This window comes from uncultured Paracoccus sp. (assembly GCF_947487305.1).
GTDB lineage: Bacteria > Pseudomonadota > Alphaproteobacteria > Rhodobacterales > Rhodobacteraceae > Paracoccus.
In genome coordinates, this window is record NZ_CANKWH010000004.1 from 55,913 (window position 1) to 111,788 (window position 55,876).

The 55,876-nt window shown below is 66.5% G+C and carries 53 protein-coding genes (2 of these 53 cut by a window edge); 32 read left to right on the forward strand and 21 right to left on the reverse strand.

Annotation, left to right across the window (positions count from 1 at the left end; all coding sequences use genetic code 11):
• The 3 genes in view from qhpC to peaA are tightly spaced (at most 9 nt apart) and all read right to left on the reverse strand, a layout consistent with a single transcriptional unit that may run on beyond the window.
• A protein-coding gene (gene qhpC, locus Q1A36_RS06525; RefSeq protein ID WP_101751427.1) for a quinohemoprotein amine dehydrogenase subunit gamma crosses the window boundary here: on the reverse strand, positions 1-88 show its beginning. 239 nt of this gene lie to the left of the window's left edge; only the first 88 of its 327 coding nucleotides appear in the window; its start codon is at positions 86-88; the stop codon falls past the left edge of the window.
• Positions 88-1,518 (reverse strand): quinohemoprotein amine dehydrogenase maturation protein, encoded by a 1,431-nt coding sequence (gene peaB / locus Q1A36_RS06530; RefSeq protein ID WP_299841220.1) that lies wholly within the window; start codon positions 1,516-1,518, stop codon positions 88-90. The genes qhpC and peaB overlap by 1 nt, the downstream gene beginning before the upstream one ends.
• A gap of 9 nt (positions 1,519-1,527) precedes the next feature.
• Entirely contained in the window at positions 1,528-3,084 is a 1,557-nt protein-coding gene (gene peaA, locus Q1A36_RS06535) for a quinohemoprotein amine dehydrogenase subunit alpha (protein ID WP_299841222.1), read from the reverse strand.
• A 181-nt stretch (positions 3,085-3,265) separates the two neighbouring features.
• On the opposite strand from peaA, the gene Q1A36_RS06540 reads away from it, so the two are divergent.
• Positions 3,266-4,474 carry an FAD-dependent monooxygenase gene (locus tag Q1A36_RS06540; RefSeq protein WP_299841224.1) on the forward strand — a complete coding sequence of 403 codons (1,209 nt, stop codon included), beginning with the start codon at positions 3,266-3,268 and terminating at the stop codon, positions 4,472-4,474.
• Here the strand turns inward: Q1A36_RS06540 and hemN are convergent.
• Entirely contained in the window at positions 4,458-5,801 is a 1,344-nt protein-coding gene (gene hemN / locus Q1A36_RS06545) for an oxygen-independent coproporphyrinogen III oxidase (RefSeq protein WP_299841226.1), read from the reverse strand. The two genes, Q1A36_RS06540 and hemN, sit on opposite strands and share 17 nt — an antisense overlap.
• A gap of 55 nt (positions 5,802-5,856) precedes the next feature.
• Here hemN and fnrL point away from each other — a divergent pair, with 55 nt between their 5' ends.
• The 15 genes from fnrL to Q1A36_RS06620 all read left to right on the forward strand — a co-directional run bounded on the left by fnrL (position 5,857) and on the right by Q1A36_RS06620 (position 20,598).
• Positions 5,857-6,600 (forward strand): transcriptional regulator FnrL, encoded by a 744-nt coding sequence (fnrL, locus tag Q1A36_RS06550; RefSeq protein WP_299841228.1) that lies wholly within the window; start codon positions 5,857-5,859, stop codon positions 6,598-6,600.
• A gap of 292 nt (positions 6,601-6,892) precedes the next feature.
• On the forward strand, positions 6,893-8,491 hold the full coding sequence (ccoN, locus tag Q1A36_RS06555; RefSeq protein WP_299841230.1) for a cytochrome-c oxidase, cbb3-type subunit I: 1,599 nt from the start codon (positions 6,893-6,895) through the stop codon (positions 8,489-8,491).
• 9 nt (positions 8,492-8,500) lie between these two features.
• The gene (ccoO, locus tag Q1A36_RS06560) at positions 8,501-9,307 is read left to right on the forward strand and encodes a cytochrome-c oxidase, cbb3-type subunit II (RefSeq protein ID WP_299841232.1); all 807 of its coding nucleotides are present in this window, start codon (positions 8,501-8,503) and stop codon (positions 9,305-9,307) included.
• Positions 9,308-9,317: 10 nt separating this feature from the next.
• Positions 9,318-9,533, forward strand: a complete 216-nt coding sequence (locus tag Q1A36_RS06565; protein WP_299841234.1) for a cbb3-type cytochrome c oxidase subunit 3 — start codon at positions 9,318-9,320, stop codon at positions 9,531-9,533.
• Positions 9,533-10,399: a cytochrome-c oxidase, cbb3-type subunit III gene (ccoP, locus tag Q1A36_RS06570; RefSeq protein WP_299841236.1), complete on the forward strand. Its 867-nt coding sequence runs from the start codon at positions 9,533-9,535 to the stop codon at positions 10,397-10,399. Before Q1A36_RS06565 ends, ccoP begins: the two co-directional genes overlap by 1 nt.
• Before the next feature lie 164 nt (positions 10,400-10,563).
• Entirely contained in the window at positions 10,564-12,093 is a 1,530-nt protein-coding gene (gene ccoG, locus Q1A36_RS06575; RefSeq protein ID WP_299841238.1) for a cytochrome c oxidase accessory protein CcoG, read from the forward strand.
• The gene (locus tag Q1A36_RS06580; RefSeq protein ID WP_299841241.1) at positions 12,090-12,545 is read left to right on the forward strand and encodes a FixH family protein; all 456 of its coding nucleotides are present in this window, start codon (positions 12,090-12,092) and stop codon (positions 12,543-12,545) included. Before ccoG ends, Q1A36_RS06580 begins: the two co-directional genes overlap by 4 nt.
• Positions 12,542-14,653 carry a heavy metal translocating P-type ATPase gene (locus tag Q1A36_RS06585; protein ID WP_299841243.1) on the forward strand — a complete coding sequence of 704 codons (2,112 nt, stop codon included), beginning with the start codon at positions 12,542-12,544 and terminating at the stop codon, positions 14,651-14,653. The genes Q1A36_RS06580 and Q1A36_RS06585 overlap by 4 nt, the downstream gene beginning before the upstream one ends.
• A gap of 3 nt (positions 14,654-14,656) precedes the next feature.
• On the forward strand, positions 14,657-14,848 hold the full coding sequence (gene ccoS / locus Q1A36_RS06590) for a cbb3-type cytochrome oxidase assembly protein CcoS (protein ID WP_299841244.1): 192 nt from the start codon (positions 14,657-14,659) through the stop codon (positions 14,846-14,848).
• 268 nt (positions 14,849-15,116) lie between these two features.
• Positions 15,117-15,683, forward strand: coding sequence for a F0F1 ATP synthase subunit delta (locus tag Q1A36_RS06595; protein WP_299841246.1), 567 nt, complete (start codon positions 15,117-15,119; stop codon positions 15,681-15,683).
• Positions 15,683-17,218, forward strand: coding sequence for a F0F1 ATP synthase subunit alpha (gene atpA / locus Q1A36_RS06600; RefSeq protein WP_299841248.1), 1,536 nt, complete (start codon positions 15,683-15,685; stop codon positions 17,216-17,218). The genes Q1A36_RS06595 and atpA overlap by 1 nt, the downstream gene beginning before the upstream one ends.
• A gap of 12 nt (positions 17,219-17,230) precedes the next feature.
• Positions 17,231-18,112, forward strand: a complete 882-nt coding sequence (locus tag Q1A36_RS06605; RefSeq protein WP_299841250.1) for a F0F1 ATP synthase subunit gamma — start codon at positions 17,231-17,233, stop codon at positions 18,110-18,112.
• Between the two features lie 17 nt (positions 18,113-18,129).
• The gene (gene atpD / locus Q1A36_RS06610) at positions 18,130-19,554 is read left to right on the forward strand and encodes a F0F1 ATP synthase subunit beta (protein ID WP_101751443.1); all 1,425 of its coding nucleotides are present in this window, start codon (positions 18,130-18,132) and stop codon (positions 19,552-19,554) included.
• A gap of 9 nt (positions 19,555-19,563) precedes the next feature.
• Positions 19,564-20,010, forward strand: coding sequence for a F0F1 ATP synthase subunit epsilon (locus tag Q1A36_RS06615; RefSeq protein ID WP_299841253.1), 447 nt, complete (start codon positions 19,564-19,566; stop codon positions 20,008-20,010).
• A gap of 237 nt (positions 20,011-20,247) precedes the next feature.
• A complete protein-coding gene (locus Q1A36_RS06620; protein ID WP_299841255.1) occupies positions 20,248-20,598 on the forward strand; it encodes an H-type lectin domain-containing protein in 351 nt (116 codons plus the stop codon).
• A gap of 9 nt (positions 20,599-20,607) precedes the next feature.
• Here Q1A36_RS06620 and Q1A36_RS06625 read toward each other — a convergent pair whose 3' ends face one another.
• Complete coding sequence (locus Q1A36_RS06625; protein WP_299841256.1) at positions 20,608-21,396, reverse strand: alpha/beta fold hydrolase; 789 nt, start codon at positions 21,394-21,396, stop codon at positions 20,608-20,610.
• A complete protein-coding gene (locus Q1A36_RS06630; RefSeq protein WP_299841258.1) occupies positions 21,393-21,989 on the reverse strand; it encodes a 2-hydroxychromene-2-carboxylate isomerase in 597 nt (198 codons plus the stop codon). The genes Q1A36_RS06625 and Q1A36_RS06630 overlap by 4 nt, the downstream gene beginning before the upstream one ends.
• An 85-nt stretch (positions 21,990-22,074) precedes the next feature.
• Here Q1A36_RS06630 and Q1A36_RS06635 point away from each other — a divergent pair, with 85 nt between their 5' ends.
• Entirely contained in the window at positions 22,075-23,100 is a 1,026-nt protein-coding gene (locus Q1A36_RS06635; protein WP_101751447.1) for a ribose-phosphate pyrophosphokinase, read from the forward strand.
• A gap of 3 nt (positions 23,101-23,103) precedes the next feature.
• Here Q1A36_RS06635 and Q1A36_RS06640 read toward each other — a convergent pair whose 3' ends face one another.
• From Q1A36_RS06640 to Q1A36_RS06650, 3 genes are all read right to left on the reverse strand, one after another.
• A complete protein-coding gene (locus tag Q1A36_RS06640) occupies positions 23,104-23,691 on the reverse strand; it encodes a hypothetical protein (protein ID WP_299841260.1) in 588 nt (195 codons plus the stop codon).
• Positions 23,692-23,747: 56 nt separating this feature from the next.
• A complete protein-coding gene (locus Q1A36_RS06645; RefSeq protein WP_299841262.1) occupies positions 23,748-24,305 on the reverse strand; it encodes a GNAT family N-acetyltransferase in 558 nt (185 codons plus the stop codon).
• Positions 24,306-24,453: 148 nt separating this feature from the next.
• On the reverse strand, positions 24,454-25,773 hold the full coding sequence (locus Q1A36_RS06650) for an aminotransferase class I/II-fold pyridoxal phosphate-dependent enzyme (protein WP_299841264.1): 1,320 nt from the start codon (positions 25,771-25,773) through the stop codon (positions 24,454-24,456).
• Between the two features lie 99 nt (positions 25,774-25,872).
• Here Q1A36_RS06650 and Q1A36_RS06655 point away from each other — a divergent pair, with 99 nt between their 5' ends.
• Entirely contained in the window at positions 25,873-26,751 is an 879-nt protein-coding gene (locus tag Q1A36_RS06655) for a LysR family transcriptional regulator (protein WP_299841266.1), read from the forward strand.
• A gap of 9 nt (positions 26,752-26,760) precedes the next feature.
• Here the strand turns inward: Q1A36_RS06655 and purD are convergent, their stop codons facing one another.
• Positions 26,761-28,026 (reverse strand): phosphoribosylamine--glycine ligase, encoded by a 1,266-nt coding sequence (purD, locus tag Q1A36_RS06660; RefSeq protein ID WP_299841268.1) that lies wholly within the window; start codon positions 28,024-28,026, stop codon positions 26,761-26,763.
• A 62-nt stretch (positions 28,027-28,088) separates the two neighbouring features.
• On the opposite strand from purD, the gene xseA reads away from it, so the two are divergent.
• Positions 28,089-29,642 (forward strand): exodeoxyribonuclease VII large subunit, encoded by a 1,554-nt coding sequence (gene xseA, locus Q1A36_RS06665; protein WP_299841271.1) that lies wholly within the window; start codon positions 28,089-28,091, stop codon positions 29,640-29,642.
• A 55-nt stretch (positions 29,643-29,697) separates the two neighbouring features.
• Here the strand turns inward: xseA and Q1A36_RS06670 are convergent, their stop codons facing one another.
• Positions 29,698-30,888 (reverse strand): MFS transporter, encoded by a 1,191-nt coding sequence (locus Q1A36_RS06670; RefSeq protein ID WP_299841273.1) that lies wholly within the window; start codon positions 30,886-30,888, stop codon positions 29,698-29,700.
• A gap of 73 nt (positions 30,889-30,961) precedes the next feature.
• Positions 30,962-31,606 (reverse strand): bifunctional 4-hydroxy-2-oxoglutarate aldolase/2-dehydro-3-deoxy-phosphogluconate aldolase, encoded by a 645-nt coding sequence (gene eda, locus Q1A36_RS06675; protein WP_299841275.1) that lies wholly within the window; start codon positions 31,604-31,606, stop codon positions 30,962-30,964.
• A gap of 238 nt (positions 31,607-31,844) precedes the next feature.
• Between eda and Q1A36_RS06680 the strand changes: the two genes are divergently transcribed.
• The 3 genes from Q1A36_RS06680 (at position 31,845) to tsf (ending at position 35,580) form a co-directional block, all read left to right on the forward strand.
• The gene (locus Q1A36_RS06680) at positions 31,845-33,401 is read left to right on the forward strand and encodes a trimethylamine methyltransferase family protein (protein WP_299841277.1); all 1,557 of its coding nucleotides are present in this window, start codon (positions 31,845-31,847) and stop codon (positions 33,399-33,401) included.
• A 356-nt stretch (positions 33,402-33,757) separates the two neighbouring features.
• Complete coding sequence (gene rpsB / locus Q1A36_RS06685; protein WP_299841279.1) at positions 33,758-34,555, forward strand: 30S ribosomal protein S2; 798 nt, start codon at positions 33,758-33,760, stop codon at positions 34,553-34,555.
• A gap of 113 nt (positions 34,556-34,668) precedes the next feature.
• A complete protein-coding gene (tsf, locus tag Q1A36_RS06690) occupies positions 34,669-35,580 on the forward strand; it encodes a translation elongation factor Ts (protein WP_299841280.1) in 912 nt (303 codons plus the stop codon).
• Positions 35,581-35,858: 278 nt separating this feature from the next.
• Here the strand turns inward: tsf and Q1A36_RS06695 are convergent, their stop codons facing one another.
• From Q1A36_RS06695 to Q1A36_RS06710, 4 genes are all read right to left on the reverse strand, one after another.
• The gene (locus tag Q1A36_RS06695; protein ID WP_299841281.1) at positions 35,859-36,629 is read right to left on the reverse strand and encodes a LuxR family transcriptional regulator; all 771 of its coding nucleotides are present in this window, start codon (positions 36,627-36,629) and stop codon (positions 35,859-35,861) included.
• A 158-nt stretch (positions 36,630-36,787) separates the two neighbouring features.
• Positions 36,788-37,915: an OpgC domain-containing protein gene (gene opgC / locus Q1A36_RS06700; protein WP_299841284.1), complete on the reverse strand. Its 1,128-nt coding sequence runs from the start codon at positions 37,913-37,915 to the stop codon at positions 36,788-36,790.
• Positions 37,912-39,996 carry a glucans biosynthesis glucosyltransferase MdoH gene (gene mdoH / locus Q1A36_RS06705; RefSeq protein WP_299841286.1) on the reverse strand — a complete coding sequence of 695 codons (2,085 nt, stop codon included), beginning with the start codon at positions 39,994-39,996 and terminating at the stop codon, positions 37,912-37,914. Before mdoH ends, opgC begins: the two co-directional genes overlap by 4 nt.
• A gap of 5 nt (positions 39,997-40,001) precedes the next feature.
• Positions 40,002-41,480 (reverse strand): glucan biosynthesis protein, encoded by a 1,479-nt coding sequence (locus Q1A36_RS06710; RefSeq protein ID WP_299841288.1) that lies wholly within the window; start codon positions 41,478-41,480, stop codon positions 40,002-40,004.
• A gap of 256 nt (positions 41,481-41,736) precedes the next feature.
• Between Q1A36_RS06710 and Q1A36_RS06715 the strand changes: the two genes are divergently transcribed.
• The 3 genes from Q1A36_RS06715 (at position 41,737) to Q1A36_RS06725 (ending at position 45,064) form a co-directional block, all read left to right on the forward strand.
• Positions 41,737-42,342, forward strand: coding sequence for a (d)CMP kinase (locus tag Q1A36_RS06715; protein ID WP_299841290.1), 606 nt, complete (start codon positions 41,737-41,739; stop codon positions 42,340-42,342).
• Between the two features lie 123 nt (positions 42,343-42,465).
• The gene (locus tag Q1A36_RS06720) at positions 42,466-43,767 is read left to right on the forward strand and encodes an NCS2 family permease (RefSeq protein ID WP_299841292.1); all 1,302 of its coding nucleotides are present in this window, start codon (positions 42,466-42,468) and stop codon (positions 43,765-43,767) included.
• A gap of 136 nt (positions 43,768-43,903) precedes the next feature.
• Positions 43,904-45,064 carry an HPP family protein gene (locus Q1A36_RS06725; RefSeq protein ID WP_299841294.1) on the forward strand — a complete coding sequence of 387 codons (1,161 nt, stop codon included), beginning with the start codon at positions 43,904-43,906 and terminating at the stop codon, positions 45,062-45,064.
• A 3-nt stretch (positions 45,065-45,067) separates the two neighbouring features.
• Here Q1A36_RS06725 and bhcR read toward each other — a convergent pair whose 3' ends face one another.
• Complete coding sequence (gene bhcR / locus Q1A36_RS06730; protein ID WP_299841296.1) at positions 45,068-45,877, reverse strand: HTH-type transcriptional regulator BhcR; 810 nt, start codon at positions 45,875-45,877, stop codon at positions 45,068-45,070.
• Positions 45,878-46,063: 186 nt separating this feature from the next.
• Here bhcR and bhcA point away from each other — a divergent pair, with 186 nt between their 5' ends.
• From bhcA to Q1A36_RS06755, 5 genes are read left to right on the forward strand one after another with little or no spacing between them, the layout of a single operon-like run.
• A complete protein-coding gene (gene bhcA, locus Q1A36_RS06735) occupies positions 46,064-47,254 on the forward strand; it encodes an L-aspartate--glyoxylate aminotransferase BhcA (RefSeq protein WP_299841298.1) in 1,191 nt (396 codons plus the stop codon).
• On the forward strand, positions 47,254-48,216 hold the full coding sequence (gene bhcB / locus Q1A36_RS06740) for a beta-hydroxyaspartate dehydratase BhcB (protein WP_299841300.1): 963 nt from the start codon (positions 47,254-47,256) through the stop codon (positions 48,214-48,216). Before bhcA ends, bhcB begins: the two co-directional genes overlap by 1 nt.
• 11 nt (positions 48,217-48,227) lie before the next feature.
• A complete protein-coding gene (bhcC, locus tag Q1A36_RS06745; protein ID WP_299841302.1) occupies positions 48,228-49,391 on the forward strand; it encodes a 3-hydroxy-D-aspartate aldolase BhcC in 1,164 nt (387 codons plus the stop codon).
• Positions 49,391-50,353, forward strand: a complete 963-nt coding sequence (gene bhcD / locus Q1A36_RS06750; protein WP_299841304.1) for an iminosuccinate reductase BhcD — start codon at positions 49,391-49,393, stop codon at positions 50,351-50,353. The genes bhcC and bhcD overlap by 1 nt, the downstream gene beginning before the upstream one ends.
• A gap of 38 nt (positions 50,354-50,391) precedes the next feature.
• A complete protein-coding gene (locus Q1A36_RS06755; protein ID WP_299841306.1) occupies positions 50,392-51,876 on the forward strand; it encodes a nucleobase:cation symporter-2 family protein in 1,485 nt (494 codons plus the stop codon).
• A gap of 10 nt (positions 51,877-51,886) precedes the next feature.
• Here the strand turns inward: Q1A36_RS06755 and Q1A36_RS06760 are convergent, their stop codons facing one another.
• Genes Q1A36_RS06760 through Q1A36_RS06770 form a run of 3 tightly spaced genes read right to left on the reverse strand, consistent with a single transcriptional unit; the run spans position 51,887 to position 53,279 of the window.
• Complete coding sequence (locus tag Q1A36_RS06760) at positions 51,887-52,432, reverse strand: LuxR C-terminal-related transcriptional regulator (protein ID WP_299841309.1); 546 nt, start codon at positions 52,430-52,432, stop codon at positions 51,887-51,889.
• Positions 52,429-53,013 carry a cytochrome b/b6 domain-containing protein gene (locus tag Q1A36_RS06765; protein ID WP_299841311.1) on the reverse strand — a complete coding sequence of 195 codons (585 nt, stop codon included), beginning with the start codon at positions 53,011-53,013 and terminating at the stop codon, positions 52,429-52,431. The genes Q1A36_RS06760 and Q1A36_RS06765 overlap by 4 nt, the downstream gene beginning before the upstream one ends.
• A 5-nt stretch (positions 53,014-53,018) precedes the next feature.
• Positions 53,019-53,279 (reverse strand): PepSY domain-containing protein, encoded by a 261-nt coding sequence (locus tag Q1A36_RS06770; protein WP_299841313.1) that lies wholly within the window; start codon positions 53,277-53,279, stop codon positions 53,019-53,021.
• Positions 53,280-53,639: 360 nt separating this feature from the next.
• Between Q1A36_RS06770 and Q1A36_RS06775 the strand changes: the two genes are divergently transcribed.
• Positions 53,640-54,830 (forward strand): hypothetical protein, encoded by a 1,191-nt coding sequence (locus Q1A36_RS06775; protein ID WP_299841315.1) that lies wholly within the window; start codon positions 53,640-53,642, stop codon positions 54,828-54,830.
• A 53-nt stretch (positions 54,831-54,883) separates the two neighbouring features.
• On the opposite strand, the gene Q1A36_RS06780 is transcribed toward Q1A36_RS06775, so the two are convergent.
• A complete protein-coding gene (locus Q1A36_RS06780; RefSeq protein ID WP_299841317.1) occupies positions 54,884-55,513 on the reverse strand; it encodes a thiamine phosphate synthase in 630 nt (209 codons plus the stop codon).
• Positions 55,514-55,585: 72 nt separating this feature from the next.
• Between Q1A36_RS06780 and Q1A36_RS06785 the strand changes: the two genes are divergently transcribed.
• Positions 55,586-55,876 carry the 5' end (the start) of an RNA methyltransferase gene (locus tag Q1A36_RS06785; protein WP_299841319.1) on the forward strand. Its footprint extends 438 nt past the window's final position, so the window shows 291 of its 729 coding nt (coding positions 1-291); its start codon is at positions 55,586-55,588; its stop codon lies off the right edge, out of view.

Consider the following 55,876-nt stretch of genomic DNA (forward strand, 5'->3'; position numbering starts at 1 on the left):
TCATGGCGACGACCTCGTCCTCCTTGCCTTCGGCGGCGGCCTCGGTGAACTGCTGGGCCTTGGCATTGGCGGGGGTCAGATGTTTCATCAGGCGGCACTCCTGGGCTGAAGATGGGCGCGGAAGAACCCGGGGTTCGCGCGCATGATGCGGGTATAGGCAGCGATGCCGAAATCGACCCAGTCGCGCAGCAGGTCGCAATAGTGATAGACCGGCGCGAAGGGATCGCCCTGTCGGGCATAGCTTTCGTGATAGCAGCCGCCCGCGCAGATCGAGCGGATGCGGCAGGTCTTGCAGCCGAAATTGCTGCGGTCCTGCGCCTGTTCGACAAAGGCCGCCAGTTTCGGCACGTCGATGCCCTTGTTCACATTGCCATAGGTCGGCTGGTTCGAGCCGACGAAGCGGTGGCAGAGGTGCAGATCGCCCTCTTTGTCCACCGCCAGAAGGCCAAGGCCGGCGCCGCAGGGCACGGCCTTCTTCATGCCGCTGGCAATGTCCGACAGAAGCTGATGCATGTTCGAGAAGCCGATATTCTCGCCCCGGATCGCCGCCTCGACATAGCGGCGGCCGAGGGTCTTCATGTCCTCGAAGACCGATTTCAGCATCTCGGGCTGCAGGTTGAAGACCGCGATCGGCCCCGAGGTTGCCGGGCCGAAACCCACCTCGGCAAAGCCCAGATCGTTGATCAGGTGATCATGGATCGCCAGCACATCGGTCACGCCCGCGGTCAGCGTCACCCGTGCGCCCACCGGCCTTGCGGTATAGCGCGAGAGCAGCATCCCGACCTTCTTCGCCACCACGTCATAGGTGCCGCGACCGCCGACGGTCTTGCGGTTCTTGTCATGCAGCGCGCGCGGCCCGTCCATGCTGACCGTCAGGCCGAAGCGATGGGCGTTCAGCCAGTCGACGATCTCCTCGGTCAAGAGCGTGGCATTGGTGGTCAGGGTGAAATCGACCGCCTTGCCAAGTTCCGCGACCTGCGCCTCGGTATAGTCCACCACCTGCCGGATCAGGGGCATGTTCGACAGCGGCTCGCCGCCGAAGAAGACCACGTTCACCTTGTCGCGGCTCGCCGCCTGCTTCAGCAGCAGGTCGATGGCGGCGCGGGCGGTGGCGAAATCCATCTTCTCGCCCTTGGCGGGCGTGGTCAGGTCTTCCTTGTAGCAATAGGTGCAGGCGAGGTTGCAGCCGGTATTCACGTTGAGGATGATCGTGGACAGGGGAATGTCCTCGACCTTCTGCACGGTAATCGGTCGGCCCGGATCGGCGCTGTCCCTGAGGATGTCGAGGGTGATCAGGCTCTGCACGCTTTCGGCCAGATCGGCGGGTGGAAAGCGGTGGCCCAGCTCGCTTTGCAGCGTGCCGGCATCCGCGACGCCCAGCTTGCGGAAAAGCTCGTAGACCGAGGCGCTTACCGCATCCATCTCGAAGAGGCTGGAGGTCGGCACATGCATCAGCATGGCCAGCCCATCCACATCGACGCGGTGGGCATTGTGTTTGATGAGTGTCAGCGAACCCATGATGGCCCCTTACCGGATCGGTGTGTCGACGAAGCGCTGGACCGTGGCATAGAGATGCCCGCGACCTTCCAGCGTGGTCTCGCCATCCTTGACGGTGGCGATGACGGCGAGGTTGCCGGTGTTGTTGGTGCCCATCACCCGCTCTGGGTTGGGACCGGCATCGGCGGGGTGGAAGACACCGCTGGCGTCGATCTCGCCCGCGAATTGCGCATCCTTCATGTCGGCGGCGATCTTGTCGAAATCCTCGACCTTCCATTCGGCGGTCAGCGCGCCGACGCGGATGTCATCCTCGGTCTCGGGCTTGCCATCGGCACCGTTCAGCCAGCCGATCGCGTCGAAGGTGGCAGGCTGTTTCGGGATCGGGCCATCGGCCCCGCCAACGCGGGAATAGGTCGTGGCGGGTTCGACCGAGACCCGGTCGAGGGCCGTGTAGACCGCCACGGCATCCGCCAGCTTGGCCTCGCCCACACCGATCTCGCTGCGACCGGCGGCGGCGTCGGCGGCGGCGGTGACGTTCAGCACCACCGCGCCGGGATCGCTGCTGACCACCTCGGCGGTCAGCCCGGCGGGCAGGACCGGATCACCCGAAAGTCCGACACCGGCAATGCGCATCTCGACCGTCTCGCCGACCTTCACATGATCGGGCGCGACCGACAGGATCTGCGCCGCCCCGTCGCTGCGCACCGCATGGATGCGCCCGCCGACCGAGCTTTGGCCGTTGAGGAACCAGCGCCCCTCCATCGAGCCATCGGCGCGGAGCGCCATCACCTCGCGCAGCTTCTGCTCGCCCGCCGTCATCGAGGCGCGCCATTCGCCGGCGCCGTAGAGATAGGCCTGACCGCTTCGCTCTTCCGTGCTGCCGTCAGCAAATGTCAGGGATTCCGTGACGCTATAGCCATCGCCCTCCTTGGCGATGGTCAGCGTGCCGTCATAGGATCCGCGCCCCGGCTGCCGCCCGGCAATGCGCCATTCGCCGCTGAGGTCGGCATCGGATTTCGCCGGTGCCTCGCCGTGGACATAGGCCTCGGTCAGGTTCTTCAGCACCTGGTCATTGGCAATCGCCCACCAGTCGCGGTCCCGCGCCAGTGCCTGATATTCGAGCGAGGGATATTGCCCCAGATGGAAGTTGATCAGCTTCTTCCAGTCATCGCCGGTGCGCCGCTGCAATGCCACGCGGGCATAGGAATGGCAGCGCCCGCAGGTCTCGCTCATCAGCTGGTCCGGCCCCTGATCGGTGGCATTCGGTTCCTGTTCGAGGATATAGCGCCGGCCCTCGGTCTCCTCGATCGAGAGGCCGCGGGTATCGGCCAGATGGCGCACGACCGAGGTGAATTCCTCGTCGCTCAGCGGCACGCCGTAATTGCGCATCATCCGCACCACGTTCATCTCCCAGCCTTCGGGGGTGCGGCGGCCGTCATCGATGCGGGAATATGTGCCGTCCTCGCCCTGCACATGGCAGGCGGCGCAGACGGTCGACAGGATCTCTTCGCCATCCTGCGCCAGCGCAGGCGCGGCGGTCATGAGGGCGGCGGAGGCGAGAAGCGTGGCGAGGGAGGTGCGGTGCATCGCGTCGATGATCCTCTGGCTGGGCGGCCGGGCCGCGGGACTGGAGTTGACGCGAAGTGAAGCAGAGGGCTGCGGGCGAAAACTTGACATTTTCGGACACAGTGGACTGCGGGGGCAGAATGGCCGCAAATGTCACCTTTCCGTTGCAATCGGTGCGGATGCTACGGGCAAGGGGGTGCCGATGGCCGATGATCTGGACGTGCTGGTGGTCGGCGGTGGCCCGGCGGGGGCGGTGTTTGCCATCCTTGCCGCCCGCGACGGCTGCCGGGTCGCGCTGATCGACCCGAACCGCAGCGTGCCGCGCAGCGAGGGGATGAGCCCGCGCCTGCAGGGCTGGTTGCAGCAGGCCGGGCTGTTCGATGCGGCGGCGATGCGGGCCGTCATGGCGCCGCGCACCAGTTATTGGGACGGCGCCCCGGTTCAGGCCAATGCCGAGCTGATCGTGGACCGCGCCGCGGTCGATGCGCATCTGCGCAGCATGGCCGGGGCGTCGGGGGTGCAGATCATCGAAGGCAGTGCGCTGCCCTTGGCGGGCCGGGCCGAGATGGACGGCGGGCAGGTGATGACCGCGCGTTTTGTCATCGACGCAAGGGGCCGCCGCGCCCATCGCTCGCGGCCCTTGGTCACGCGGGGTCCCGCCACCATCGCCATCGGTGCGGGGCTTCAGGTGGACCCGGCGCAGGGTCCGGGCAGCCGGATCGTGCCGTTGGATCAGGGCTGGCTCTGGCAGGCGGCGCGGGGCGATGGCACCGCTTGGGCGCAACTGACACTGGACGCCGCCGATCCCGAGGGGCGCGCGGCCGAGGCGCGGCTGGCCGAGGGGCTGGCGGCGGCGAGTGACGGACTGCCGCCGGTTCTGGGGATCGACAGCGACCTGCTGATCCGCGACGCCACCCCGGTTCTCGCGGCACCCGCCGAGGATCTGGCGGTCCTGCCCATCGGCGACGCCGCCTCGGCCATGGACCCGCTGTCGGGGCATGGCCTGTTCTGGGCGGTGTCCTCGGCGCTGGCTGCCACCGCCGTCCGGCGCACGCTGATGCGGCGCGACGATGCCGAGACCCGCGATCTGGCCCTGCGCTTTCTCGCGCAGCGGCACGCCGATGTTTATCCAAGGCAAGCGCGGCTGGGGCGCGACTTCATCCGGGAGCAGTCAGCCCGGCTGCATCTGCCCTTCTGGTCCCGCCGCGCCGGTTTTCCCGATGACGCACCGCTGGAGGCGCCAGCGGAGAGCCATATCGCCCGCCGCATCGTGGTTGAAGACGGCGTGCTGGCCGAGGGTGAGGTGGTGGTGACGCCGCACAGCCCGGCAGGCGTGTCCTGGGTCGGGCCGGACCGGGCTGTCGATCTGTTGCGGAAGGCGCAGGCGGATGCCGTCAGACCGCCGCGCTGAAACGCTGCCCCGGTTCGGTCGTCGAGCCGAGCGAGGCGGCCATGATCCGCGTCAGCGGCCAAGCCCAGTGCTTGACCCGCAGCAGCCGGCCATCGAACTCGACGCAATCGCCGAACTCCCGCACCAGCTGCGCTGCCCGCATTGCGGCCTCGCCGGCGGCTGCACCGAATTCATCGATCCTCAGGTCGTGATAGCACATCAGGCTTTCGACCATATGCCCGACCAGAAGGTCGGTCTCCGTCAGCGCCGTGCCGCGGGCGATGGGCAACTCGCCGCGGGCAACCCGGGCCTGATAGCGGCCGGTCGAGGGCTCGTTCTGGGCATAGCCCGCCGGATGGCGCGAGATCGACGAGGCGCCAAGCCCGATCAGCATCGGGGCGCGGTCATCGGTATAGCCCTGGAAATTCCGCGCCAGCCGTCGTTCGTTGAAGGCGATGGCAAGGCTGTCATCGGGCCGGGCGAAATGGTCGATGCCAACCTGGCGGAAGCCGGCGCCCAACAGCCAGTGCTGCGCCAGCTCGGTCAGGTCGAGCCGCTCCTCGGGCGAGGGCAGGGCATCGGTCGGGATCATCACCTGCCGCTTCGAGACCCAGGGCACATGGGCATAGCCGTAAAGCGCCAGCCGCGACGGGTCGAGTTGCAGCACGTGGTCCAGTGTCCGCGACAGTGTATCGCGCCGCTGGTAGGGCAGGCCGTAAAGCAGGTCGAGATTGATGGCGTGGATGCCCAGGTCGCGCAGGCTGTCGATGGCCTCGGTCGTGACCTTCAGCGATTGCGCCCGGCCGATGGCGACCTGCACGCGCGGCTCGAAATCCTGGATGCCGATGCTGGCGCGGTTCAGCCCGTATTGGGCCAGCATCCCCAGCCGCTCGCGGTCGCATTCGGTGGGATCGATCTCGACCGAAAACTCGTCGAGCGCGCCAAGACCGAACACCCGGTCCAGCCCGCCCAGCAGCCGGTCCATCAGCTCTGGCGGCAGGATCGTGGGGGTGCCACCGCCCAGGTGCAGCCGGGTGATCCTGATCTCGTTCGGCAGCTGTCTGCGGATCAGCGCCGCCTCGGCCAGCAGCGAGGCGACATAGCCCCCGAGCGCCGTTCCGGTCTTCGTGCCCTGCGTCCGGCAGGCGCAGAACCAGCAGAGCCTGCGGCAAAACGGAACATGGACATAGAGCGATATTGCCTGTTTTGAGGGCACTTGCCCCAGCCAGGCGGCATAGTCGGCAGACCCGACCGCAGCCGTGAACCGGGTGGCGGGCGGGTAGCTGGTGAAGCGCGGAACGCGTGCGTCGAAGAGGCCGTGGCGGCGAAGCTTGGATCGGATGCTCATGGAGTGATATACTATGCCGCGCATTAAACGCCGCCTTGATCCAGATCAAAAAAATATGACCGCGCTGCATTCCCACTCTCACCGGATCGACTGCACCGCTTGCCCCATCCGCCATCGCGCCGTCTGCGCGAAATGCGAAGGGGACGAGCTTGAAGAGCTGAACCGGATCAAGTTCTACAAGACCTTCTGCGCCGGTCAGGTCATTGCGATCCGCGGCGAACAGCTGGACATCGTTGCCTCGATCGTCGGCGGCACGGCCTCGCTGACGCGCTCGATCAATGACGGGCGCACGCAGATGATCGGGTTGCTGTTACCGTCGGATTTCATCGGCCGTCCGGGCCGCGAGGCCGCGCCCTATGACATCACCGCCATCACCGATGTGACACTCTGTTGTTTTCACAAGCGTCCGTTCGAGCGTTTGCTGCTCGAGATGCCGCATGTCGGCGAACGGCTTCTGGAAATGTCGCTCGACGAGCTGGACGCGGCGCGCGACTGGATGCTGCTTCTGGGCCGCAAGACCGCGCGCGAACGCATCGCCAGTCTGCTGGCGCTGATCCTGAAACGCGCCAACCTGCCGATGGATCTGCAGGGTGAGGGCTGTCAGATCGACCTGCCGATCACCCGCGAGATGATGGCGAATTTCCTTGGGCTGACCATCGAGACGGTGAGCCGCCAGCTGACCGGGCTGGCCAAGGACGGCATCATCGAGATCGAGGGCAAGCGCGGCATCCACGTCCCCGACCTCTCGGCGCTGCTGGCCGAGACCGGCGACGACACCGATGGCGGCGTCGACTACTGAGTCGCGAAACGCCGCCTCGAGCGGTCAAAATCACCCCTGAACAGCGTCGCAACCGCCCGATCCGCCCCCCGGCAGGCTGCGACAAATCGGCACAGGCCGGGTGCCGTCGGCCCCGGTCCGTGCCGTCCCGTCAATACATGACCGGCCTCCCTCCCGTCCTTTTTTGCTATCGGTCCCGGCATCGCGAAACCTTGATCTAGATCAATGCGGCGTGATCGCCGCGGGACTAGCGAGACCCTGCGAACAGAAGCGCGCGTCATTTTCGCGCGCCGAGACTCACGAGGGATTTCCGATGACAGATGCCGCAAAACTGACCGGGCTCGGACTCGTCGCCCTGTTCATGGCCATTGCCGCGAACTGGGCGCATGATCTCGCCTATCAGGTCCATGCCCTGATCCTGATGGCCCTGTCGGCGGGGCTGGCCATCAATATCATGCGCAATGCCGACAAGCCGAAAAAGCCCGTCGATACCACGGGCTACATGGATGACGTGGTGCGGGCAGGCGCCATTGCCACCGCCTTCTGGGGCATCGTCGGCTTCCTGGTCGGCGTGGTCATCGCCTTTCAGCTGGCCTTTCCGGCGCTGAACATCGAATGGGCCCAGCCCTTCGCCAACTTCGGGCGGCTGCGCCCGCTTCATACCAGCGCGGTGATCTTTGCCTTTGGCGGCAACGCGCTGATCATGTCCTGCTTCTACATCGTCCAGCGCACCTCGGGCGCGCGGCTCTGGGGCGGCAATCTCGCCTGGTTCGTGTTCTGGGGCTACAACCTCTTCATCGTGCTGGCGGCGACGGGCTATGTGCTGGGCGCGACCCAGTCCAAGGAATATGCCGAGCCGGAATGGTATGTGGACTGGTGGCTGACCATCGTGTGGGTCTGCCTGCTTGCGGTCTATGTCGGCACACTGGCGCGGCGGCGCGAGAAACACATCTATGTCGCCAACTGGTTCCTGCTCGCGTTCATCATCACCGTGGCGATGCTGCACATCGTCAACAACATCTCGATCCCGGTCTCGATCTGGGGTTCGAAATCGGTGCAGATCTTCGCCGGCGTGCAGGATGCCATGACGCAATGGTGGTATGGCCACAACGCGGTCGGCTTCTTCCTGACGGCGGGTTTCCTCGGGATGATGTATTACTTCGTGCCGAAACAGGCCGAGCGCCCGGTCTACAGCTACAAGCTGTCGATCATCCACTTCTGGGGGCTGATCTTCCTCTATATCTGGGCCGGTCCGCACCACCTGCATTACACCGCCCTGCCGGACTGGGCGGCGACGCTTGGCATGGTCTTCTCGATCATCCTGTGGATGCCCAGCTGGGGCGGGATGATCAACGGGCTGATGACGCTGAACGGGGCCTGGGACAAGCTGAGGACCGACCCGATCATCCGCATGATGGTCATCAGCCTGGCCTTCTACGGCATGGCGACCTTCGAGGGGCCGATGATGTCGATCCGCTCGGTCAACTCGCTGTCGCATTACACCGACTGGACCATCGGGCACGTCCATTCCGGCGCGCTTGGCTGGAACGGCATGATCACCTTCGGGACGCTCTACTATCTGACCCCGCGGCTCTGGGGGCGCGAGCGGATGTATTCGATGTCGGCGATCAACTGGCACTTCTGGCTCGCGACCATCGGCATCGTTCTCTACGCCAGCTCGATGTGGGTCACGGGCATCATGGAGGGCCTGATGTGGCGCGAGGTCGATGCCCAGGGCTTCCTGGTCAACAGCTTCGCCGACACGGTGGCCGCGAAATTCCCGATGTATGTCGTGCGCGCACTGGGCGGGACGCTGTTCCTCGCCGGAGGTGTGCTGATGGGCTGGAACATGTGGATGACCATTCGGGGGGGCGTCCGCGCCCCGGCCCCGGCGCAAGTCCCGGCAGAGTGAGAGACGATGATGGCAAACGACCCGAAAACCAGCCCGGCGCAAAGCGCCGAAGCCTCCGCCAGTGCCGGGACCACCGCGACCAGGCCGCGCCGGTCCATCCTTGACCGGCACGCGCTGATCGAGCGCAGCGCCTCGCTTCTGTTCATCTTCTCGCTGGCCGTGGTGTCGATCGGCGGCATCGTCGAGATCGCGCCGCTGTTCTATCTCGAGAACACCATCGAGAAGGTCGAGGGCGTGCGGCCCTATACGCCGCTGGAACTGACCGGGCGCGACATCTATGTGCGCGAGGGCTGCTATACCTGCCACAGCCAGATGATCCGGCCGATGCGCGACGAGGTCGAGCGTTACGGCCATTACTCGCTGGCCGCCGAGTCGATGTATGACCACCCCCATCAATGGGGATCGAAGCGGACCGGCCCGGACCTGGCGCGGGTGGGCGGGCGCTATTCCGACGCCTGGCATGTCGATCACCTGAAGGACCCGCAATCTGTGGTGCCCGAAAGCGTGATGCCGAAATATGCCTTCCTCGCCGAGACCAAGATCGAACCGGCTTTCACCGAGGCCCTGGTCAAGACCCATCGTCTCGTCGGCGTTCCCTATACCGACGAGATGGTCGCCTCGGTCAAGGCGGATTTCTGGGCGCAGGCCAATCCCGATGCCGATACCGACGGGCTTCTGGAACGCTATCCCGGCGCAGTGGTGTCGAACTTCGACGGCCAGCCGCAACTGACCGAGATGGATGCGCTGATCGCCTATATGCAGATGCTGGGCACGCTGGTCGATTTCTCGACCTTCACCCCTGACGCGAGCCGGTAGGGAGGGCGCGATGGATACCTATACCCTGCTGCGCCAGTTCGCCGACAGCTGGGCGCTGGCCGCGATGACCGCTTTCTACATTGGCGCGATCCTCTGGGTCTTTCGCCCCGGTTCGCGCAAGGCCCATGACGAGGCGGCGAGCCTGCCCTTCCGATTTGACAGCGCGCCCGGCGTGACGCCGGACGCGACCAAGCCAGCCGACCAGACGACGAAGGGGAAAGCCTGATGGACGACAAAGAAACGCGGGACCCCGTCACCGGCGTCGATACGACCGGCCATGAGTGGGACGGCATCAAGGAGTTGAACAACCCGATGCCGCGCTGGTGGCTGTGGACGCTCTACGGCACCATCGTCTGGGGCATCGGCTATGCGATTGCCTACCCGGCCTGGCCGCTGGTCCAGGGCGCGACGTCCGGCCTTCTGGGCTATTCCACCCGCGGCGAGGTTGCGGCCGAGATCGCCGCCGTCGATGCCCGCAATGCCGAGGTCAGCGCCACGCTGGCCGCCGCCGATCTGGCCACGCTGCCGGTCGATGATCCGGCCTATCAGTTCGGCGTCTCGGGCGGGGCGGCGGTGTTCCGCGCCAATTGCTCGCAATGTCACGGGGCAGGGGCGGCGGGCGGGGTCGGCTATCCGAACCTGCTGGATGACAGCTGGCTCTGGGGCGGCACGCTGGATGATATCGAGTACACCGTGCGCCACGGCATCCGCAACGAGATCGACGCCGATGCCCGCTTCTCGCAGATGCCGGCCTTCGGCGAGATGCTGAGCAAGCCCGAGATCGCCGAGATTGCCGAACATGTGCTGGCCCTTTCGGGACAGGAGCATGACGCAGCCAAGGCCGAGGCGGGAGCGACGCTCTTCGCCGACAACTGTGCCAGCTGCCACGGCGAGGCGGGCACCGGCGACCGCGAGCAGGGCGCGCCCGATCTGACCGATGCCATCTGGCTCTACAGTGGCACGCGCGAGGCGGTGACCGAAACCATCACCAACGCCCGCTTCGGCGTCATGCCCGCCTGGGGGCCGCGCCTCTCGGATGCCGAGATCAAGGCGGTGACGCTGTATGTCCACCAGCTTGGGGGCGGTGAGTAATCCCGCCTCCTTGGCCGGGCTGGTCCCGGCGGTGCCCCGGTCCGGTGATCTGTTCGCAACTTGTCCGGGACCGGGGCACCACTTTTTGCCCGACTTGATCCAGATCAATGCCGCCTCTGTCGCCAGATGACAAGCTGCGCGCGCGAACAGACAGGTCCGATTCCATGAACGAGTCATCTTCCGGCAGCCTTTACGCGGCGCGTGAACCGATCTTTCCCAAGCGGGTCTCGGGGACGTTCCGCAGGCTGAAATGGTGGATCCTCGGCATCACGCTGGCGATCTATTACATCACCCCCTGGATCCGTTGGGATCGCGGGCCAAGCCTGCCCGACCAGGCGGTGCTGGTCGATCTGGCGCATCGGCGCTTCTATTTCTTCTGGATCCAGATCTGGCCGCATGAATTCTATTTCGTTGCCGGCCTGCTGATCATGGCCGGGATCGGCCTCTTCATCTTCACCTCGGCGCTTGGCCGGGTCTGGTGTGGCTATGCCTGCCCGCAGACGGTCTGGACCGATCTCTTCATCCTCGTCGAGCGCTGGATCGAGGGCGATCGCAACGCCCGCGTCCGGTTGTGGAATGCGCCGTGGTCGGCAAGGAAGGCGCGGCTGAGGCTGACCAAGTGGCTCGTCTGGCTCATGATCGCGGTGGCGACCGGCGGGGCCTGGATCTTCTATTTCGCCGATGCGCCGACGCTTCTGCGCGACTTCCTGACCTTTCAAGCGCCGGTTGTCGCCTATTCCACCGTTGCCGTTCTGACCGTCACCACCTTCATCTTCGGCGGCTTCATGCGCGAGCAGATCTGCATCTACATGTGCCCCTGGCCGCGCATCCAGGCGGCGATGATGGATCCCGACACGCTGACGGTCGCCTATCGCGACTGGCGCGGCGAGCCGCGCGGCAAGGGCATGCGCCGCCGTGCCGTTGCTGCCGAGACCTATGCCGGGGGTGAGACCGGTGGCCGCCGCTCTCCGGTGATCCCGGTTCCGGGTCTGGCGCAGGCCGCCGCCGCGCCGGTGCCGGCACGGGAAACGCCGGGCGACTGCATCGATTGCAATGCCTGCGTCAATGTCTGTCCGATGGGCATCGACATCCGCGACGGCCAGCAGATGGCTTGCATCACCTGCGCGCTGTGCATCGATGCCTGCGACGAGGTGATGGTGAAGATTGGCAAGCCGCGCGGACTGATCGACTACCTGGCGCTGTCGGACGAGCCGCGCGAACGCGCGGGCGAGCCGCCGCGCCCGATCCGCCAGCATGTCTTCCGCTTCCGCACCCTCCTCTACACCGCGATCTGGGCGGTCTTCGGCCTTGGCCTTCTCTGGGCGCTGTTCGTCCGGCCCGAGATCGACGTGACCGTCTCGCCGATCCGCAACCCGCAATTCGTCACCCTGTCGGACGGCGCCGTCCGCAATGCCTATGACATCCGCCTGCGGAACAAGCATGGGGATGAACGCCCCTTCCGCATTGTGCTGCCGGAGGGCAGCGGGCTGGCCCTCACGCTCGAGGGGGCCAGCGGGAATGAGGTGATTGTGCCCGCCGACATGACCGCGCTGCACCGCGTCTATGTCACCGCGCCGGCCGGCTCTGCCCCGGCATCCGCCGATGCCTCGCCGGTCAGCTTCCGGATCACCGAGCCGGTTTCGGGCGAAAGCGTCGAGGTCGGCAGCGTCTTCAACGGAAAGGGTTCAGAATGAGCCGAGAACTCAAGGGCTATCATGTGGCGCTGATCTTCGGGTCGTGTTTCGCCATCATCATAACCGTCAACCTGGTGCTGGCCACCCAGGCCATCCGCACCTTTCCGGGGCTCGAGGTCAAGAACTCCTATGTCGCCAGCCAGAGCTTCGACCATGACCGGGCGGCGCAGGATGCGCTTGGCTGGCAGGTGAGCGTCACGGTGAAGGACGGGGTGCTGCGGCTTGGCATCGGCGATCGATCCGGGCCGGTGAAGGCGCGGATCATCGAGGCGAAACTGGGCCGCTCGACCTTTGCGGGTGACGACCGGATGCTGGAGATGCAGCAGGGCAACGGCGTTTACGTCGCCGAGGTGCCGGGGCTCGCGCCCGGTGCCTGGCGCTTCTGGCTGACCGCCGAGGCGGGGGATGGGACGCTGTTCAAGCAGAGCCATGATCTATGGGTGCCGAAATGAGCGTCGCCGCCTGCCCGGGCTGCACCCTTGGTGAAGCCGCACCCGATCCCTCGACGAAACCGCAGGATGCCGGTTACGAACTGGTTCTGCCGCGCATCCATTGCGCCGCCTGCATCTCGGGGATCGAGACGGTGCTGAACGCAGCGCCCGGCGTGCAGTCCGCCCGGGTAAACCTGACCCGCAAGCGCGCCTGGGTCACTGCCGCACCCGATGCCGACCCCAGCCGCTGGGTCGAGGCGCTGGCCGAAGCCGGATACGAGGCACACGAGGTCGCGGCCGGCCAGATCCCGGTCGAGAAGGGGCCTGACATCGCCCTGCACCTGGGCATCTCGGGCTTTGCGATGATGAACGTGATGCTTCTGTCGGTCGCGGTCTGGTCCGGGGCGGCGGATGTGACGCGGAATTTCATGTACTGGGTCAGCGCGCTGATCGCGCTGCCCGCCACCGCCTATGCCGCGCAGCCGTTTTTCCGCAATGCCTGGAACGCGCTCAGGGCCGGGCGGCTGGACATGGACCTGCCGATCTCGCTGGCCATCATCGGGGCCAGCGGCATGTCCTTGTGGGAAACCATCTATGGCGGACGCCATGCCTGGTTCGAGGCGGCGCTGTCGCTGACCTTCTTCCTGCTGGCCGGGCGCTATCTCGACCAGACCATGCGGCAGGCGGTTCGGTCCGCCGCGGCCGATCTGGCGGCGCTGGAGCCGCGCCGGGTCCACCGGATCGAGGAGGGCCAGCGTGTCTCGCGCCCGATCGAGGAGATACGGGTGGGCGACCAGCTGTGGCTGGCCGCCGGCGCGCGGGTGCCGGTCGATGCGCTGCTGGTCGATGCCAGCGTGCAACTGGACCGCAGCGCCATGACCGGCGAATCCGATCCGGTCGAGCGGCGGGCGGGGCAGGACCTGGTGGCGGGTGACGTCGTCCTGACCGGGCCGGTGGTGATCCGCGCCACCGCCGTCGGCGAAAGCACCACGCTGCGCCGCATGGCGCGCCTGATCGCCACCGCCGAGACCGCGCGCGGCCGCTTTGCCAGCCTCGCCGAGCGCGCCGCCACGATCTATACCCCGGTAATCCACGTGGTCGCGCTGATCACCTTCATCGGCTGGCTGGTGCTGACCGGCGATGTGCGGCAATCGCTGAACGTCGCCATCGCCACGCTGATCATCACCTGCCCCTGCGGCCTCGGCCTCGCCATCCCGGCGGTTTCGGCGGCGGCGACCGGGCGGCTCTATCGCCACGGCTGCCTCGTGCGCAACGATACCGCGCTGGAGCGGCTGGCGCAGATCGACATGGTGGTGTTCGACAAGACCGGCACCCTGACCCGGCAGGAGCTGATGCTGCCCGAGGGTCTCAGCGATACCGTCCGCCAGGTGCTGCGCGGCCTTGCCAATGTCTCGGATCATCCCCTGTCGCGCGGGCTGCGCGCCAGCCTGCGCACTGTCACGCCGGCCCCGCTGGAACACATGCGCGAGTTGCCGGGCAAGGGCGTCACTGCGATCTGGGACGGCACCCCGGTCTCGCTGATGGCGGCCGAGGATGGCTGTGCCTCGATCCTGTCGATCGGCCGGAAGAAGATCAAGCTGGAGCGGATCGAGCGGATCGTGCCGGGCGGCGCCGAACTGGTCGCGGGCCTGCAGCAGCACGGGCTGGCGATCGGCCTGCTCAGCGGCGATAGCGACTGCCGGGCGCGGCAGATCGGGGCCGAGCTGGGTATTGCGCGGATCTGGGCCGAGATGACTGCCAGCCAAAAGATCGAGGTGATCAAGGGGCTGCGGGCAGGGGGCTGCCGGGTGCTGATGGTCGGCGACGGGCTGAACGATGCCGCCGCGCTGACCGCCGCCAATGCCTCGATCGCGCCGGGCCATGCGCTGGATGTCAGCCGAAGCGCCGCCGACGTGGTCATCACCGGCGAGATCGGGCTGATCTCCGAGGTGCTCTGCACCGCCCACAAGGCCCGCCGGCGGATGCTGGAAAACCTGTGGATGTCGGGGATCTACAACGTCGTGGCGATTCCGGTCGCGGTGCTGGGCCTTGCCTCGCCCCTGCTGGCCGCTGTGGTCATGTCGATCAGCTCGCTGACGGTCACGCTGAATGCGCTACGTGTGAGATAGGCCATGAACATCCTTCTGATCCTGATCCCGGTCTCGCTGTTTCTCGGCGGGCTGGCGCTGGTCCTGTTCATCTGGACGCTGCGTGCCGATCAATATGACGATCCCGACGGCGCGGCCAACCGGGTGCTCTTGGACGACGACCAGCGCCCCGCCGAGCCGCGCCAGGGAATCACCCGGACGACAGCAAAGCGCTGAATCCCCTGCAACTGCGACAGGCTGACGCAGGGCAGGGAACGCACGGCCCCACGACCTTGGTCGCGCCTGACCCGGTCGCAATGCCGCAGGGCGGCGCAAGCCTCTCAATTCCGTGTCCTTCACAGTTGCAGGTCGCCAAATCACCTGCTAGAGACGCCCCAGATTTTCAGGGCAGGCAGTCCCGACGCCGCCGGCCCCCCGACCCGCAAGCCCCGCGACAGACCGGCATACGCCGGCCCGCCAGTGGGGTATGCGCAAACCGTGAAGGATGACCGTGGCCAACACTGCTTCCATGTCCCAAAGCATCGCCGGGCGCTACGCACAGGCTGTGTTTGACCTCGCCCGTGACGAAGGCGGTATCGACCGCATCGCCACGGAACTGGATCAATTGCAGGGCGCGCTGGATGACAGCGCCGAACTGCGCGACGTGATCGGATCGCCGCTGTATTCGCGCGACGACCAGAAAAAGGCCATCGGCGCGCTGGCGCAGAAGATGGGCCTTGGCGCGACGCTGGCCAATACGCTGCAGCTGATGGCCTCGAACCGCCGGCTGTTCGTGCTGCCGGCGCTGATCGCCCAGCTGCGCGGCCTGATCGCCGATGCGCGCGGCGAGATCACCGCCGATGTCACCAGCGCCGTGGCGCTGAGCGACGAGCAGAAAAACAAGCTGACCGAAACGCTCGCCAAGAAATCGGGCAAGACGGTCAAGCTGAATACCCGCGTCGATGAGGGTCTCATCGGCGGGATGATTGTCAAGCTGGGTTCGCAGATGATCGACTCTTCGGTCCGCTCGAAGCTCGCTTCCCTGCAGAACGCTATGAAAGAGGTTGGATAATGGGAATCCAGGCAGCCGAGATTTCGGCGATCCTCAAGGATCAGATCAAGAATTTCGGGCAGGATGCCCAGGTGGCCGAAGTCGGCCAGGTGCTGTCGGTCGGTGACGGTATCGCCCGCGTCTACGGCCTCGACAAGGTCCAGGCCGGCGAGATGGTCGAATTCCCCGGCGGCATCCGCGGCATGGTGCTGAACCTCGAAACCGACAACGTCGGCGTCGTGATCTTCGGCGACGACCGTGACATCAAGGAAGGCGACACCGTCAAGCGGACCGGCGCCATCGTGGAAGTGCCGACCGGCAAGGGCCTTCTGGGCCGCGTCGTCGACGCGCTTGGCAACCCGATCGACGGCAAGGGCCCGATCGTTGACCCGATCATGGCCATCGCCGACGTGAAGGCCCCCGGCATCATGCCGCGCAAATCGGTGCACGAGCCGATGGCGACCGGCCTCAAGTCGGTTGACGCGATGATCCCGATCGGCCGCGGCCAGCGCGAGCTGATCATCGGCGACCGTCAGACCGGCAAGACCGCCGTGGCCCTGGACACGATCCTGAACCAGAAAAGCTACAACGGCCGCGAAGCCGAGGGCATGAAGTCGCTCTACTGCATCTACGTCGCCGTCGGCCAGAAGCGCTCGACCGTGGCCCAGCTGGTGCAGAAGCTGGAAGAAACCGGCGCGATGGAATACTCGATCGTCGTCGCCGCCACCGCGTCGGACCCGGCGCCGATGCAGTACCTGGCGCCCTATTCGGCCACCGCGATGGGCGAATACTTCCGCGACAACGGCATGGACGCGCTGATGATCTATGACGACCTGTCCAAGCAGGCCGTTGCCTATCGCCAGATGTCGCTGCTGCTGCGCCGTCCGCCCGGCCGTGAAGCGTATCCGGGCGACGTGTTCTACCTGCACTCGCGCCTGCTCGAGCGTTCGGCCAAGATGAACGAGAACAACGGCGCCGGTTCGCTGACCGCGCTGCCGATCATCGAAACCCAGGCGGGCGACGTGTCGGCCTATATCCCGACCAACGTGATCTCGATCACCGATGGCCAGATCTTCCTGGAAACCGACCTGTTCTTCCAGGGCATTCGCCCGGCCGTGAACACCGGTCTGTCGGTGTCGCGCGTGGGTTCGGCTGCCCAGACCAAGGCGATGAAATCGGTCGCCGGTCCGGTCAAGCTGGAACTGGCCCAGTATCGCGAGATGGCTGCCTTCGCGCAGTTCGGTTCGGACCTCGACGCCGCGACGCAGAAGCTGCTGAACCGCGGTGCGCGCCTGACCGAGCTGATGAAGCAGCCGCAATACCAGCCGCTGACCAACGCCGAGATCGTGATCGTCATCTATGCCGGCACCAAGGGCTATGTGGACAACGTTCCGGTGCGCGACGTGGTGGCCTGGGAACAGGGTTTGATCCAGTTCCTGCGCAACCAGAAGCAGTCGCTGCTGGACGACATCACCACCAATGACCGCAAGGTCTCGGGCGATCTCGAGGATGCGATCAAGTCGGCGCTGAACGAATACGCCAAGACCCGCGCTTAAGGAGGCTGAGATATGCCCAGCCTTAAGGACCTCAAGAACCGGATCGGAAGCGTCAAGAACACGCGGAAGATCACCAAGGCGATGCAAATGGTCGCCGCCGCCAAATTGCGCCGTGCGCAAGAGGCGGCGGAAGCCGCGCGTCCCTATGCCGAGCGCATGTCGGCCGTCATGGCCGGCCTGACCGCCAGCGCCCAGGGCTCGGACAATGCGCCGCGCCTTCTGGCCGGCACCGGCAGCGACGACCGGCACCTGCTGGTTGTCATGACCTCGGAACGCGGCCTCGCGGGCGGGTTCAACAGCTCCATCGTCAAGCTGGCCCGCCAGCGGGCTGAGTTGCTGCGCGCCCAGGGCAAGCAGGTCGAGATCATGACCGTCGGCAAGAAGGGCCGCGAGCAGCTGAAGCGCGAGTTTGCCAAGCAGATGATCCATCACGTGGATCTCTCCGAGGTGAAGCGCATCGGCTATGACAATGCCCGCGGCATTGCCGACGAGGTGCTGTCGCGCTTCGAGGATGGTGGCTTCGACGTGGCCACGATCTTCTACAACCGCTTCGAATCGGTGATCAGCCAGATTCCGACCGAACAGCAGATCATTCCTGCGGTGACGGCCGAGGGCGGTGAGGCGACCGGCGGTGCGGACTCGCAATATGATTACGAACCCGGCGAGGATGCCATTCTGGCTGATCTGCTGCCGCGTTCGGTCGCGACGCAGATCTTTGCGGCGCTCCTTGAGAATGCGGCCTCTGAACAGGGCGCCCGGATGTCGGCCATGGACAACGCCACGCGCAATGCTGGCGACATGATCGACCGCCTGACGACCCAGTACAACCGTTCGCGTCAGGCCGCGATCACCAAGGAACTCATCGAAATCATCTCGGGCGCCGAGGCGCTCTGACACGTAGGGGTAAAGACATGGCAGAGGCCAAAGGTAAAATCACGCAGGTGATCGGCGCCGTCGTCGACGTGCAGTTCGACGGCCCGCTTCCCGCGATTCTGAACGCTCTGGAAACCGAAAACAACGGCAAGCGCCTCGTGCTGGAAGTTGCCCAGCACCTGGGCGAGAACACCGTCCGCACCATCGCCATGGACGCCAGCGAAGGCTTGGTCCGTGGCGCTCCGGTGACTGATACCGGCGGCCCGATCTCGGTGCCGGTCGGCAACGCGACGCTCGGCCGCATCCTGAACGTCGTCGGCGAGCCGGTGGACGAGGGCGGTCCGGTCAACTCGACCGAAACCCGCGCCATCCACCAGCCGGCCCCCGACTTCGCCTCGCAGGCGACCAGCTCGGAGATCCTCGTCACCGGCATCAAGGTCATTGACCTGCTCGCCCCTTACTCCAAGGGCGGCAAGATCGGCCTCTTCGGCGGCGCCGGCGTGGGCAAGACGGTTCTGATCATGGAACTGATCAACAACATCGCCAAGGTGCACTCGGGCTACTCGGTGTTCGCGGGCGTTGGCGAACGCACCCGCGAAGGCAACGACCTTTACCACGAGATGGTGGAATCGGGCGTCATCAAGCCGGACAACCTGGAAGAATCGCAGGTGGCCCTGGTTTACGGCCAGATGAACGAGCCGCCGGGAGCCCGGATGCGCGTTGCGCTGACCGGTCTGACCGTGGCCGAACAGTTCCGCGATGCCACCGGCACCGACGTTCTGTTCTTCGTCGACAACATCTTCCGCTTTACCCAGGCGGGTTCGGAAGTGTCGGCACTGCTGGGCCGTATCCCGTCCGCCGTGGGCTACCAGCCGACGCTGGCCACCGACATGGGCGCGATGCAGGAACGCATCACCTCGACCAAGAACGGCTCGATCACCTCGATCCAGGCCGTCTACGTTCCGGCCGACGACTTGACCGACCCGGCACCGGCCACGACCTTCGCCCACCTCGACGCCACGACCGTGCTGTCGCGCGCGATCTCGGAACTGGGCATCTACCCGGCCGTGGACCCGCTTGACTCGAACAGCCGTATCCTCGACCCGGCCATCGTCGGCGAAGAGCATTACCAGGTTGCCCGTGACGTTCAGGGTATCCTGCAGAAGTACAAGTCGCTGCAGGACATCATCGCCATTCTGGGCATGGACGAACTGTCGGAAGAGGACAAGCTGACCGTGGCCCGCGCCCGGAAGATCCAGCGCTTCCTGTCGCAGCCCTTCGACGTTGCGAAAGTCTTCACCGGTTCGGACGGCGTTCAGGTGCCGCTGGAGGACACCATCAAGTCCTTCGCCGCGGTCGTGAAAGGCGAGTACGACCACCTGCCCGAAGCGGCCTTCTACATGGTTGGCGGCATCGAGGATGTGAAGGCGAAAGCCGAGCGTCTGGCCGCAGAAGCCGCGTAAGGGGGCGATATGGCCGATAACATGCAGTTCGACCTCGTCTCGCCCGAACGGAGCCTCGTCTCCGTTCCGGTGCGCGAGGTGCGCCTGCCGGGCACGGATGGCGATCTGACCGTCATGCCCGGCCATGCGCCCGTCATCGTCAACCTGCGCCCCGGCATGGTGGTGGTGGTTGACGACAGCGGCACCGAGACCGAGTTCGCCGTCACCGGCGGCTTTGCCGAGATCAACAACACCTCCGTCTCGTTGCTGGCCGAACGCGGCCATGCGCGGGCAGAGATGACCCAGGACATCTTCAACGAGATGATGGCCGAGGCGCATCGCCGGCGGAAAGTGGTCGAGGAAAAGCACACGGCCGGCGAGGAAGTCGTCGCCGCCGCAGTGAAGCTTCTGGCGGATATGGAGGCGATGGGCACCCATATCGGCCTCGATCCGAACCAGGCGAATTTTCCGCGCTGATCAGCGAAGGAATCTGGAAAACGAGAACCCCGGCCGAAAGGTCCGGGGTTCTTTATTGGGCGGTCGTGCCCCAGATGGTGCGTGACTGTCAAAATATCAGCAGAAATAACGGGTTATCAATTCCGCCGCCCAATTGCTTTCATTTATACTTTTGGACAGCCCATCTTTTGCCCGGTAGACAAACCTTCGCCAATGGAATTACCTTAATTAACACATTGTTAACCGATATCATATGTCATGCTTAAAATTGACGGCACTGCGGTCGGCGTGGTCAAGGGAACGGCTCTCGTCTTCTCGGCCTTTGAAAACAATGGCGAAATGTGGGCAGGGCAGGGGCCGCGGGTCGCCAGTCACACGGTGACTTTCGACGAGGCCTTTCTGTCCGAGCCGGTGGTGCATGTCAGCATCAACATGTGGGACATGGGGTCGTCGCAGAACGCGCGGGCCGATATTTCCGCCGAAGAGGTTTCGGCACACGGTTTCCGCATCGTCTTCCGCACCTGGGGGGATACCCGCGTGGCGCGCATCCGGGCCGACTGGATGGCCATCGGCCCGGTGCGTCACGGCGATGATTTCGTCGGCATCTAGGCCCGGCATCTAGCTCCGCTCAAGATTGACCGCGATCAGCCCGGCCACCTGTGCCGGAAGGGTGATGGGCAGCATATGCCCCGCCCCCGGCACGGTGGCCCGGCCGACATCGGGCAGACGCTCGGCCAGTGCCTCGGCGATGGCGCCGATCACCGGCGGCGATTCCGCACCCGAGATCAGCAGGACCGGCGCATCGATCCCCTCCAGCCCGCCGTCGCGCAGGATGTTGGCCTTGTCCTCCATCAGCGTGTCGTTGGTCTCGGCCACCAGCCGCACCTGGTCGGCCATCTGGCTCTGAAAGACCGGGGGCAGGCTGTCAAAGGGCTGGTCGCCCCAGATCGACAGAAAGGCCCGCGCGGCCTCGTGGTCGCGGCCCTCGGCCAGAAGCGCCTTCAACTCCTCACCCAGCTCCGCATCGATCCCGGCGTGATCCCGCGCGGCGGCGAACAGCACCGGCTCGATCAGCGTCAGGCTGCGCACGGCCTCGGGCGCGGCCACGGCGATGCGCAGGGCGACCGTGGCACCGAAGCTGTGGCCGATCAGGTCCAGCGGCCGGTCGATCATCCCCGCGGCGATCCGCGTGACCGCCGTGTGGTAATCGGGATCGCCCGGGGCAGGGGACCAGGGCGCGGATCGCCCATGCCCCGGCAGATCGAACCCCTTGAGGTCGATTCGCCCACCCAGATCCTGCGCGATCGGCCCCCAGTAACGGCCGTTGCCCATCATGCAATGCAGCGCCAGTGCTGGCCGGTCGGGATCGCCCGGCCAGTCGCGCTGGTATATCTCCGGTAGGCTCACAGGCTGGCCAGATGCCGGTCGAGGAAGTCCAGACGATCCTGACCCCAGAACCGCTGGCCGCTTTCGCGCACGACATAGAAGGGCGCACCGAAGGCGCCGGCCTCGACCGCCTGTTCCAGGTTGCGGCCATAGGTCTCGGCGCCGATGAACAACCCCTTGTCGGCCAGCGCCGGATCAAAGCCCGCAGCCGTCAGGATCTCGCGGATCACCCCGTCATCGCTGATATCGCGCTGCTCGGCCCAGACCGCGCGCAGGAAGCCCTGCACCAGCCCGCCGACATCGCCGCCAGCCTCCTGCGCCGCAATCACCGCGTAGGACGAGGGCGCCATGTTCACCGGCCAATGCGCCGGCTTCAGGTTGAAGGGCATGCCCAGATGCTCGGACCAGCGGGTCAGTTCCTGCGCCCGCATCTCCATCCGCGAGGGGTGGCGATCGGCGGGCTTTGTGCCGCCGGTGCGGTCGAACAGCTGCATCAGGTCGACGGGCTTGTAGGTGATCGTGGCGCCATGCCTGCCGGCCACTTCCTCCAGCCGGTTCCCGGCGAGATAGCACCAGGGGCTGATGGTGCCGAGGTAATAGTCGATATGTGCCATGATCTGCTCCGTTTGGTTTGCGGGCAGGCTATCCGGGTGCTAGAGGCTTCGCAATCGCGCGAATCCCGAGAAAAGGCCAAACCCGATGCCCGCCATGACCGAACCCAAGCTGATTTCCGGCAATGCCAACAAGCCGCTGGCCAGCTCCATCGCCCGGCGGATGTCGATGCATCGCGGCATGAATGTCAGCCTTGTCGATGCCCGCGTGGAACGCTTCAACGACCAGGAGATCTTCGTCGAGGTGTTCGAGAATGTCCGCGGCGAGGACATGTATATCATCCAGCCGACCTCGAACCCGGCCAATGACAACCTGATGGAACTCTTGATCATGACCGACGCGCTGAAGCGCAGCTCGGCTGCCCGGATCACCGCCGTCATCCCTTATTTCGGCTATGCCCGTCAGGACCGCCGCGCCAAGGCCCGCACGCCGATCACCGCCAAGCTGGTGGCGAACATGCTGACCGAGGCGGGTGTTGACCGGGTGCTGACGCTCGATCTGCATGCCGCGCAGATTCAGGGCTTCTTCGACATCCCGGTGGACAACCTTTACGCCGCGCCGGTCTTTGCACTGGATATCCAGCATCACTTCAAGGGCAAGATGGACAACCTGATGGTGGTCTCGCCCGATGTCGGCGGCGTGGCCCGCGCCCGCGAACTGGCGCAGCGCATCGGCGCGCCGCTGTCGATCGTGGACAAGCGCCGCGAGAAGGCCGGCGAAGTGGCCGAGATGACGGTGATCGGCGATGTGAAGGGCAAGGCCTGCATCATCGTCGACGACATCTGCGACACCGCCGGCACGCTGGTGAAGGCCGCGCAGGTGCTGACCGACAATGGCGCGACCGAGGTTCATGCCTATATCACTCACGGCGTCCTTTCGGGTCCGGCGGTCGAGCGGATCGGCAATTCGGTGATGAAATCGCTGGTCGTCACCGACTCGATCCAGGCCTCGGACGAGGTGAAGGCCGCGCGCAACATCCGCATCGTCCCGACCGCGCCGATGTTTGCCCAAGCCATCCTGAACATCTGGAACGGCACCAGCGTTTCGAGCCTTTTCGAGACCGACACGCTCGGCCCGATCTATGAAGGCCTCTACACCGCCGGCGGCGCCTGATCGTCAGCGGAACTGATCGGGCGATTTCCAGCAGTTTTCCGGCTCGAAATCCCCCGAGACGGTGAAGTCGCGGCAGGTGAAGACCAGGTAATTGTGCCGCCCGACCAGCCACGAGCTCGCGGCGACCAGCACCGCCACCAGCACCAGCCCGCGCGACAGGCGCGGATTGCGCACCTGCGTCGCCTCGGGCATCGTCACGCGCATCATGATATGGATGATCAGCGGCAAGGCCAGCAGCGCGGTCGCGAGCGACAGCAGGATGCTCAGCCCGCGCGTCAGCGGCACGGGGATGGCATCGGCCAGAACCTCGGCCAGCACCCAGAGCAGCGGCAGCAGCAGCACCAGCCGCTCGGGCCAAGACAGGTAGGGCCGCCCGACGGTGTTCCGCCCGACGTAGAGGCCGGCCCCCAGCGCCACCAGCGACACCACCACCATCTGCATCAGGCTGTCATAGAAGACCGTGCCATAGGCGCCGAAGTCGAAGGCCATCGGCCAGACCGCCAGCGCGATCAGGATGGCCGAGATGAAGAACTGGTTGGCCTGCTTCAGATTGTGGCTGGCCTCGGGTGTGGACGTCGGCTGGTCGGTCATGGCTGGTCCCGGCTTGGCGCTGTCATCCCCAGTCAAGCGCAGCCATCTGGCAAGGGTCAAGCCTCCTCGGTCGCGCCTGCGTCCTGCCGCGCGGGCAGGGTGATGACCGCCTCGATCACCTGACCCTTGAACTGCGTCCGCGCCCCCAACTCTTTCATCAGCGCGGCCATGGCGGTGTTGCGCGGCAGATAGTCGAGGATCACCCGCGCCATCCCAAGCCGCCGCGCGGCGAGCATCGCCGCGACGACCAAGAGCCGCCCCAGCCCGTCATGGCGAAAGCGCGGCTCGACCGAGACGGCGATCTCGGCGTCGCCATCCCCCATCGGCACCAGCTCGGCCACGCCGCGCAGCTCGCCGCCGATGAAGGTGCCGAAGACATAGGCGCCCTGCCAGTCGATCCGGTTCACATAGCCGTTGATGGCGGATTCGCTCATCCCGCCGTGAAACCGGGCGCGGCGATCCTCGGGCGAGAGGCGCAGCAGATGCGCGGCCAGCAGCGGCGCATCGGGGCGGTTCAGTCCGCGCAGCCGGAATCGGGCCGGATGCCGCGCCAGCAGACCCATGCCGGTCGGCGGCCCCTCACGATGTTCTGCCCTCAGTCGCAGCGGCAGCATCCGCAGATCCTCATGTCGCGCCGCGCAGCAAAAGACGCGGCCCCCCGAATCTGGGGGCCGCGCCGGAACAATCAATCGTGACGCAGCGAAACGGCAGGCCGCTGCGACACCAGATCGCAGCCTGCCCGGTTTCCGGGCAGGTGCGCGGTCAGGCGTGGATGAAGTGCAGCCGGTCGAAGCCCTGCCGCCACGCCGCCACCTCACCGGCCAGCGCCTCGGGGGTGCGGCTGGCCAGCGCGCGGGCGATCAGATCGGCGAGACGGTCCATGTCGGCCACCGTCATCCCCCAGCGCACCAGTTCCGGCGTGCCAAGGCGCAGCCCGTTCAAATCGCCCGCCACCGGCGCGATGGGCAGGCCGATGCCGCAGCTGAGGAACCCCGCCCGCTCCAGATGCCGCGCCGCCGCCTGGCCGCCACCGAAATCCGCCGCCTCCAACGCGAATTGATGCGAGGCGGTAAAGCCCTGCCGCGTGCGGAAGACCGGCAGGCCGCGTTTCGCCAGACCTTCGGCCAGCGCCAGCGCCGTCGCCGCCATGGCTTGGGCGTAAGCCGCGCCGAAATCGCGCCAGTCCAAGAGCCCCACCGCCAGCGCCGCCGATTTCGCCACGTCGAAATTCGCCGTCAGGCCGGGGAAGGCGATGGCCTCCAGCCGCTCGGCCAGCGCATCGTCATTGGTGACGATCAGCCCGCCGGCCGGCCCGCCAAGGCTTTTATAGGTGCTCATGGTCATCAGATGCGCCCCCTCGGCCAAGGGATCGGCAAAGACCCCGCCGGCGATCATGCCGCACTGATGCGCCGCGTCGAAGAGGACCAGTGCCCCCACCTCATCCGCGATCGCCCGGATCTCGCGCACCGGATGGGGGAAGAGGTTCAGGCTCATGCCGATGGTGATCAGCTTCGGCCGCACCTCATGGGCGAGCCTGCGCAGCGCGTCCAGATCGACGGTATAGCCATCCGCATCGACCGGCGCGGGATGGGTGACAAGGCCATACATCCCGGCACAGCCGCCCTTGTGATGGGTGACATGGCCGCCGACCGATGCCGGCGGTGCGATGATCGCATCGCCCGGCTTGGTGGTGGCGATGAAGGCGTAAAGGTTGGCCAGCGCGCCCGAGGCCACCCGGATCTCGGCATGTTTCGCCCGGAACACCTCGCAGGCCAGATCGGCGGCGATCACCTCGATCTCCTCGATCGCCTGCAACCCCATCTCGTATTTGTCACCCGGATAGCCGAGCGACGGGCGTGACCCGAGACCGCTGGCCAGCAGCGCCTCGGCGCGCGGGTTCATCACATTGGTGGCCGGGTTCAGGTTGAATGCCCGGTCCTCGTGAATGGCGCGGTTCTCCTCGGCCAACGCCTCGATCCGGGCTGTGACGGTGGCGGCATCCTGACCCCGGACCGGGGAGATGCTGTCGATGCGGGTGGCGGCGGCTGCGGGCAGCCAGGGGCGGGTCTGATGGGCGGCCATGGGCGTGTCTCCTTGCTGATGGGCCAAGGATCGGTGGAAAGGGGCTTTTCCACAAATCAGATTTCAGGAATACTAGGGTCAGAAAATCTAAGGCACCCCATGGCCGTCCTGCCCCCGTTCCCGCGCCTGCCCTCGCTGAATGCACTCCGCGCCTTCGAGGCCGCCGCGCGTCTCGGCGGCTTTGCCCCCGCCGCCGAGGAATTGCGCGTCACCCCCGGCGCCATCACCGCCCAGATCAAGGCGCTGGAGGATGAACTGGGCGCGCCCCTGTTCGAACGCCATGCGCGCGGCGTGCGCCTGACCGCGCTGGGGCAACGGGCGCTGCCAGGCTTTGTCGGCGCCTTCGACGCGCTGGGGCTGGCGATGCGCGAGTTGCGCCGCGAGGCCGCACCGCGTCGTGCCCATATCGCCGCGCTGCCGGCGGTGGCGCAGCTGTGGCTGGCGCCGCGCCTGCCGGCGCTGCGTCAGGCGCTGCCCGAGGCCGATATTTCCGTCACCGCGATGGAACTGCCGCCGAACCTCAAGCGCGTCCCCTTCGACCTGTGCCTCTTCTACTGCGAAGCCGCCCCGCCGGGATCGGTGCGGCTGGCGGCGGACGAGATCCTGCCGGTCTGCACGCCGGAACTGGCTAGGTCGCTGAAATCGCCCGAGGATCTGCGGCAGGTCGCCTGCCTGACCGACAGCGCATGGGCCGAGGATTGGGCGATCTGGTCGGCCTCGGTGATGCCGGGAACCGATTTCGCCCCGCGCGGCCCGGTCTTCTCGCTCTATGCGCTGGCCGTGGCCGAGGCGCTGAACGGGGCCGGGGTGCTGATGGCGCATCGGGCGCTTGTCGCGCCGCATCTGGCCTCGGGCGCGCTGGTCGCGCCCTTTGACCGGGCCGTGCGGCTGCCGCGCGATCTCTATGGCTGGATGCTGCAACCCGCCGCGAACCGTGATCTGGCGGCGATCCTGCAGCGGCTGGTGGCGCTGGCCTGACTGCCCGGGTCAGGCGCGCCCGAGCGCCCGCCAGCCGATATCCCGGCGAAAGAATCCCTCGGGCCAGTCGACCGCATCGGCCAGCGCATAGGCGCGGCCATGCGCCTGTTCCAGCGTCTCGCCCCGCCCGGTCGCCGCCAGAACCCGACCGCCATTGGCAAGGATCTTGCCGTCCCGCTCGACCGTTCCGGCGTGAAAGATCATCTCGAAACTGCTTTCGGGAATGTTGTCCAACCGATTGATCTCGCTACCTTTCACATAGTCACCGGGATAGCCGTCGGCGGCCAGGACAACGGTCAGCGCGTGATCCTCGGCCCAGTTGACGGTGATCCCGTTCAGCCGCGTCTCGGCACAGGCATGGATCAGGTCCAGCGCCTGCGCGCCAAGCCGCATCATCAGCACCTGACATTCCGGGTCGCCGAAGCGGACGTTGTATTCGACCAGCCGCGCCCTGCCGTTCTCGATCATCAGCCCGGCAAACAGCACGCCCTGAAACGGCATCCCCTGCCGCGCCATCTCGGCCATGGTCGGGCGGATGATCTGATCCATCACCTGCGCCTCGACCGCAGCCGTCATCACCGGGGCGGGGCTATAGGCACCCATGCCGCCGGTATTCGGGCCGGTATCGCCTTCGCCGACGCGCTTGTGATCCTGCGCCGTGCCGATGGGCAGGCAATCCACGCCGTCGCAAAGGACGAAGAAGCTGGCCTCCTCGCCCCCCATGAACTCCTCGATAACGACTGAGGTATCGCCAAATTCTCCGTTGAAGATCAGATTGATGGCCTCATGTGCCTGCTCGACCGTCTCGGCCACGGTGACGCCCTTGCCGGCTGCCAACCCGTCGGCCTTCACCACGATCGGCGCACCTTGGGCGGTGACGTAATCCCGCGCCGAAGCGCCGTCGGCGAACTGCGCCCAGGCCGCCGTCGGCGCGCCTGCGGCATCGCAGATCTCCTTGGTGAAGCTCTTGCTCGATTCCAGCTGCGCCGCCGCCTGAGAGGGACCGAAGACCAGAAACCCGGCCTCGCGCAGCGCATCCGACACCCCCGCGGCCAAGGGCGCCTCGGGCCCGACGACCACTAGGTCAACCGCATTTTCCTGTGCAAGTTCAAGCACCTCGGCGCGAGAGTTCGGGTTGATCCCGGCACATTCCGCGATCGCGGCAATGCCGGCATTTCCGGGGGCGACGATCAGCCGGTCGCATTTCGGGTTCTGCCGGATCGCCCAGGCCAGCGCATGTTCGCGCCCGCCGCCGCCGAGGATCAGGATGTTCATCTGCCGCCCTTTCGCATCGAGTTGCGGCGTTCTAGTCTGGCCCGCGAAGGGGAACAAGACGCATGGACTTGCTGGAAGACGAACCGGGCAGCAATGCCCATGAATTCACCGTCTCGGAAATCTCGGGCGCGGTCAAACGCTCGATTGAGGATCAGTTCGGCCGCGTCCGGGTGCGGGGCGAGATCGGGCGGGTGTCGCGCCCGTCCTCGGGGCATCTCTATTTCGACCTGAAGGATGACCGCGCGGTGCTGGCCGCGATCACCTGGAAGGGGCAGGCGGCAAAGCTGAGCCATCGCCCCGAGGAGGGGATGGAAGTCATCGCCACGGGCCGGCTGACCACCTTCCCCGGCCAGTCGAAATACCAGATGATCGTCGACCAGATCGAGCCGGCGGGGGCCGGTGCGCTGATGGCGATGCTGGAGAAACGCCGCAAGGCGCTGGCCGCCGAGGGCCTCTTTGACGAGGCCCGCAAGCGCCCGTTGCCCTTCCTGCCGCGCGTCATCGGCGTCGTCACCTCGCCCTCGGGCGCGGTGATCCGCGACATCCTGCACCGGCTGCGCGACCGCTTTCCGACCCGGGTGCTGATCTGGCCGGTGGCGGTGCAGGGCGAGGGCTGCGCGCCGCAGGTCGCCGCCGCCATCCGGGGTTTCAACGCGCTGCCCGAGCCCGGGCCGATCCCGCGCCCGGACCTGCTGATCGTGGCGCGGGGCGGCGGCAGTCTCGAGGATCTCTGGGGTTTCAACGAAGAGATCGTGGTGCGGGCGGCGGCTGACAGCGCCATCCCGCTGATCTCGGCGGTGGGGCACGAGACTGACACCACGCTGATCGATTTCGCCGCCGACCGCCGCGCGCCGACGCCCACGGCGGCGGCTGAAATGGCGGTGCCGGTGCGCGCCGATCTGGCCGCGCGCCTGGCCGAGGCCGGCGCCCGCATGGTCCGCGCCAGCGCCCTGCGCATCGACCGCCCGCGCCAGCGGCTGCGCGACCTGGCGCGCGTGCTGGGTCGTCCGGCCTCGCTGACCGAACCGGCGCGGCAACGCTTCGATCTCTGGTCCGCGCGGCTGGAACCGGCCCTGCGCGGCCTCGTGCGCACGCGCCGCCAGCAACTGCAATCGCGCCCCATGCCCGCCGCCACCCTGCGCGGATTTACGGCGGCCAAGCGCCACGGGCTGGAGCGTCTGGCCACACGCCTTGATGCCGCCAGCAGCCGTCGGCTGGAGCGGCGGCGCGACAGGGTGGAAAGCTTCGGCCACCGGCTCGACGCCTCGCTGGCCCGCGTCACCGCGACCACCCGGCGGGCCATTGCCACACAGAACGAGCGGCTGGCCGATCTGAAGCGCCGTCTGGACGCGGCGCCCAAGCGCGGCATCCAGCAGCGGCGAGAGGCGCTGCTGCGGCTGGACCGGACGCGGCTGACGCTCGGCTATACCGAGACGCTGAAGCGCGGCTTTGCCGTGGTCCATGGCCCGAACGGGCTGATCACTTCGGCCGAGGTCGCAGCGCAGATCCCGCGCTTCGAGATCGAATTCGCCGATGGCCGCACCCCCGCGCGCCCCGACACGCCGCCGAAAGCCGCGAAATCCACAGCGACACCACAGCAGAAATCGCTGTTCTGACCTTCATCTTGGCCCAAATATCCCGCGGGGTCCGGGGGCGCGCAGCCCCCGGCGCTCACAGCGCCCGGCCGCGCCGCGCCAGCCAGATCAGCGCCCCACCGGCCAGTGCGAGGAAGGGGATCATGGCGAGGTTCACCGCCGCCCAGCCCGCCTCGGGCGAGCCGCCCGAGCAGTTCATCAGCCCGCCCGACGACAGCGAGGCCAGGAACACCCCGCCCATGACGAAGAAGTCGTTCACCCCCTGCACCCGGCCGCGCTCGGCCGGGCTATGGGCGGCGGTCAGCATGGCGGTGGCGCCGATATAGCCGAAGTTCCAGCCGATCCCCAGCAGGATCAGCGTGCCGAAGAAATGCGTCAACTGGACGCCCGAGATGCCGACGATCCCGGCAGCGGCGAGGATGGCCAGACCGATGGCGACGATCCGGGGCGCGCCGAAGCGGTTGATCAGCGTGCCGGTGAAGAAGCTCGGCGCATACATCGCCAGCACATGGGCGCTGACGATATCGGCGGCATTCGAGGGCTGGAAGCCGCAACCGACCACGGCCAGCGGCGTCGAGGTCATCACCAGGTTCATCAGCGCATAGGCGACCATGGCGCAGATCATCGCCACGACCACCGTGGGCGTGCGCAGGATCTCGCCCAGGGGCCGGCCCTGCGGCGCATCGGCGGCGGGGGCTGGCGGTCGGGGGATGTCGAGGAAGGAGAAGAGGATCGGACCCAGGAGGTTCAACCCGACCACCGCCGCATAGCTGGCCAGGAACGGCACCGCCGTGATGTCATTGGTCGCGCGAACCAGCGCCGGCCCGATGATCGCGCCCGCCAGTCCGCCGGCCATGACCCAGCTGATCGCGCGGGGGGCGAAGTCCGGCGAGGCGGTATCGGTCGCGGCGAAGCGATAGAAGCCCTGGGCCGACATGTAGACCCCGGTCAGCACCGCACCCGACATGAAGATCCAGAACGAGCCGAGCCACAGCCCCGTCGCCTGGATCATCGCGCCGATGGCGCCCGCGACCACCGCAAGGATGAAGCCCGCGCGCCGCCCGTGCCGCTGCATGAACCCGGCCAGCGGCCGCGCGGTCAGGGCCGAGCCCAGAATGATCATCGAGATCGGCAGGGTGGCGATGCAGGGATTGGGTGCCAGCATCTGCCCGGCCAGCCCGCCGATGATGAAATTCACCGGCAGCTGTGCGCCCAGCACCGCCTGCGCCGCCACCAGCACCGCGACATTGCGACGGGCTCTGTCCATGCGCGCGAAACCTTTTCGACAGTTTATCGCGCCGGACCATGCCCGGTTTCAGAACCGGCGTAAACCGCTGACCTCAGCTTTGCCGCAGGGCCGCGGCAGCGCGCGAACGACCCTCGATGGCGTCCCAGTTGCCGGCGCTGACATCGGCATCGGTGACGATCCAGCTGCCGCCGACGCAGATCACGTTGGGCAGGCTCAGGTAGCTCTGGGCGTTCTGGGGCGAGACGCCGCCGGTGGGGCAGAACTTGGCGCGGGGCAGGGGACCCGACAGCGATTTCAGCGCCGGGGCGCCGCCGACCGACTCGGCGGGGAAGAATTTCAGCATGTCATAGCCCGCATCCAGCGCCCGCATGATCTCGGACGCGGTAGCGCAGCCGGGCAGCAAGGGCAGGCCGATCTCGCTGCAGGCATCGATCAGCCGGTCGGTCAGGCCGGGCGAGACGGCGAAGGTCGCGCCTGCATCCTGCGCGCGTTTGGCATCATCGGGGGTCAGCACGGTGCCGGCACCGACATGGCCGCCTTCGACCTTGCTCATGGCGCGGATGGCGTCCAGCGCGGCCTCGGTCCGCAGCGTGATCTCCAGAACCGGCGTGCCGCCCGTCACCAGCGCCTGCGCCAGATCGGCAGCGCTGGCGGCGTTCTTGATGACGATGACCGGGATCACCGGGGCAAGTTCGCACAGCGCGCGGGATTTCTGCGATTGCTCTTGCGGGGTCATGGCAGCACCTTTCCGGATGGGTTCGGCCCGCAAATTGCGCCCATCGGTGCATCGATGCAAGGGCTGGGGTGCGAAAACTGTGACCGCTAACATGAATGCTGGCAGATGGGTCACAGGGGCGCTACCGGGCCGGTCCGTCGCGGCAATGTCGCTTTGCGCCATCCATCTGACGCAAATGCGCGGCTGACCCCTCGCCGGGCGACATAGGAGAGGGCCAAGACAGACAGGAGACCCGAGCATGGATGACGCAACCGAACGCACAGCAAGGGCCGGCGGCCGCAGAAGCGGGGGCGGCGCCACGCGCCGGGCCGAGCGCACCGCGACCCATATCGAATTCTCGCGCTTCATCACCCGCAACATCCCCAATCTCGAGATCCTGAACGACGAGGCCATCGAGATCATCGAGGCCAATGCCGAAACGGTGCTGCAAGAGATCGGCGTCAATTTCGTCGACAATCCGGGCGCGCTGCGGCTGTGGAAAGAAGCCGGGGCCGATGTCGATGGCGAACGCGTGCGCATCCCGAAGGGTCTGGCGCGCCAGCTCTGCCGGACCGCGCCGTCGCAGTTCACCCAGCACGCCCGCAACCCCGACCGCAATGTCGAGATCGGCGGCAAGAACCTGGTCCTCGCCCCGGTCTATGGCCCGCCCTTCGTGCGCGATCAGGCCGGTGGCCGTCGCTATGCCACCATCGCCGACTTCCGCAACTTCGTGAAGCTGGGCCAGATGTCGAAATGGCTGCACCATTCCGGCGGCACGGTCTGCGAACCGACCGATGTGCCGGTGAACAAACGCCATCTGGACATGCTGCACGCGCATATGACGCTGTCGGACAAGCCCTACATGGGTTCGGTCACCGAAGCCTCGCGGGCGGCGGATTCGGTCGAGATGTCGAAGCTTCTGTTCGGCGATGACTTCGTCGATCAGAACACGGTGATGACGAGCCTCATCAACATCAACTCGCCCCTGACCTTCGACGGCATCATGATGGGCGCGCTGGAGGTCTATGCCAAGGCCAATCAGGCCGCGATCATCAGCCCGTTCATCGTCGGCGGCGCCATGGCCCCGGTCAGCGTCGCGGGCACGCTGACGCAGGTTCTGGCCGAGGTGCTGGCGGGCGTGGCCTATAGCCAGCTGGTGCGCAAGGGCGCGCCGGTGATCTTTGGCGCCTTCGTCACCTCGATCGACATGAACTCGGGCGCGCCCACCTTCGGAACGCCCGAGGCGGCGCAGATCACCCTTGGCGCGGGCCAGCTGGCGCGGCGCCTGGGGCTGCCCTATCGCTCGGCCGGGTCGTTCTGCGGCTCGAAGCTGCCGGATGCGCAGGCGGCCTATGAGACGGCGAACAGCCTCAACATCGGCCTGATGTCGGGGGTGAACTTCATGCTGCACGCCTGCGGCTGGCTCGAGGGCGGGCTGGTCAGCTCCTACGAGAAATTCGTCATGGACGCCGATCAGCTGGGCATTCTGCATCGGCTGGCGGCAGGGGTGGATATTTCTGAGAACGGTCAGGCCATGGGGGCCATCCGCGAGGTCGGCCCGGGCGGTCACTATCTGGGCTCGGCCCATACCCAGGCCAATTTCAAGGAAGCCTTCTGGCGCACCGGGGTTCTGGACTACAAACCCTACGAGACCTGGGAAGAAGAGGGCGCCCGCGACACCGCGACGCTGGCCGCGCTGAAGGTCAAGAAGATGCTGGGCGAGTACCAGGCCCCGGATCTGGACCCGGCCAAGGCCGAGGCGCTGGCGGATTACGTGGCGCGCAAGAAGGCTGCGGTGCCTGACAGCTTCATGTGAGGTCGTGCAGCAGGCCCGGCCCGATGCGCGGGCGCAGCCCGCCGGGCCGGCGGCCGACCGCCCCCTCGGGCGGCCGCCTTGGTGATGCCGCGCGCCGAACAACCGTTCGATGTGATGGCGCCATAAAGGTGCGTTGATCAGCCGGTTCAGCGGCCACCCGGCGGTCGCCCGCCGGCCCTGCCCAGAAGCTTGAACAAACCCGATCTAAAGTGCTTGCATCCGCGCCCGTCCCGGCCTACATGCAGCGCACTTCACAGGCAGAGGCGGGCCAGTGCGGGAGAAATCCGCATGCGGTCCACCGGTTGGGGCAACTGCCCTGAATCCTCTGCCAAGGCGCAAACCGGAAAGGACATGGAATGGCGCTTCCCGAATTCACCATGCGTCAGCTCTTGGAAGCTGGCGTTCACTACGGTCACCAAACCCAGCGGTGGAATCCCCGCATGGGCCAGTATATCTATGGCGACCGCAACGGCATCCACATTCTGGACCTGACCCAGACCGTCCCGATGCTGGACCAGGCGCTGCGCGTCATCCGCGACACCGTTGCCAAGGGCGGCCGCGTGCTGTTCGTCGGCACCAAGCGGCAGGCGCAGAAATCGGTCGCGGAAGCTGCCGAGAAATCGGCGCAGTTCTACATGAACCACCGCTGGCTGGGTGGCACGCTGACCAACTGGAAAACCGTGTCGCAGTCGATCAACCGTCTGAAGGCCATCGACGAGACGATGGAATCGGGCGCCGAGGGCATGACCAAGAAAGAGCGTCTGGGTCTTGAGCGCGAGCAGGCCAAACTGCAGGCCTCGCTTGGTGGGATCCGCGAAATGGGCGGTCTGCCGGACCTGCTGTTCGTCATCGACGTGAACAAGGAAGACCTGGCCATCCTGGAAGCCAAGAAGCTGGGCATCCCGGTCGTCGCGGTGGTCGATACCAACTGCTCGCCCGAAGGCGTGGACTACATCATCCCGGGCAACGATGACGCCGCACGCGCCATCGCGCTCTATACCGACCTGGCCAGCCGCGCTGCCCTGGACGGCATGTCGGTCCAGATGGGCGCCGCCGGCGTCGACCTGGGCGCGCTGACCGAAGCGCCGGTCGAGGATCTGGACGACGAAGAAGCCGCCGTTGCTGCCGAAGCGCAGTCGGCTGCCGACGCCTGATCCGACCGTTGTGCCCCTGCGCCCCCGGGCGCGGGGCCAAGCAACACGACATCTGAATGTCATCAGGCGGGGATATGCCCCGCCTGACGCATTGATCCGAAGGAGATAATGACATGGCTATCACCGCTGCGATGGTGAAAGAGCTGCGCGAGACCACCGGCGCAGGCATGATGGACGCCAAGAAGGCGCTGACCGAAACCGACGGCAACATGGAAGCCGCCATCGACTGGCTGCGCACCAAGGGCCTGGCGAAAGCCGCCAAGAAAGCCGACCGCGTTGCCGCCGAAGGTCTGGTGGGCGTGCAGGTGACCGATGGCCGCGGTGTCGCCATCGAGATCAACTCGGAAACCGACTTCGTCGCCAAGAACGCTGATTTCCAGCAGATCGTGCGCGAGATCAGCGAAGTGGCGCTGGAAACCGCCAATGATGTCGAGGTGCTGCGCGCCACCCATCTGAACGGCAAGCCGGTTTCGGAAGTCCTGACCGACGCCATCGCCCGCATCGGCGAGAACATGACCCTGCGCCGGATGCATGTGCTGGAAGGCGATACCGTCGTCTCCTACGTGCACAACGCCGCCGCCGAAGGCATGGGCAAGATCGGCGTGCTGGTCGCGCTGACCGGTCCGGCCGACAAGGCGCAGGCCATCGGCAAGCAGTTTGCCATGCACATCGCCGCGACCAACCCCGTCTCGCTGTCGGAAGCCACCATGGACCCGGCCGCGCTGGAGCGTGAACTGCAGGTGCAGACCGCCAAGGCGCTGGAAGAGAACGCCGCCTCGGCCAAGCCGAAGCCGGAAGCCGTGATCCAGAACAACATCATTCCCGGCCGGATGAAGAAATTCGTCGCCGAGAACACGCTGCTGGGCCAGGCCTTCGTCATCAATCCCGACCTGACGGTCGAGCAGGCCGCGAAAGAGGCCGGCGTCGAGATCACCGGCTATGCCCGCGTGATGGTCGGCGACGGCATCGAGAAGAAGGAAGAGGATTTCGCTGCCGAGGTCGCCAAGACCCTCAGCGGAAACTGATCCTTCCGATCGCCTGAACAGAGTGACGCCGGTCCGCAAGGGCCGGCGTTTTTCGTTGTGCTCGGGCTGCGTGGCTGTTCGCGGGCGCCCGGGTCCGGTCCGGCCCGCCGTCACCGAAATTGCGATGCAGGCGAGCCTTCCTCCGGTCAGACCGGATACCGCCCAGGCCCGGGGTAATCCGGCCTACGGGCGAGTTCCTGGCACGTCGAAACGCACCACCACTCACGGAACCCCTAAAGTCTGCACCAGAGTTGCACACATTGAAACTGTGGCAAACCTTACCCTGAACCGCCCATTTCCACAGGGCGAATGAAGATCTGGTTACGCTGATGCGCCTTCAGAATCGCCTGCGCCGTGGTATGGGCATCCAGCGCATCGCGGGCCAGACGCAGGTGTTTCTCGATCGTGGTCGGCCCGACGCCCAGAATCTCGGCAATCTCGGACACGGTCTTGCCATAGGCCGCCCATTCCACCACCTCGCGCTGGCGCGGGGTTAACCGCGCCCGGCCCTTGGTCTGGGGCAGGGCGCAGGCGCGCAGGTGGAACACCCCGCTCAGCGCCATGACATCGCGCCCGACCTTCTGCCACAGCGCATCCGCGTCTGCCTGATCGGTGCCGTCGCCGGTCGACAGGACGATGGTGCCTGTCACCCGCGCCGAGAGGCCCAGAAGGCTGATCATCTGCCCGGCAAACACCCCGTGCTGGCGCATCAGCGCGATAAGCCGCTGGTTGTCCGGGGTCAGGTAGGGCTCGGCCTCGGGGCTGTCGACCCAGTTGCAGGGCAGCGATCCCTCGTTCTCGCGCGACCACAGGCCCCAGGGCGACTCGGTCAGGCGCGGGACGGTGCCGTTCAACTCGTCAAGGAAGGCCACCGGGAAGGTCGAGCGCCATTCCAGCTCGTCCGTCAGCCACAGCCGCGCCATGTCGGCGAAGCGGCGGGCGGAATAGAAGGTATGGGCAAAGCCAAGCTCGCGCATGAGCGTGACGAAGTTGTCCCACAGCTCGTCAGCCGAACCGGGTGCGAGTAACTTCTCGATCTCGCGACGCATAGGGGGGTGGGGCCCTGAACCTGAAAAGGAATTACATGCAAGATATGTATGTTATGACCGATTGAATGTCATCAGATTCGCGACGATCGCATGACAATTTGCGACGCGCGCTGTCTTGGCGCGCCGCCGTTCGGACATTCGGTTGATTTCGCTTGGGCCTAGCTTGCCCGGCTCCAGCGCGGCAGGTGCACGATCCAGGCCTCGCGCCGCATCCACAGCGCCGCGAGCGCCCAGAGCGCGAGGATCACCCCGGCATCGACCAGAATGCGGAAGCGGGCGAATTGCTCGGGGATCTGCAGTTGCAGCGCGTCGCCGATGACCGACAGCCAGACGCAGGCGATGAAGGACCAGAGCCCGCCCCGCCCGATCAGCGCCAGCGCCCGCCCGCCCGCCGTATCGGCCAGCCGCCCCAGCGGTGCCGACAGCACCGTCGCGGCCAGCCAGCTTGCGGCGAGGATCGAGACGAAGCGCGCCCCGTCCATCGACCATTTGTCGATCGGCCCAAGTGCCAGCTCCATCATGCCGCGCAGCGGCTTCGCCGGGGTGCCGAAATGCGCCAGCAGGTCGTAGAGCAGGCCGTAAGCCAGGATCACCGCGCTGATCGCGGTCAGCCAATTGGCATAGGGGCGCAACCGGGTCATCATCTCGTGGCGGAACAGGCCGATGGCGGTGCCGGCAAAGAACAACACCTGCCAGCCGAAGGGGTTGAACAGGAAACCGCCATCCGGCCGATGGTTCGGCAGCATCTGGTTCAGCGGCACCGCGACGACCCAGAGCAGCGCCGATCCGAGGGCGAATTGAACCGGCCAGCGGCGCAGCAGCGGCAGTGTCAGCGGCACGGTGGCGATCAGCACGACGTAAAGCGCCAGCACATCCAGCAGGTTCGGCTGCATCCACATGCTGCCCACGGCAGCGGCGAAGGCGGCGGGGGCCTCGACCACCATCCGGGCATATTCGTTCCAGATGGCCGTGTGCTTGAGGCCGACCTCCAGCAGCACGGCCGAGATCAGCGCCATGCTGAGCGCCCCCAGCAGCATGGCCCGCCAGACCTGGAAGGACCGGCGCAGGAAGCGCCATTGCGCCGCGCGCACCCCGTCGCGGTCCGAAACCTGTTTCCAGACCAGCCCGACGAGGAAGCCCGACAGCAGCACGAACAGCTCGGCCGCGTCGAACAGCGCGAAATTCGCCAGCGTCACGTCGCGCAGCATCGATACCGGCATGTGATCCAGCATGATGCAGACCAGCGCATAGCCGCGCAGCATGTCGAGCCAGTCGATCCGTTTCATTCCGCCAGGGCCGCCCATTGTTTCAACAGTACCGAAGAACTGACCAGAGCATCCAGTTCCCTCTCGGTGAGGAATTCCAGTGCCTGTCCGCGGGTTTCCGCCGCTGCGATCTTGGCGGCGGCGGAAATCTCGTCCAGCCGCTCGGCGGCGGGCCGTTCGGGCCGGGCCTCGTGCAGCAGCGCCAGATGTCGCGCCATCAGCGCCGGTTCATTGCCAAGCCGGGCCAGCACGTCGGTGCTGTCCGCCTTGATCCGCGCCGCCTGGAAATTGGCGGCCGACAGGATCACCGGGGTAGACAATTCCTCGGGCGTGCCCAGAAGCCCGCGCATCCGGGCGATGCGGCCAAAGACCGGGCTGGCGGACCAGCGGCTGATGGCGGGCGACAGGATCAGGCCCGCGAGGATCGGCGACAGCCAGATCAGCTGGCCCGGCGACATCCAGGCAAGCACCACCAGCGTCACCAGCCCCAGTGCCACATGCAGCCAGTGCAGGCTCAGCACGACATTCCAGGGCGGCATCGCCCCGGCGCGGACCTGTGCTTCCCAGCCACTGTCGCGGCCACGGAAGATGTCGAAGATCTGCCGGGTCTGGATCAGCATCTGCACCGGCGCGATCAGCGAGGACAGCAGGATCTCGAACAGCGCCGACATGATCAGGCGCAGCGAGCCGCCCGATGCCTTGGCCAGCGGACGCAGGCAGGCGCGGATGATGGCGATGAGTTTCGGCAGCAGCAGGAAGCCCATGGCGCTGATGAACAGCCACAGCATCCGCACCGGGTCGAAGACCGGCCAGTCGGGGAAGAGCTGGTAGGAGTTCGGGAAATACTGCGGCTGCGACAGCAGCACATTGGCCGACAGCGCCAGACCGACGAGGATCATGCCGAGCCAGATCGGCGACATCAGGAAGCCCATGATGCCGATCAGGAAATGCGCCCGGCTGATCATCGACAGCCCGCGCGCGCCGATCACCTTCAGGTGTTGCAGGTTGCCCTGCGCCCAACGCCGCTCGCGCACGGCATTGTCCTGCAGGGTCGGCGGCGAACCCTCGAAGCTTTGCCGCAGGTCATGGTCCAGCCGCACCTTCCAGCCCGCGCGCCGCATCAGCGCCGCCTCGACGAAGTCATGGCTGAGGATATGGCCGCCAAAGGGCGGGCGTCCCGGCAGTTCCGGCAGGCCGCAGCTTTCGGCAAAGGCGCGGGTGCGGATCATCGCGTTATGGCCCCAGAAATTGCCGTCATCGCCCGACCATGCGGCGACGCCCCGGGCGATGGCCGGGCCATAGATGCGGCCGGCGAACTGGGTCAGCCGGGCGAAGATGGTCTGCCCGCCGACCAGCATCGGCATGGTCTGGATCAGCCCCAGACCGGGATCGGCCGCCATCCGCGCCGACATGGTGGCAATGGTCTCGGCACCGACCAGGCTGTCGGCATCCAGCACCACCATCTGGTCATAGCGGCCGCCCCAGTTGCGGACGAAATCGGCGACGTTGCCGGCCTTGCGCCCGCTATTGTCGGCGCGGCGGCGATACCACACCGGCACCGGTGACAGGTCGCGCAGCTTGCTGATCGCCAGCGTCTCGGCCAGGTGCGATTGCGGGCGGCGGCTGTCGGAGAGGACGAAGATCTCGGCCCGCTCGCCCAGCCCCACGCGGTAGAGATCGCGCGCCAAGGCCACCAGAAGCCCCGCCGTATCGGCCGGGTCCTCGTGATAGACCGGCATGACCACGGCGATGCGCGCGGTGTTCGGCCCGGTGGGGGTGGTCAGCGGACGCGAGAAGGCACCGGCCAGCATCGAGGCGAAAGAAAAGCCGATCCATGTGAAGGTGACGGTGAACAGCGTCAGCAGGCAGGCCTGCAGCACGGTGACGTGATCGCCAAAGACCAGCCGCATCTGCAGCCCGCCGACAATGCCGATCAGCGCGCCGCCACCAAAGGCGACGATCCGCGCGGCCCCCACCTGCCAGCCGCCAAGGCGGCGCGGACCGGGGCCGCCCTCGGGCAGGCGGCGCAGGTCCTGCACCGGCATGTCGAGCGGCGCCAGCGGTGGAACCGGGGCCGAAACGGGCGAGGCGGTATGGCGCATCCGCGTCAATCCCGCGTCCAGCGCATGATCCAGGCTTCCGAGAGCGGACCGTCCGGGCCGTTCAGCCGCGCGGTGATGTCGGCCAGTTCGGCGCCATCGGAGAAGAAGTTGAAGGCGAGCCGCAGCCGGTTCTCTTCGGGCAGGCGCAGCCAATAGGGGTTGCGCACGCTGCCCGCCGTGGCGGTCACCTCGGGCACCGGGTCAGCGGTGGTGAACAGGTCCAGCGAGAAATCGACGACATAGGTCCGCGCCTTCGGATCGTTGATGGCGATGCCCGAGCGTGTCGCCAGCACCCGCGCCAGCGGCGCGTTGTCGGGCGGCAGGTCGGCAAAGACCAGGTCATAGGCGAAATCGTGGCGCTGGCCGGGCTGCAGGGGCTGCGCCGGCTGCCAGAAGCTGACGATATTGTCGTTGAACTCGTTCTCGACCGGGATCTCGACCAGGTTGACCGAACCCTCTCCCCAGCGGCCGCGCGGTTCGATCCAGGCCGAGGGGCGCAGGTCATAGCGGGCCTCGGCATCCTGGTATTCGGCAAAGGCACGCGAGCGCTGGACCAGCCCGAAGCCGCGCGGATTGCGGTCCTGGAAGGCCGAGATCTGCAGCCGGCTATGGGCCGAGAGGACGCGCCAGATGCGCTGGTCATCGCCGGTCAGCATCTGCAACCCGTCGCTGTCGTGGACGGCGGGGCGGTAATCATCGATCTGGGCGCGGTCGGCGGGGCCGAACCAGTACATCGAGGTCAGGGGCGCGATGCCGATCTGGGCGATCTCGACGCGCGGGAACAGCGCCGAGCGGGTGCGGAAAACGGTCTCGGCCCCCGGTTCGATGATGAATTCGTAAGCGCCCGAGACCGACTTGCTGTCCAGATGGGCATAGACGCGGACGCTGCGGTCATCCTCGGTCGGGCGGACGATCCAGAAGCTGCGGAAGATCGGGAATTCCTCGCCCTGCTGGCTGCCGGTGCCGATGGCGAGGCCACGCGCGGACAGCCCGTACTGGGTGCCGCGCGCGACGGCGCGGAAATAGCTGGCGCCCTGAAACACCGCCACCTCGTCCATCACGTCGGGACGGTTCAGCGGCGTGCGCAGCCGGAATCCCGACCAGCCCATATCGCCGATCTGGTCGAAATCGACGCCATCGGGGAACAGGTTCGAATCGAACTCGAACATGCGGGCGTCGAAGGGCAGGGGGCGGGCCACGCCATTTTCAACCATGTGGATGGCCACCGGCTCGTGGAAGATCAGTCCCGGCGGCAGAAGGTCCAGCGCGAATTCCGAATGTCCGGCCCAGGGATCGCGGTCCCGGCGGAAGCGGATGGCGCGGTACTGGTCATAGTTCAGATCGGCGAAACTGCCGGTCAGGGTCGAGGCCGGCGCCTCGTAGGCCTTGCCTGCGGCCTCCTCGGCGACGCGGACGACGGCCTCGAATCCGAAGCGCGGGGTTTCGGTCGCAGCCGGCGTCTGCGCCGATGCGGAACGGGTCATGGCCGCGAGGCCGGAAATGGCAGTCGCGGTGGTCAAGAAATCTCGGCGGTTCATCGGCTTCGCCCTGCGTGATCGCATTTTGCGCCGCTTATGCACCCACCATGTTTCAACGCAAGGGCCGAGCGTTCAAATCTGCGCGGCTTTGCGCCGATCCGTGGCCCGGCAGACGCGGTTTTTGGGGTGCTGGACCTTTCCCCCGGCCTCGTGCCAATAAGGTTCCACCCCCCAACAGACGAACGGATGAAGCGTCCCCGCCATGCCCTTTACCATCGCCATCGACGGACCCGCCGCCTCGGGCAAGGGCACCATCGCCCGCGCCCTGTCGCTGACCTTCGGGTTTCACCACCTGGATACCGGCCTTCTCTACCGCGCCACCGGGGCCAAGGGCGGCGATCCGGTGGCGGCGGCGCGGGGCCTGACGCCCGAGGACCTGGCCCGCGGCGATCTGCGCAGCGCCGAGGCCGGCCAAGCCGCCAGCCGTGTCGCGGCGATCCCCGAGGTGCGGGCGGCGTTGGTTGTTTTTCAACGGGAATTCGCCCGGCGCGAGCCCGGCGCGGTGCTGGACGGGCGCGACATCGGCACGGTGATCTGCCCCGAAGCCGAGGTGAAGCTGTTCGTCACCGCCTCGGACCTGGTGCGCGCCGGCCGGCGGGCGGCGGAACTGGGCGCCGATCCGGCCGAAATGCTGATCCAGCTGCGCGAACGCGATGCCCGCGACGCCTCGCGCGAGGCGGCACCGATGCGGCCGGCCGAGGATGCGCTGCTGCTCGATACCAGCGAGATGACCATCGAGGCGGCGGTGGCGAGTGCCGTTGCCGCAGTCCGGGTCGGTCTCGACCGCCGCAACGGGGCAGGGCAGTGACCCGCCATCTTTCAACGCGGCATTGAAAGTCTTCCGGGGCGGCACACGTTGTCGTCCGGACCCCGATCCCCCTATCCTGCCTGCCGGAGTGCGGCCCGTTCCGAGGCTGCGAGGGAGAGAAAAGTGGACAGATTCTTCAAGCTTGCCGAACATGGCACCACGGTCAGGACCGAGCTTATCGCCGGGTTCACCACGTTCCTGACCATGGCCTATATCATCTTCGTCAACCCCGACATCCTGTCCTCGACCGGGATGGACCGGAACGCCGTCTTCGTCGCCACCTGCCTTGCCGCCGCCGTCGGCTCGCTGGTCATGGCGCTGTGGGCCAACTGGCCCATCGGCATGGCGCCGGGCATGGGGCTGAACGCCTTCTTCGCCTTCACCGTCGTCGGCGCCATGGGCTTTACCTGGCAACAGGCGCTTGGCGCGGTGTTCATCTCGGGCCTGATCTTTCTGTTCCTCTCGGCCACGGGCATCCGGCGCTGGCTGATCGCGGGCATCCCGACCTCGATGCGCAGCGCCATCGCTGCCGGTATCGGGTTGTTCCTTGCCATCATCGCGATGAAATCCTCGGGCCTGATCGTGGCCAGCCCCGCCACCTTCGTGACCCTTGGCGACCTGACAGCCACCGGCACGCTGCTGACCATTGCCGGGTTCTTCATCATCGCCGCGCTCGATGCGTTGCAGGTCAAGGGCGCCATCCTGATCGGCATCCTGGTCATCACCGTGGCCTCGATCCTGCTGGGCGTCAGCGAGTTCGGGGGGCTGATGTCGGCGCCGCCCTCGATCGCGCCGACCTTCCTGCAGCTCGACGTGATGGGCGCGCTGAGCTTCGGCATCTTCCATGTCGTGCTGGTCATGGTGCTGGTCGAGGTCTTCGACGCCACCGGCACGCTGATCGGCGTGGCAAAGCGGGCGGGCCTCTTGACCGAGGGGCCGGCGCATCAGAACAAGGGCCTCAGCCGGGCGCTGATGGCCGACTCGACCGCGATCTTGGCCGGTTCGCTCTTGGGCACCTCCTCGACCACCGCCTATGCCGAAAGCGCCTCGGGCGTGGCGGCGGGCGGGCGCACCGGGCTGACCGCGCTGGTGGTGGCCGGGCTGTTCCTGCTGGCGATGTTCTTCGCCCCGCTGGCCGGATCGGTGCCGGTCTATGCCACCGCCCCGGCGCTCCTCTATGTCGCCAGCCTGATGGTGCGCGAGCTGACCGAGATCGACTTCAAGGACGTGACCGAAAGCGCCCCGGCGGTGCTGACCGCGATTGCCATGCCCTTCACCTATTCCATCGCCAACGGTCTGGCCTTCGGCTTCGTCAGCTATGCGGTGCTGAAACTGCTGACCGGGCGGGCGCGTGACGTTCATGCGGCGACCTGGATTGTGGCGGGCCTCTTCGTCATCAAGTTCGCCTTCTTCCCCGAGGGCTGAGCCCAGCCAAGGGGGAAGCAGAGCGGCCGCCCGGACCTCCCCGGCGGCCGCTTTTTGCAATGTCAGCCTTGCCAGCGCGACGGCCCGCGTCGTAAGCGGCCTGCACGAAATCCGTGCAATCCGAGATCAGCCCCCGATGATCCAGCCTGTCAGATGGGCCCTGCGCGCCATTGGCCCTGCCATCCCGCCGGTGAACCCGGTCGAGGCCGCGCGCGCCGGTCTGGGTGCGCTGGTCGGTCTGGCCGTGGCCGGGCTGTTCCTTCTGTCACCGGCCACCGATTTCCAGCTTGGGCTTTATCTCATCGCCCCCTTCGGCGCGACCTCGGTGCTGGTCTTCGCGGTGCCGAGCAGCCCTTTGGCGCAGCCCTGGTCGGCGGTGGTCGGCAATACCGCCTCGGCCCTTGTGGCGGTGGCGGTCTGCGCGCTGGTGGCCGATCCGGCGCTGCGGGTGGCGCTGGCGGTGGGGCTGGCGATCACGGTGATGATCCTGTTGCGCGCGCTGCACCCGCCGGGCGGGGCGGTGGCGATGACGGCGGCGCTGAGCCCCGAGGCGATGGAGCGGCTGGGGTTCTGGTTCGCGCTGTCGCCAGTGGCGGCGGGGACGCTGCTTCTGGTGGTGGTGGCGGCGGTCTATGCCAGCCTGACCGGCCGGCGCTATCCCTTCCGCCAGTTCGACGAGGTGAACCCGCATGGCACCCATGACCACAATCCGGTCGAGCGCCTGGGTCTCAGCGAGGCCGAACTGACCGATATCCTGACCCAATACCGCCAGTCGCTGAACCTCGGCGTCGAGGACCTGGCCCGGCTGATCGCCGCCGCCGAGATGCAGGCGGCCAGCCACCAGACCGGCCCGCTGACCGCCGGAGATATCATGTCGCGCGATCTGGTGACGGTCGGTCCCGAGGCGCGTCTGGGTCAGGTCGCCGATGAGTTCCGTCGCCACGGCTTCACCTCGCTGCCGGTGGTCGGGGCGGACATGACCTTCCTGGGGGTGATCTTCCAGATCCACCTGATCCGCCGCGCCCGTCGCGATGCCTTCGGCCTGCAATCGGGCTTCCGCAGCGCGCTGGCGCGGCTGGTCAGGCGCGACACCCCGGTCGAGGCGCAGGACATCATGGTGGTGAACGGCCCCCATGCCACGCCGGAGATGCCGGTGGCGGCGCTGCTGCCGATGATGGCCGAGGGCAGCATCGATGCGGTGCCGGTGCTGGACGGGCGGCGCATCGTTGGCATCGTTACCCGCACCGACCTGATCGCGGCACTGGCGCGGCAGAGCCTGCGCCAACCCGCAATCTGAGGGTCAGAGCCGCTCGCCCCCCAAGGCCTGCGACAGATCCCCCGCCGCCGAAACCACCGCCGCGCCAAGCGTCTTGATGTGTTCGGCGCCGATCCGATGGGTCGGGCCGCTGACGCTGAGCCCGGCGATCGCCTCGCCGGTCAGATCGAAGACCGGGGCGGCGATGCAGCGCATCCCGCGCGTGCGCTCCTCGTCATCGACCGAGAAGCCGCGATGGCGGATGCGGGCCAGATCGGCATCCAGCGCCTCGGGCGTCACCAGCGTCTTGTCGGTGAAGCGTTTCAGCCCCGGCCCGTCCAAGAGCTCGCGCAGCGCCGCATCGCGGCCAAAGGCCAAGAGCGCCTTGCCAATCCCCGAGGCGTGCAGGGGCGAGCGGGTGCCGGGCGGGAAGAAGGCGCGGATCGTCTCATGCGTTTCGATCTGGCTGAGAAACAGCACGGAATCGCCGTTCAGGATGCCCAGGTTGGCGGTCTCGCCGGTATGTTCCATCAGCGCCCGCAGGATCGGCCGGGCGCGCTCGACAATGCCGGCGCGGCGCATGAAGGCGGTGCCAAGCCGGAAGGTCGCCGGGCCGATATGCCAGCTTTGCGTCGCCGTATCCTGTTCGGTCATGCCGCGCTGCGCCAGCGCGTTCAGCATCCGGTGGACGGTCGAGGGCGCCTGATCGCTGCGCTCGGCCACCTCGCTCAGCGTCAATCCGTTGCTGGCGGCCAGCAGGTCTAGGATGTCCAGCGCGCGATCCAGCGCCTGAATGGTGGCGGGGGATTCGGCGCCACCCTTGGGGCGGCCGCGCTTGCGGGTCGGTTGTGCCATGTTCTTCCGCTCGTAAAGAGAGCTTCAAAATTATGGCGAAAATCGACATTCACAAGCGGAAAAGCGGAAGCCGTTGTTATCGCGCGATGAATCGGCATATTTCCGCCAATCGGAAATATTTTTCAGAAAAATTGCGCCTCTGGGCAGCCCCGCGTTATCCTGCGATCAACCTGAAGGAGGATCGTCATGAGCACCCAGAACCCCGTCTTCATTCCCGGCCCGACCAACATCCCCGAGGTGCTGCGCAAGGCCGTGGACATGCCGACGATCGACCACCGCAGCCCGGTCTTCGGCAAGATCCTGCATCCCGCGCTGGAAGGCGTGAAGAAGGTGCTGAAAACCGAGAAGGGCCAGATCTTCGTCTTCCCCTCGACCGGAACCGGTGGCTGGGAAACCGCGATCAGCAACACGCTGTCGCCCGGCGACAAGGTTCTGGCCACCCGCAACGGCATGTTCAGCCATCGCTGGATCGACATGTGCCAGCGCCACGGCCTCGACATGAACGTCGTCACCCAGGAGTGGGGCGATGGCGTTCCCGCCGACAGGTTCGAAGAGATCCTGACAGCTGACAAGAACCACGAGATCAAGGCGGTTCTGGCGACGCATAACGAGACCGCGACCGGCGTGCGTTCCGACATTGCCGCCGTCCGCCGCGCGCTGGATGCGGCCGGCCACCCGGCGCTGCTTCTGGTCGACGGGGTCAGCTCGATCGCCTGCTATGATTTCCGCATGGACGAATGGGGCGTCGATATTGCCGTCACCGGCAGCCAGAAGGGCTTCATGCTGCCGCCGGGTCTGGCGATCGTCGGCTTCTCGCCGAAGGCCATGGCTGCGGTCGAGACGGCGAAACTGCCGCGCACCTTTTTTGACATCCGCGACATGGCCAAGGGCTATGCCGCCAACGGCTTCCCCTATACCCCGCCGGTCGGCCTCTTGAACGGGCTGAACGTCGCCTGCGAGATGCTGCTGGACGAGGGGCTGGAGAATGTCTTTGCCCGCCATAACCGCATCGCCGAGGGTGTGCGCCAGGCCGTCTTTGCCTGGGGGATGCAGCTTTGTGCCAAGCGGCCCGAGCTATACTCGGACAGCGTCAGCGCCATCCGCGTGCCGGAAGGGTTCGATGCCAACAAGATCGTCAGCCATGCGCTGAACGCCTATGGCGTCGCCTTCGGCACCGGGCTTGGCGATGTCGCCGGCAAGGTCTTCCGCATCGGCCACCTGGGCAGCCTGACCGATGTCATGGCGCTGTCGGGCATCGCCACGGCGGAAATGGTCATGGCCGATCTGGGTCTGCCGGTGAAACTGGGCAGCGGCGTCGCCGCCGCGCAGGAGCATTACCGCCAGAGCCTCGCCAGCGCCCAGAAGGCTGCCGCGTGATGAAGGACGCCAAGATGTATATTCCCAGCTATGACGACATGCTGGCCGCGCATGAGCGGATCAAGCCGCATATCCGCCGCACGCCGGTCCGGGTGTCAGATTACCTGAACGGTCTCAGCGGCGCGCAGCTGTTCTTCAAATGCGAGAATTTCCAGGAGCCGGGGGCCTTCAAGGTCCGCGGTGCCTCGAACGCGGTCTTCGGTCTCGACGAGGCGCAGGCGGCAAAGGGCGTCGCCACCCACAGCTCGGGCAACCATGCCTCCTGTCTCAGCTATGCGGCGATGCTGCGTGGCATCCCTTGCAACGTGGTCATGCCGCGCACCGCGCCGCAGGCCAAGAAGGACACCGTGCGCCGCTATGGTGGCGTCATCACCGAATGCGAGCCCTCGACCTCTGCGCGCGAGGAAGCCTTCGCCAAGGTGCAGGCCGCAACCGGGGGCGATTTCGTCCATCCCTATAACGACCCGCGCGTGATCGCCGGGCAGGGGACCTGCGCCAAGGAGTTGATCGAACAGACCGACGGCCTCGACATGGTGATTGCACCCATCGGCGGCGGCGGCATGATCTCGGGCACCTGCCTGACGCTGTCGACGCTGGCGCCCGAGACGCAGGTGATCGCCGCCGAGCCGGAAACGGCTGACGACGCCTATCGCAGCTTCAAGGCCGGCCACATCATCGCCGATGACGCCCCGAAAAGCATCGCGGATGGGTTGTTGGTGCCGCTGAAGGACCTGACCTGGCATTTCGTGTCGAACAACGTCTCCGAGATCTTCACCGCCTCCGAGACCGAGATCGTCGATGCGATGAAGCTGATCTGGAAGCATCTGCGCGTAGTGGCGGAACCCAGCAGTTCCGTGCCGCTGGCCTGCATCCTGAAAAATCCCGAATTCTTCGCCGGCAAGCGCGTCGGCATCATCATCACCGGCGGCAATGTCGATCTCGACAAGCTGCCCTGGATCTGAGGACGAAACCGATGAACGCACCCGTGAATTTTGAAGGTCTGGAAGTCGGCTATGACGTGCCTGCGCTGCCGGGCATGGACGAGAAGGACATCCAGACGCCCTGTCTGATCCTCGATCTGGACGCGCTGGAACGCAACATCAAGAAGATGGGCGACTATGCCAAGGCGCATGGGATGCGCCACCGCAGCCACGGCAAGATGCACAAGTCGGTCGATGTGCAGAAGCTTCAGGAAAAGCTGGGCGGGGCGGTTGGCGTCTGCTGCCAGAAGGTCTCCGAGGCCGAGGTCTTCGCCCGTGGCGGGATCAAGGACATCCTGGTGTCGAACCAGGTCCGCGATGCGCAGAAGATCGACCGTCTGGCACGCCTGCCGAAATTCGGCTCTAAGATCATCGTCTGCGTCGATGACCTGGCCAATGTCGCCGACCTGTCGGCGGCGGCGCAGAAGCATGGCACCGAACTGGGCGTTTTCGTCGAAATCGATTGCGGCGCCGGTCGCTGCGGGGTGAAGACCGCCGAGGCCGTGGTCGAGATCGCGCAGGCTGTCGAGGCTGCCCCGAACCTGACATTCGTCGGCATCCAGGCCTATCAGGGCGCGATGCAGCACATGGACAGCTATGCCGACCGCAAGGCCAAGCTGGATGCGGCCATCGCGCAGGTGGCCGAGGCCGTTGACGCGCTGAAGGCCGTGGGCATCACCCCGGAACTGGTTTCGGGCGGCGGCACCGGCAGCTACTATTTCGAAAGCGCCTCGGGCGTCTATAACGAGCTTCAGTGCGGCTCCTATGCCTTCATGGATGCCGATTACGGCCGCATCCTCGACGAGAACGGCCAGCGCATCGACCGGGGCGAATGGGAAAACGCGCTGTTCATCCTGACCTCGGTCATGAGCCACGCGAAAGCCGACAAGGCGATCTGCGATGCCGGTCTGAAGGCGCAGTCGGTCGATAGCGGCTTGCCGGTCATCTATGGCCGCGACGATGTGAAATACATCAAGTGCAGCGACGAGCATGGCGTGATCGAGGACGCCAATGGCGTCCTCAAGGTGAACGACAAGCTGCGGCTGGTGCCGGGCCATTGCGATCCGACCTGCAACGTCCATGACTGGTATGTCGGTGTGCGGAACGGCAAGGTCGAAACGCTGTGGCCGGTCTCGGCGCGCGGGAAGGCCTATTGATGTGGGTCGTTCCTGAAAGCGAGATCGCCGGGCTGATGACGCCCGAAGCGGCCTTCGATGCGGTCGAGGCGGTCTTCGCCTCGATGGCGCGGGGCGAGGCCTATAACTTCCCCGTGGTGCGCGAGGCCATCGGCCATGAGGACGCGCTTTACGGCTTCAAGGGCGGCTTCGACCGCGCGGCGCTGAACCTCGGGCTGAAGGCCGGGGGTTACTGGCCGAACAACCAGAAACACGGGCTCATCAACCATCAGTCCACCGTGTTTCTCTTCGATGCCGATACCGGCAAGGTCGCGGCGGCGGTGGGTGGCAACCTGCTGACCGCGCTGCGCACGGCGGCCTCCAGCGCCATCTCGATCAAGCATCTGGCGCCCGCAGGCGCGGAAGTGCTGGGCATGATCGGCGCTGGCCACCAGGCGCAGTTCCAGCTGCGTTCGGCGGCGGCCAGTGGCCGGTTCACCCGCGTCTTGGGCTGGAACCCGCATCCCGAGATGCTGGCGCGCCTTGGCGAGACGGCGGCAGAGCTGGGCCTGCCCTTCGAGGCGGTCGAGCTGGACCGGCTGGGCGCTGAGGCGGACGTGATCATCTCGATCACCTCGGCCTTCTCGCCGCTGCTTCTCGACGCGCATGTGAAGGGTCCGACCCATATCGCCGCCATGGGCACCGACACCAAGGGCAAGCAGGAACTGGACCCGGCGCTGGTCGCGCGGGCGCGGCTGTTCACCGACGAGCTTGCCCAATCGCTGAGCATCGGGGAATTCCAGCATGCCAGCGCGCAGAACCTGATTTCCGACAGCGATGTCACCGCGATCGGCCGGGTCATCACCGGCGATCACGAGGGGCGCGGCGATGCGGAAATCACCATCTTCGACGGCACCGGCGTCGGCCTGCAGGACCTTGCGGTCGCTGCCGCCGTGGTCGAGCTGGCACGGCAACAGGGAAAGGCCCAAAAGGTCGATATCTGATATTATCCGAGTGACATCGGTGGAATGGGAGGTCCGCAATGTCTGACGCTACATACCAGCCCATGGGAGGGGTTCATCCGGTGGATGAACGCCTGCCCACGGGGAAATTGATTACCTTGGGCTTCCAGCATGTGCTGGTGATGTATGCCGGCGCCATCGCCGTGCCGCTGATCGTGGGCCGGGCGCTGCAACTGTCGCCCGAGGAGGTGGCCTTCCTGATCTCGGCCGACCTCTTCGTCTGCGGCGTGGCGACGCTGATCCAGAGCATGGGGATGACCCAGTATTTCGGCATCAAGCTGCCGGTCATGATGGGCGTGACCTTTGCCGCCGTCGGCCCGATGGTCGCCATTGCCGGCCAGAACCCGGGGCAGGAGGGGGCGCGGGCACTGTTCGGTGCCATCATCGCGGCGGGGGCGATTGCCATTCTTCTGGCACCGCTGATCAGCCGGATGCTGCGCTTCTTCCCGCCGGTTGTGACCGGCACGGTGATCCTTGCGATTGGCATCAGCCTCATGCCCATCGGCATCAACTGGATCTTTGGCCTGCAGGTCGGCCCGACCGCGCCCATGGTCGTCGATCCGGCGCAGCAGGCCTGGCTGGAGGGCGCCATCGCCGCCGGCGGCGTGCCCGAGGGGGTGAAGCTTGCCGCCAGCGTGCCGAACCCGCTTTACGCCAATGGCGGCAACATGCTGATCGCGGTGCTGGTGCTGGGCACGATCCTTGCGGTCTCGCGGCTGGCCACCGGCTTCCTGTCGAACATTTCGGTGCTGATCGGCATCGTGGTCGGCGGGATCGCTGCCGCCTCGATGGGGATGATGCATTTCGACAAGGTCGGCGAGGCCAGCTGGTTCGCCATCATCAAGCCCTTCCATTTCGGCATGCCCACCTTTGACCCGATCATGGTGCTGACCATGGTGCTCGTGATGATCGTGGTGATGATCGAGTCGACCGGGATGTTCCTGGCGCTTTCCGAGATGTGCAAGAAGCCCGTCAACCAGAAGACGCTGGCCGCCGGTCTGCGCGCCGATGGGCTGGGAACGATGCTGGGCGGGATCTTCAACACCTTCCCCTATACGTCCTTCTCGCAGAATGTCGGGCTGGTCGGCGTCACCGGCATCCGCTCGCGCTATGTCTGCGTCGCCGGGGGCCTGATCATGATCGTGCTGGGGCTGATCCCGAAGATGGGTGCGCTGGTCGAAAGCCTGCCGACCACGGTTCTGGGCGGCGCCGGTCTGGTGATGTTCGGCATGGTGGCGGCAACCGGGGTGCGCATCCTCAGCCGCGTCGACTTCGCCAGCAACCGCAACAACCTGTTCGTGGTGGCGATCTCGATCGGCATGGCGATGATCCCGCTGGTGGCGCCGAACTTCCAGCAATGGTTGCCCCATGGCATCCACCCGCTGATCCATTCGGGGATCCTGTTGGCAGCAATCAGCGCGGTGTTCCTGAACTGGTTCTACAACGGCGCGCCCTCGGTCAACGAGGACGAGCTGGCGGCGGCCGGAAAGCTGGCCGACCACTGAACCAAGGAGCTTACGACGATGGGGGCGGTCCTTCTGGGCCGCCCTTTTCCGTTGCCTGCGGCTCGGCCAGAAGCTCCTCCATGAAGATGCTGAACAGCTGCGCCCGGCCATCGACGCCGGCCTTGGCATAGATGCTGGCGGATTGCGCCCGGATGGTGCCAACCGCCACACCACGCAGCTTGGCGATGGCGTCATTGTCGAATCCCTTCAGCATCAGCAGCGCCACCTCGCGTTCCGCCGCCGTCAGCTGCCAGCGGTCGAAGAAGCCGCCGATCAGTCCGGCCATGTCGCCCCGTGCCGCGCGGATGCCGCGATCGAGGCTGTCCATCCGGTTCTGCATCTCGCGCAGTTCCAGCATCATCAGCCCAAGGCTGATGAACAGCGCCACGGTCGCCATCAGCTCCAGCGCGATATGCCAGCCCAGCCCGTATTCGCCCAGATCGGCGAAGACATCGATGATGAAGAAGACCGCCGCCAGCGCCAGCACCACGATCAGAACGGCCAGCGTCGCCGCCCGCCGTTCATCGCGCGAGGTCGTTGGCAGGCGCAGCCTCATTCGATGGGCCGGTCCGCCGGGATGCGCTTCTTGCCATCGATCATCGCCCGGACCAGCGGCACGCCCGTGCGCCATGTATCGAAGATGACCCCGGCGATGTGCAGGATGACCGAAAAAAGCAGCCAGTTGAAAAGGATCTCGTGCATGTCCTCGACCCAGGAAACGCCGAAAAAGCGTGGGCTTCCCATCATGATCCCCGTGGCAACGATCAGCAGGACCGTGGCCCAGATGTTCCAGACCATCAACGCCCCCAGCGGGTTATGGGTAAGATGCACCGAGCGGTCGCCGGCGCGCAAGGCGCCGAGATGCCGCAAGGCGCGCGCGGGCGAGGGCGGGAAGGAAATCAGCCGGGCCGGGCGCGGGCCGATCAACCCCCAGCAAAGCCGGGTGAGGACCAGTGCCAGCGCGACATAGCCGAGGGTTTCGTGCAGCTCGCCCTCGGGGTCGGTGACAAAGCCGTTGAGGAGGATCACCAGCGCCAGCGACCAGTGGATCAGCCGCACCAGCGGGTCCCAGACCGGGATGACGCGGGGGCTTGCGCCCCCGCCTGCCGCTGCGGCCGGTGAAACGGAACCGGCCATGGCGATCAGTCCTCGCCCATCTTGGTGACTTTGCCGGTTTCGGCCGAGACATAGACCTCCAGCATCTCGTCGCCCTTCACGGCATAGGCCTCGATCATGCCGTCCTCCATTTCGATCTTGCGGACCTCGTAGCCCATGCCGGTCAGCGCGGTGGTGACGGCCTCCTCGGTCATGCCCAGTTCGGTATCGACGGCGATGGCCTCGCCCTCGGCAAGGGCAAAGAGGGGCGCGGCGGCCAGAATCGCGGCGAGGGTCAGTTTGCGCATCTTGGGGTTCCTTTCCTGTATCGGCGCGGCGTTGTGCCTGGGCCTTGGAGAGAAAGAAGCCGGGTGCCGCACCAGGCACCATTGGCCGGCGGCTTAGTCGGGCGGTCATAAGCTGGCGCTTATGCGGGTTTCGACGCGGCTTTGCCGCGCCGTCGCGGCGGTCAGGGGCGGTTTTGCCGGATGCGAATTTTCGTCCGGTGCGATAGAGTGCAAGCGTCGGACAAGGTGGCTTCTGCAGCCATGGTCCCGCCCGCCTGCCGCTGCCCCTGCATGGAAGGTCTGCTGATGCATCGCCCTGATTTCACGGCAAGGTTGAGTGATCTGGCTTTCGCTATCCGCCGATGCGCAAGCGTCGCCCTGTTGCTGCTTCTCGCCGGCGGGTACTTGGGCGCGTCACGGGCGCAGGAAAGTCCTGCGCTGACGGCGGGCGGGTTGCCAGTGCAGGCCATCGATGACCTCATCGAGGGGCGGGTGCAGACGCATATCGATCTGCCGCAGCGCCATCCGCTGGTCTACGCCATGCGGCACGAGTTTCTCGACGCGCTGACCGCCGAATGCGGACATCCGGACCGCTTCGAGAGCATCGTCCTGACGCGCGAGCTGATGGACAATGTCTTGTTCGCCTATTTCACCTACGGCGACGCTGACCTAGGCGATTTTTCGAAGATGAGCTATGGAGAGGCCTTCCTGGCGCTGACCGGCAATCCGCTGCACAAGCTTTACCCCGCCGAGATGATCCGGCGCGAGATCGCCAGGGACCCGCAGGCCCATGTCCGCGAGGTGCTGTCGGAGCTCGGCGGCTGCGACAGCCCCAGGACCGCAAGCCTGCGCGAGAACCTCGATGCCGTCGCCGTCATGGGACCGCTGGCCTCGCACGAGACGACCTTCCTCCGCACTGTCTCGAACAACAACGAGGGCTGGTACAACTGCTTCTACGCCGACCCTGACCGGCCCGATTCCGAGTTCTTCCAGTCCTATCAACTGGCGACACCGGCCACGGTCGGGCTGTATATTCTCCCCTGGGCTGCGCATCTTGCGCCGGGCGAGTATCTGCCGCGCGCCCATTGCCCGGCGACACCGGACCCCGCGTTCGAGATCATCGAAGCGAAGCTTCTGCCCCCCGAACCCGTGCTTGACCCGGCCGCCTTGCCCGAAGGCGATCTGGCCACGCGGCTCGCGGCGGCGTTCCTCGACCAGTACATCCCCGCCCATGCGACGGGGCCGGATGGTGGCCCGCTGGTTCTGGGTGACGATCTCAGAGCGCGCTATTTCGACGAGATCGTCAGGTTCGAGCGGATCGAGGTGCCGCAGGACGAGATCGACCGTCTTCGGGCGGCGCGGATGGCCGAGGCCAAGACCCGTGGTTTCGACGATCCTGCGGCAGAGGATGTCATCAAGATCGCGACCGACCTGCGCCTAAAGGCGCTGAAAGAGCGGAATGACCGCGGCATCTGGGCCCTGATCGACGAGGTGCGCGACCTCGCAGGCAACCAGAGTGCCAATTACATCATGGCACGCACCGGATACGGTCTCATGAGGGATGTCGAGTAACGGCCATCCACCTCATGTCCCGGGTTTCGGGCAATGCCAGCACGGTTCGTCGGTCAGGCGCGCTCTACGCGATCCCACAGCGCCGCCAGTGCCGCCGCCGGGTCTTCCTCGGCCCAGATCTCGGCGCCAAGGGCGATGAAGTCGCTGACGGGCGACAGATCGGCCAGCAGCGCGGCGGTGATCGCGCCCTCGGCCACGACCGGCACCTCGATCATCTCGGACCACCACTGGAACAGCTCGAGCGGCGCCGGCTCGCCCCGGCCAAGCGCGGTCTCGCCCACCGGGCCGAAGGCGACGTAATCCGCCCCGGCCTCGCCCGCGTTCATCCCCTCGTGCCGGGAATTGCCGCAGAAGGCGCCGATGATCGCGTCTGCTCCCAGTTCCTTCCGCGCCGCGCGCACACCGCGCGCGCCATCGGTCAGGTGCACGCCATCCAGCCCGTGGCGCAGCGCCAGCCGCACATGGTCGTCGATCACCACCGCCACGTCGCGGGCATGGGCGATCTCGCGCGCCAGATCGGCGAGCCGGCCCAGTTCGGCCTCGTCCCCGGCACCACGGATGCGCAGGCAGGCGGGCGGCACCCGGTCCATCACAGCCGACAGAAGCGGCCCCAGCGTCGAGGCCTGCGCACCGGCGGGCGTGACGAGATAGAGTTGCGGTGCATTGGTCTGGTCGGCGGGCATGGCGGGCTCCGTGGTTTTTACCGGCAATAGCGCAGCTTGCCCGTTCCTGCCAGAGTGGCTATTGCGCGGGCCATGGAAACGAACCGTCAGCCCGTCATCATCCTTGTCCGCCCGCAGATGGGCGAAAACATCGGCGCCGCCGCCCGCGCCATGCTGAATTTCGGCCTGACCGAAATGCGGCTGGTCGCGCCCCGCGACGGCTGGCCCAATCCCAAGGCCATCGCCATGGCCTCGGGCGCGGCAGGTCGGGTGCTGGATACGGCGCGGGTCTATCCGACGCTGGCCGAGGCGATGGAGGGGGTGGATTACGCCTTTGCCACCACCGCGCGCGGGCGCGAGCTGACGAAGCCGGTCTTTACTCCC

Bases quoted from the DNA above. Each gene is read 5' to 3' on its own strand.
- peaB (WP_299841220.1), bottom strand. From the start codon at position 1,518: ATGGGTTCGCTGACACTCATCAAACACAATGCCCACCGCGTCGATGTG.
- peaA (WP_299841222.1), bottom strand. From the start codon at position 3,084: ATGCACCGCACCTCCCTCGCCACGCTTCTCGCCTCCGCCGCCCTCATG.
- Q1A36_RS06540 (WP_299841224.1), top strand. From the start codon at position 3,266: ATGGCCGATGATCTGGACGTGCTGGTGGTCGGCGGTGGCCCGGCGGGG.
- hemN (WP_299841226.1), bottom strand. From the start codon at position 5,801: ATGAGCATCCGATCCAAGCTTCGCCGCCACGGCCTCTTCGACGCACGC.
- fnrL (WP_299841228.1), top strand. From the start codon at position 5,857: ATGACCGCGCTGCATTCCCACTCTCACCGGATCGACTGCACCGCTTGC.
- ccoN (WP_299841230.1), top strand. From the start codon at position 6,893: ATGACAGATGCCGCAAAACTGACCGGGCTCGGACTCGTCGCCCTGTTC.
- ccoO (WP_299841232.1), top strand. From the start codon at position 8,501: ATGGCAAACGACCCGAAAACCAGCCCGGCGCAAAGCGCCGAAGCCTCC.
- Q1A36_RS06565 (WP_299841234.1), top strand. From the start codon at position 9,318: ATGGATACCTATACCCTGCTGCGCCAGTTCGCCGACAGCTGGGCGCTG.
- ccoP (WP_299841236.1), top strand. From the start codon at position 9,533: ATGGACGACAAAGAAACGCGGGACCCCGTCACCGGCGTCGATACGACC.
- ccoG (WP_299841238.1), top strand. From the start codon at position 10,564: ATGAACGAGTCATCTTCCGGCAGCCTTTACGCGGCGCGTGAACCGATC.
- Q1A36_RS06580 (WP_299841241.1), top strand. From the start codon at position 12,090: ATGAGCCGAGAACTCAAGGGCTATCATGTGGCGCTGATCTTCGGGTCG.
- Q1A36_RS06585 (WP_299841243.1), top strand. From the start codon at position 12,542: ATGAGCGTCGCCGCCTGCCCGGGCTGCACCCTTGGTGAAGCCGCACCC.
- ccoS (WP_299841244.1), top strand. From the start codon at position 14,657: ATGAACATCCTTCTGATCCTGATCCCGGTCTCGCTGTTTCTCGGCGGG.
- Q1A36_RS06595 (WP_299841246.1), top strand. From the start codon at position 15,117: ATGACCGTGGCCAACACTGCTTCCATGTCCCAAAGCATCGCCGGGCGC.
- atpA (WP_299841248.1), top strand. From the start codon at position 15,683: ATGGGAATCCAGGCAGCCGAGATTTCGGCGATCCTCAAGGATCAGATC.
- Q1A36_RS06605 (WP_299841250.1), top strand. From the start codon at position 17,231: ATGCCCAGCCTTAAGGACCTCAAGAACCGGATCGGAAGCGTCAAGAAC.
- atpD (WP_101751443.1), top strand. From the start codon at position 18,130: ATGGCAGAGGCCAAAGGTAAAATCACGCAGGTGATCGGCGCCGTCGTC.
- Q1A36_RS06615 (WP_299841253.1), top strand. From the start codon at position 19,564: ATGGCCGATAACATGCAGTTCGACCTCGTCTCGCCCGAACGGAGCCTC.
- Q1A36_RS06620 (WP_299841255.1), top strand. From the start codon at position 20,248: ATGCTTAAAATTGACGGCACTGCGGTCGGCGTGGTCAAGGGAACGGCT.
- Q1A36_RS06630 (WP_299841258.1), bottom strand. From the start codon at position 21,989: ATGGCACATATCGACTATTACCTCGGCACCATCAGCCCCTGGTGCTAT.
- Q1A36_RS06635 (WP_101751447.1), top strand. From the start codon at position 22,075: ATGCCCGCCATGACCGAACCCAAGCTGATTTCCGGCAATGCCAACAAG.
- Q1A36_RS06640 (WP_299841260.1), bottom strand. From the start codon at position 23,691: ATGACCGACCAGCCGACGTCCACACCCGAGGCCAGCCACAATCTGAAG.
- Q1A36_RS06645 (WP_299841262.1), bottom strand. From the start codon at position 24,305: ATGCTGCCGCTGCGACTGAGGGCAGAACATCGTGAGGGGCCGCCGACC.
- Q1A36_RS06650 (WP_299841264.1), bottom strand. From the start codon at position 25,773: ATGGCCGCCCATCAGACCCGCCCCTGGCTGCCCGCAGCCGCCGCCACC.
- Q1A36_RS06655 (WP_299841266.1), top strand. From the start codon at position 25,873: ATGGCCGTCCTGCCCCCGTTCCCGCGCCTGCCCTCGCTGAATGCACTC.
- purD (WP_299841268.1), bottom strand. From the start codon at position 28,026: ATGAACATCCTGATCCTCGGCGGCGGCGGGCGCGAACATGCGCTGGCC.
- xseA (WP_299841271.1), top strand. From the start codon at position 28,089: ATGGACTTGCTGGAAGACGAACCGGGCAGCAATGCCCATGAATTCACC.
- Q1A36_RS06670 (WP_299841273.1), bottom strand. From the start codon at position 30,888: ATGGACAGAGCCCGTCGCAATGTCGCGGTGCTGGTGGCGGCGCAGGCG.
- eda (WP_299841275.1), bottom strand. From the start codon at position 31,606: ATGACCCCGCAAGAGCAATCGCAGAAATCCCGCGCGCTGTGCGAACTT.
- Q1A36_RS06680 (WP_299841277.1), top strand. From the start codon at position 31,845: ATGGATGACGCAACCGAACGCACAGCAAGGGCCGGCGGCCGCAGAAGC.
- rpsB (WP_299841279.1), top strand. From the start codon at position 33,758: ATGGCGCTTCCCGAATTCACCATGCGTCAGCTCTTGGAAGCTGGCGTT.
- tsf (WP_299841280.1), top strand. From the start codon at position 34,669: ATGGCTATCACCGCTGCGATGGTGAAAGAGCTGCGCGAGACCACCGGC.
- Q1A36_RS06695 (WP_299841281.1), bottom strand. From the start codon at position 36,629: ATGCGTCGCGAGATCGAGAAGTTACTCGCACCCGGTTCGGCTGACGAG.
- opgC (WP_299841284.1), bottom strand. From the start codon at position 37,915: ATGAAACGGATCGACTGGCTCGACATGCTGCGCGGCTATGCGCTGGTC.
- mdoH (WP_299841286.1), bottom strand. From the start codon at position 39,996: ATGCGCCATACCGCCTCGCCCGTTTCGGCCCCGGTTCCACCGCTGGCG.
- Q1A36_RS06710 (WP_299841288.1), bottom strand. From the start codon at position 41,480: ATGACCCGTTCCGCATCGGCGCAGACGCCGGCTGCGACCGAAACCCCG.
- Q1A36_RS06715 (WP_299841290.1), top strand. From the start codon at position 41,737: ATGCCCTTTACCATCGCCATCGACGGACCCGCCGCCTCGGGCAAGGGC.
- Q1A36_RS06725 (WP_299841294.1), top strand. From the start codon at position 43,904: ATGATCCAGCCTGTCAGATGGGCCCTGCGCGCCATTGGCCCTGCCATC.
- bhcR (WP_299841296.1), bottom strand. From the start codon at position 45,877: ATGGCACAACCGACCCGCAAGCGCGGCCGCCCCAAGGGTGGCGCCGAA.
- bhcA (WP_299841298.1), top strand. From the start codon at position 46,064: ATGAGCACCCAGAACCCCGTCTTCATTCCCGGCCCGACCAACATCCCC.
- bhcB (WP_299841300.1), top strand. From the start codon at position 47,254: ATGAAGGACGCCAAGATGTATATTCCCAGCTATGACGACATGCTGGCC.
- bhcC (WP_299841302.1), top strand. From the start codon at position 48,228: ATGAACGCACCCGTGAATTTTGAAGGTCTGGAAGTCGGCTATGACGTG.
- bhcD (WP_299841304.1), top strand. From the start codon at position 49,391: ATGTGGGTCGTTCCTGAAAGCGAGATCGCCGGGCTGATGACGCCCGAA.
- Q1A36_RS06755 (WP_299841306.1), top strand. From the start codon at position 50,392: ATGTCTGACGCTACATACCAGCCCATGGGAGGGGTTCATCCGGTGGAT.
- Q1A36_RS06760 (WP_299841309.1), bottom strand. From the start codon at position 52,432: ATGAGGCTGCGCCTGCCAACGACCTCGCGCGATGAACGGCGGGCGGCG.
- Q1A36_RS06765 (WP_299841311.1), bottom strand. From the start codon at position 53,013: ATGGCCGGTTCCGTTTCACCGGCCGCAGCGGCAGGCGGGGGCGCAAGC.
- Q1A36_RS06770 (WP_299841313.1), bottom strand. From the start codon at position 53,279: ATGCGCAAACTGACCCTCGCCGCGATTCTGGCCGCCGCGCCCCTCTTT.
- Q1A36_RS06780 (WP_299841317.1), bottom strand. From the start codon at position 55,513: ATGCCCGCCGACCAGACCAATGCACCGCAACTCTATCTCGTCACGCCC.